The organism is Pseudoxanthomonas sp. SE1, assembly GCF_029542205.1.
Classification (GTDB): Bacteria; Pseudomonadota; Gammaproteobacteria; order Xanthomonadales; family Xanthomonadaceae; genus Pseudoxanthomonas_A.
Genome location: NZ_CP113783.1, coordinates 3,831,516 through 3,889,186, shown reverse-complemented (window position 1 = coordinate 3,889,186; position 57,671 = coordinate 3,831,516). Strand labels below are relative to the sequence as shown.

The following is a 57,671-nucleotide window of genomic DNA, read 5'->3' as shown; positions in this document are numbered from 1 at the left end:
GCCCGTCCCCCGTCCCTCCCTCGCTTCCGCCATCCTGCTGATGCTGGCGGCCGTGCTGATGTTCGCGTTGATGGATGCGGGGCTGAAGCTGCTCTCGGCCGAGTACCCGCCCTTGCAGGTCGCTGCGCTGCGCGGGCTCTCCTCGCTGCCGCTGGTGACGCTCTGGGTGCTGGCGACGGTACCTGCGCGGTCGCTGTTGCGCGTGTACTGGCCGCTGCACCTGCTGCGCGGCGTGCTGGGCATCGCGATGATGGCGGGGTTCGTCTATGGCCTGCGGACGATGCCGTTGTCCACGGCCTACGCGATCACCTTCGTCGCGCCGCTGCTGGTCACGGCGATGGCGGGTCCTTTGCTCAAGGAGCGCGTGGGACCTGCGCGCTGGGTGGCGATCTTCATCGGCCTGGTGGGCGTGCTGGTGATCCTGCGCCCCACTGGCGAGGGGATGCTGACCCGGGGTGGGCTGGCGATCCTGCTGGCCGCGATCTGCTACGCGCTGGGTGCGGTCACCGTGCGCATGCTGGCGCAGCGCGACAGCACGCAGGCGATGGTGTTCTGGTTCGTCGTGTTGCTGTCATTGGGCGCGTGGCTGCTTGCGCTTCCCGCTTGGGAGCCGTTGCAGCCCGCGCACGGCTGGATCATCGCCGGTGTCGGTGTCTCCGGTTCGCTGGCACAGGTAGCGTTGACCGAGGCCTTCCGCCGTGGCGAGGCCTCGCTGATTGCGCCGCTGGAATACACCGCGCTGGTGTGGGGCGTGATCCTTGACGTCGCCCTGTGGTCGGTGTTGCCGGACGGCGTCACCTGGATCGGTGCGGGCATCATCGTGGCGAGCGGGATGTACCTGCTGCGGCGGGAGAAGGTGCACGTGGAAGCCGAGCATCCGTGACCTTTGGCCCGTGGGATGCACGCGGGAAGTCACGACACTGGACGTGCTGTCCCGCCAGGAGGATCCGCGATGCGCTTGCGAGGGCGCTGTCTCGCCGCCGTGCTGTGCCTGCTCTGCGCGTGCGTGCCGCCGCCGCCGAAGGATGCGCCGGCGGCGACCGACAGGAGTGCCAGGCGCATCGCCAGGGACGTGTACCTCATTCCCGGACGCTTCGTCGCAGGGGAGCAGCCCGATGGCAACAGTGTGCTGCTGCGTGGCAGGACGGGCTGGATCGTCATCGACACCGGCAGGCATCCCGTCCATGCGGAGGCCATTGAAGCCTTCGTGGGAGGCAGGGGCGCGCCGCTTGTCGCACTGGTCAACACGCACTGGCACCTCGATCACGTGAGTGGCAACGTTCCGTTGCGGGCGGCGCATCCGCGGGCCGAGGTGCATGCGAGCACGCAGGTAATCACCGAGCGGAATGGATTCCTCGCGCGCTACCGGACCCAACTTGAGGCGCTGCTGCGCGAGCGCGTGGACGATCCGCAGGTGCCGGCATGGCGCGATGAAGTCGCGCGCATCGACGGTGCCCGTGCCTTCGAGCCGACCCATCCGGTGGACACGGATGGCATGCGGACCCTGGATGGACGGCCGCTACGTTTCGGACTTCAGCGCGAGGCGGTCAGCGGCGGTGATGTGTGGGTGTTCGATCCGGGTACGCGTGTGCTGGTCGCCGGCGACCTGGTGACGTTGCCCGTGCCGCTGCTGGACACTGCCTGTCCCGGGGCGTGGGCGGAAGGACTGGCGTCGCTCGAGGGTGTTCCGTTCGAGGTGCTGGTGCCTGGCCACGGCGAGCCGATGGGTCGGGCCGGTTTCGAGCGGTATCGCACCGCCTTCCGGGGCCTGCTGGCATGCGCAGCAGGCCCCGGCAGTGATGCCGCCTGCACCGATGCCTGGCTCGCCGATGTCGGCGATCTGGTACCCGCGGCCCAGCACGCCCATGCACGGCAGGTGTTGCAGGGCTACTACCTGCCGCAGCAGCTGCGTGGCCGACCCGTGCGTCCGGCGTACTGTCCGCCGTGAAGCCGTTCGTCCGCCTTCGGGCATGATGCACGCATGCCCATTGTCCTCGTCCTGCTTTTCGTCTTCCTGCTGCTGGCCTTGTGGGCGGTGCTGCTGCCTGTCTCCTTGTGGCAGCGTTACCGCTACGGCCGTGCGCGCCGCATGGCACGCAGCTGGCTGCTGACGCTCAACGCATGGGGCCTGTTGCTGTCGGTCGCGATCTTCGTCGCGGTCAGCGCGTTCGGCCTGTTCTGGTGGCCGGACAGCCTGGTCGGCGCCGGCATGGGACTGGCTGCCGGCAGCCTGCTCGGCCTGCTCGGCGTATGGCTCACGCGCTGGGACGTCGCGCCGCAGGGCGTGTTCTATCAGCCCAATGCCTGGCTGGCGTTGCTGCTGGTCGCCATCGTGGCCGGTCGCATCGTGCTGGGATTCGTGCAGATGGCGCAGTACTGGCAAAGCGGCGGTGTGCCGGCGACCCATGCGCTGCTGAGCGGGCACGGCAGCCTGCTGGCGGTAGCCGGCCTGCTGCTGGGTTATTACCTGGTCTATGCGTGGGGTGTGAAGTGGCGCGTCGCGCGTCTGCAACGCCTGCGCGGCCGCGTCCTGCGGTGATCTTCTCTGCGACATGAAAAGGCGGCGGACCCGAAGGCCCGCCGCCGTATCGACGCGTTGGAGCAATGGATCAGAAGCGCGCGCCGATACCCACGCCCACGACCCAGGGGTCGATCGTCAGTTCTTCACCGGTGCCCTGGCCAGCGACACGCACGCCGGCATCGCCCTTCATGTAGCGGGCATCCGCACGCGCGAACCAGTGCTCGTTGATGTTGAAGTCCATGCCGGCCGTGGCGATGGCGCCCTTGGCGGTCTCCAGGCCCACGTGCGCACCGTCGCCGCCAATGGTCTCGTCACTGAAGTTGGACTCGTAGTAGCCCAGTCCCACGAACGGACGCATCACCTTGTCGGGCGTACCGAAGTGGTACTGGCCGCTCAGCGCGATCGGCTGCTGGTCGACGGTGCCGATCTTGCCAGCGCCATCGGCCTTCACGCGATGGTTGAACTTGTCGGCCGCGCCCCACAGCTCCACCGCGATGTTGTCGGTGGCGTACCAACTGGCACTGATGACCGGCGCGACATCGCCATCGATCTCCAGACCGGGTGCCGGATCGCTGTCCGGCTTGAGGATGGCGGCACCGCCGACGACAGCGAAGCGCTTGCCGTAGGACGTGGACGCGGTATCGGTGGTGGCGTCCTGCGCGAACGCCGCAGGGGCGGCGACCAGGGCAGCAAGGGCAATCGTGAGGGTTCGAATGGACATCATGCAGGCATCTCCTGTTGGTGTTTTCTTATGTCCCTTCCGTGCGATGCGCATGTGCTGCGTCGTCGCCATCAGGGCGAGCGCACCGTAACCATTCGCGCATGAACGTCTCCCACGTCGCGACGTGAACGAATGGCGAATCCGTTCGAATATCGCGCTCGATTCATGTGCATTTCACCGCGCGTGCATGTCGCTGACCGGAAGAAGTACGTCATATCCCACCACGCCGTGCGGAGGTAGCGTTGTCCGGTCACGCGTCGCTCAAGGTGCGGCGGTCCACGACACCGGTCGCGTGGTTGCGTTAATCTCGGCGCGACGAGGAGCGATGCCCATGGCCAGCAGCAAGGCGAAGACGGTCGATGAATACCTGGCGGAACTGCCGGAGGAGCGGCGGGCCGTCATGTCGGCGGTACGCGACCTGGTCAACCGGCACCTGCCTGCCGGCTACGTCGAGGCGATGAACTGGGGCATGGTGAGCTGGGAGATCCCGCTGTCGCGCTATCCGACCACCTACAACAAGCAGCCGCTGTCGTATGTCGCACTGGCGGCGCAGAAGCAGTACTACGCGCTGTACCTGACGCTGTGCCACGAAAACTCCGCCCAGGACGTTGCGCTCCGCAACGCCTATGCGGATGCCGGCATGAAGCTGGACATGGGCAAGAGCTGCCTGCGCTTCAAGGTGTTGGACGACCTGTTGCCCCAGGTGATCGGCGCGGTGATCGCCTCGACGCCGGTGGAGGCGCGCATTGCACACCACGAAGCAGGTCGCGCACGGAAGTGACCCGTATGCCCCCTTCCAAGCGCAAGCCACGGTCCGGGACCGACCTGCCGACGCCGGGCGGCCACCTGACGATGGCGGATCTGGCGAAGGTGGCCGGCGTTTCGGCCATCACCGTCTCCCGCGCGTTGCGCGACAGCCCGCTGGTGAACACCGAAACGCGCGAACGCGTGCGCCAGATCGCGAAGCAGTACGGCTATGCGTTCAACGTGAGCGCACGCAACCTCAAGCTCCGCCGCAGCATGACCGTGGCCGTGGTGGTGGAGATGAAGCCCACCGTCGAGCGCCAGATGTCCGGTCCCTATCCGCTCGACCTGCTCGGCGGCATCACACAGGAACTCACAACGACCGGCTACAGCGTCCTGCTGACCTCGCTGCAGGGCGGCGCGTTGCCGAATGTGCAGGCGGCTGACGGTGTGATCCTGCTGGGGCAGGGCGCGCACGAGGATGCGATGCACACGGTGCAGCGCTGGGGCCGGCCCATGGTGGTCTGGGGTGCGGTCAGCCGGCACGAGTCGCAGGTCGTCGTCGGCAGTGACAACCGTCGCGGCGGCGCGCTGGCGGCGGAGCGCTTCATCGCACTCGGTCGCCGCCGGCCGGCGTTTCTCGGCGATCCCGCGCACGGCGAGTTCGCCGAGCGCCTCGAAGGCTTCATCGCCACATTGGCCGAACATGGCATCACGCCCCTGACCCCGACCGTTGCCAGTTTCACCGTCGGAGCAGGGGCGGAAGCCGTGCATGCGTTGCTGGACACGCATGCCCAGGTCGACGCGCTGTTCGCCGCCAGCGACCTGCTCGCCATTGGCGCGATCCGCGCGCTGATCGAGCGCGGCCGTCGCGTACCGGAGGACGTGTCGGTGATCGGGTACGACGACACGCCGCTGGGCGCCACCTACGTGCCGCCGCTGACGTCCGTGCACCAGAACTTCATCGACGCCGGCGTGCTGCTGGCGCGCAAGGTCCGTGCCCTGATCGAGGGCGAAGCGGCCGGATCCGAGACCCTGCCGACCCACCTGGTGGTCCGCACGACCTGAGCGCAGGGCGCTGTTGCATTGCAGCGGCTACCCGGTAGACATTCTGCGCGGTCGCAGCAGCGGAAGCTATATGCAACGCATTGAATCTGCTGGATTTAAGGGTGCCTGCGTGGCACGTCGTCGCGCGCCGGACCCTGCCGCTCATGTGAATTGACATCGATAACTTGACATCGATAACAACGACTCCTAGCGTGCCTCCGCCCGGGCTGCCAGCCCGGCAGGGACCAGAGGCCAGCGCGGGAATGTCGGTGGAACAGGGCAGGAAAGAAGCAGCGGTCACCGTCGGCGAAGCCGGCGATGTCGGCCTGGCGCGACAGGATCCTTGGCGGCTCACACACCGCGGGATCGACACCGCGCGTGCCGCGCGCGATGAAACGCTGTTCGCCCTGGCCAACGGCACGCTGGGCGTGCGTGGCGCGCTGGAGGAAGGCGACAGCGCCAGCGACGGCACGTTCCTGTCCAGCGTGTTCGAACAGAACCCGATCCACTACCACGAGCGCTTCCCCGGCTTCACCCGCAGCACCGATACGCGCGTGCCGGTGGCCGAGGGCAAGCACATCCGCCTGCAGCTCGGTGACGTGCCCCTGCGCCTGCTGGAGGCCGAATGGCTGGACTTCGAACGCACGCTCGATCTCGCTGCCGGCGCACTGGTCCGCCGCCTGCGCCTGAAGACCGCGCAGGGCCACACCCTGGAAATCCGCGCGCGTCGCGTAGTGCCGTTGGCCGAGCGGGCGCTGCTGGCAATCCGCTTCGAAGTCGCCTCCATCGACTACGCCGGTCCGCTGACGCTGCGCTCGTCGATCGAGACCGGGCGCCAGGCGGTGGAGCAGGGCGACGATCCCCGCATCGGCGTGCATGGCGGCAAGGATCTGCAGGTGTCGGACGAACACGCCGATGCCGATGGCGCGCGGCTGACCCAGCGCACCCATCACAGTGGCGTGGCGCTGGTGTGCGCGCAGCACCATCGCCTGTCGCCCGGCCTCGTCTTCGAGAGTGCCGCCGCCACTGCGGGTCGTGTCGAACAGCGCTACACGGCGACGCTGACGCCTGGCGCATCGGTGGTGGTCGAGAAATTCGTGGCCTACGACGACGGCAATGGCCATGCGCAGGACGGGGTGGACGCCGTGCTGGCGCGGGCGCTGCGCGAAGGGTTCGACGGCATCGCCGGCGCGCAGGCCGACGCGATGCAGGCCTTCTGGCAGCGCGCCGGCCTGTCGGTGGACGGCGATCCGGCCGCGGAGCTGGCGCTGCGCTTCAACCTGTTCCACCTGCTGCAGTCGGCCGGCCGCGATGGCATCACCGGGACGGCGGCCAAGGGCATCACCGGCGAAGGCTACGAAGGCCACTGCTTCTGGGATACCGAAGCCTTCGTGCTGCCCGTCATGGCATTCACCGCGCCGGACGTGGCGCGCGCGATGCTGATGTACCGCTTCCGCACGCTCGACGGCGCGCGCGACACCGCGCGCGCGATGAACCATCCCCGCGGCGCGCTGTACCCGTGGCGCACCATCGCCGGCCGCGAATGTTCCGCGCACTATCCCAGTGGCTCGGCGGCGTACCACATCAACGCCGCCATCGCCTACGGGATCGGGCTTTATCTCGACGCCAGCGATGATCTCGACTTCCTCAGCGAGGCTGGCGCCGAGATTCTTTTCGAGACCGCGCGCATCTGGCCGCAGGCCGGGCATTTCAATCCGCGCCTCGATGGCGCGTTCTGCATCCATGAAGTGACCGGGCCCGACGAGTACACCACGCTGGTCAACAACAACTGGTACACCAACCGCATGGCGCAGCGGCACCTGCAGCGCGCCGTCGAGGCATGGAACCGGTTGTCGGTCGACCGCCCGGAGGCGCTGCGCGTGCTGGCGGCCCGCATCGGACTGGACGCCGACGAAGTCGCGCTGTGGCAACGCGCCGCCGATGCGATGCATCTGCCGGTCGATGCCGCGCTCGGCATCCACCCGCAGGACGACGACTTCCTCGCCAAGCCGCGTTGGCCGTTCCCGAAGCGCGAAGGGCCGCATCGTCCGCTGCTGCTCGACTACCACCCGCTCACGCTGTACCGCCACCAGGTCTGCAAGCAGGCCGACGTGGCGATGGCGCTGGTGCTGGCAGGTGACGGCATCCCGCTGGGAACGAAGCGTCGCGACTTCGACTACTACGAGGCGGTCACCACCCACGATTCCACGCTGTCGGCGCCCGTGTACGGCATCCTCGCCAGCGAAGTCGGACACGATGAAAAGGCATGGCGCTACTTCGACGCCAGCCTGCGCGTGGACCTGGATGACCTGCATGGCAACACCGACCACGGCGTGCACATGGCGGCGATGGCGGGCAGCTGGCTGGGGCTGGTGCAGGGTTTCGGCGGACTGCGCATCGTGGGCGGTCGCCTGCAGTTCGCGCCGACGCTGCCGGCTGCCTGGAAGGGCTATGGCTTCAACCTGCGTTGGCGCGGTTGCGCACTGCGGGTGGACGTGGATGCGCGGGGCGTGCGCTATCGGCTGGACGAGGGCGACCTGCTCGCCTTCACGCATGTGGGGAGCGAGGTGGTGCTGAAGCCAGGGCGGGAAGCCACATTGCCGCTTGCCGTACCGTCGCCGCCGAAAGCCGCGTTCCCACGCGCCTGCCGTGCCCTGGTCTTCGACCTGGATGGCGTGCTGACCGACACCGCGCACACGCACTACCGGGCATGGAAGCGGCTGGCCGACGAGATCGGCGTGCCGTTCGACCTGCAGGTCAACGAGCGCCTGAAAGGCGTGGACCGGATGGCATCGCTGGAGATCATCCTGGAGCGCGCATCCCGTGCCTACAGCGCGGACGAGAAGCGCGCGCTGGCCGACACCAAGAACGGCTACTACGTGCAGGAGATCGCCAACGTCGGACCGCAGGACCTGTTCGACGGCGTGCGCGAGGTGCTGGATGCCGCGCGTGCCGCGGGTCTGAAGCTCGGGCTGGCGTCCGCCAGCCGCAACGCGCCGGCATTGCTGGAAAAGCTCGGCATCGCCGACTGCTTCGACTACATCGCCGACGCCGGCCGCATCGTCCGCGCCAAGCCCGACCCGGCCATTTTCCTGGATGTCGCGGCCGCGCTGGGCGTGCCCGCGCACCTGTGCATCGGGGTGGAGGACGCCGCCGCCGGCATCGAGGCCATCCACGCCGCCGGCATGGCCGCCGTGGGCATCGGCGATGCGCGCGCGCTGCGCCACGCCGACGCCGTGATTCCCCGCATCGCCGAGTTCGACCTGAGGACGTTCGTTTCGCCTTGACCGCACCTGGCCACAGAAGCCGCGGCGGCAGACCACCACCATCACAACATGCAGTACCCCGGAGGGAGAGACCATGCAGTACCGCAAGCCACACTTGATCCGTTATGCCCTGTCCGCCGCCATCGCCGCGGCGCTGGCGCCCGGCGCCGTCCTGGCGCAGGACGCCGCGCCCACCGAGAAGCAGGCGGATGCCACCACCCTGGACGCCGTGGTGGTGTCCGGTTCCGCCTCTGCCGGCGGCGTGCGCAAGCTGGAAGCCAGCTTCAACATCGTCACCGCCAATGCCGAACAGATCAAACAGGCCAATCCGAAGAGCACGGCCGACCTGTTGAAGATCTCACCCGGCATGTGGCCGGAATCCACCGGTGGCCAGACGGGCGCCAACATCGAGATCGCCGGCTTCCCCGGGGGGGGCGACGCGCCGTACTTCTCCACGTTGCTGATGGGCTCGCCGCTGTACGGCATGCCGACGCTGTCGTTCTTCGAAACCACCTCGATGTTCCGCCTGGACGATACGGTGGAAGCGGTGGAGATCCTGCAGGGCGGACCCTCGGTGGTGTTCGCTGACGGCCAGATGGGTGCCAGTGCCAACTTCTTCCTGAAGACCGGCACCGACGAACCCTCCGGCAGCGTGGGTCTGACATACGGCAATGAAGGACTGTGGCGGCTCGACGGCTTCGCTGGCTTCAAGGTCTCCGAGAACTGGTACGGCAGCGTCGGCGGTTTCTGGCGCGAGTCAGACGGCGTGCGCGATCCCGGCTTCAAGGCCGACAAGGGCGGACAGCTGACCGGTACCCTGTCGCGCGATTTCGACAGCGGTCGCCTCACGCTGTACGCGCGCTACCTCAACGACAAGAACCAGTTCATCACGCCCATCCCGCTGATCCAGCGGGGCGAGGACGACTTCAGCGCATATCCGGGCTTCGATCCGCTGAAGGATACGTACTACAGCCAGGCCATCCGTCATGTGCGCCTGCCGAACTATCCGGGCAGTCCGGTCGACGCGGACTTGGCCAACGGACGCGGTGCCGATGTGGTGTTCGCTGGCGGCAACTTCGACTATTCGTTCGGCAACGGGTGGTCGATCAGCGACAAGTTCCTGTTCACCCAGGGCGACATGGACACCAACGCACTGTTCTCCGGCAACAATCCGGCGACGCTGCAGGACATGCTGTACACGGCCGGTACGCCGGGTGGCTTCCAGCTGCCGGCGGGTTCGGCGACGGCGACCTATGTCGGCGGCGGTGCGGTGCCGCTGACGCAGAGCGTCATCCAGCAGGGCTGGTGGTACATCCACAAGGAACTGAAGGCGTTCAACAACGACTTCCGCCTGAGCAAGGATCTGTTCGAGGGCAATACGCTGACGGTCGGCGTATATGTCAACCACTATTCGATGAGCGACAAGTGGTCCCTCGGCAACCAGATGCTGATGACCAACGAGCCCAACGCCACGCCGATCACCGTCAGCTACGTCGACGGCGGCCAGACCTACCAGCGCACCGACAGCCAGGGCTTCGCGGACTTCGGTGGCTACCACATCGCCCAGAACGGCCGCGCCACCAACACCGCGCTGTACGTGTCCGACATGTGGCGCGTCGGCAAGTGGCTGCTGGACCTGTCCGGCCGCGTCGAGAACCAGGACGCCACCAGCAATGTCTGCAACCGCAGCTCGTCGGGCCCAGGCGGACTGGATGGCAATCCCAACACGCTGTACGACAACAATGTGGAAACCTGCAACGGCACGTTCGCGCGCAACACCTACGACAAGACCCATCCGGCCTTCACTGCCGGCGCGAACTATGCCTTCACCAACCACATGTCGGCCTACGGCCGCGTCAACACCGGCGGCCACTTCCTCGACTTCGACAACGGCATCCGCGGTACGACGAACGACAACTACCCGCCGATGCAGAAGATCCGCAACTACGAGGTTGGCTTCAAGTACCAATCTCCGCTGCTGTATGCGGACATCAGTGCGTATCGTCGGGTGTTCACGGGCCTGCAGTACCAGCCTACCAATGGCCTTGGTACCCCGGTGGGTTCGCCGGCGATCTACGGATCGGAATCGGTGGGCGTGAACTTCATCGGTGCACTGACCCCGGTCGACAACCTGCGCCTGCAGCTGGTGGCCAACTACCTGGACGGCGAATACACCGACTACGACGCCTGCGTGCCGTATACGGATATCAACGGTACCTCCCAATGCGCCACGATCGAGGGCCAGCAGCTGCAGCGCCAGCCGAAGTTCCGTGCCATGTTCACGCCGAGCTATCGCATCGAGGCTGGCTGGGGCGACGTGACGCCGTACATCACCTACACCTACGTGGGTGACCACACGCAGGACCAGTCGGGCCTGCAGCAGTTGGGCTCGTACCAGACGCTGGACTTCGGCGTGACCGCGAACGTGGGCGACAACTGGCAGTTCAACCTGCGCGGCACCAACATGACCAACGAGCTGGGACTGACCGAGAGCAACTCGCGCATCTTCGGGTCGGCGACCACCGCCGGTGGCGTACTGCTGGCGCGTCCGCTGGAAGGCCGTGAGATCAACGTACAGGCGAAATACAGCTGGTAAGTGCGGTCGGGGGCGCCTCCCTCCTCTCCCGGGAGGCGTCCCCTTGCGGCTGCGGCGCATGCGCGCGGCGATACATGGCATGCGGCCTCTTGCGTCGTCATGCTGGCGATCACACAGTGATGCGTGCCGAGCATGGCGCGCACGGAGTGGATGATGAAGCGAAGCCGCATGGTGCTGGCGTTGATCCTGACCTACATGATCTTCGCCATGCTGCTCAATTCCGTTGGCGCGGTGATCCTGCAGGTGATGCAGGGCTTCGGCGTCAGCAAGTCGGGCGCGGCGACGCTGGAGGCGTTCAAGGACCTGCCCATCGCCATCGCCTCGTTCCTGGTGGCGTCGACGCTGCCACGACTGGGCTACCGCCGCGCGATGATGCTGGGCCTGCTGCTGGTGGCGTTGGCATGCGCATCCATGCCGTTGCTGCAGACGTTCTGGGCGACCAAGCTGCTGTTCGCCACGGTAGGCGTCTGCTTCGCGCTGGTGAAGGTCTCGGTCTATTCGAGCATAGGTCTGCTGACCGATGACCCTAAAGCGCATGCAGGCCTGACCAGTACGGTCGAGGGCTGGTTCATGGTCGGCATCCTGGGCAGTGCCTGGCTGTTCGCGGCCTTCATCAATCCGGAAGCACCCGGCGACCCGGTCTGGCTGGATGTGTACTGGGTGATCGCCGGCCTCTGCGTGGCGGTGATTGCGCTGCTCGCCAGCGCGGAGATGGACGAGTCCGCAGCACATGACGGCCACGCCGTCGGCGAGTCCTTTGCCGACATGCTGCGCCTGCTGGGTCGGCCGCTGGTGGTGGTGTTCCTGGTGTCGGCCTTCCTGTACGTGCTGATGGAACAGGCCATCAACACCTGGTTGCCCACCTTCAATCGCGAGATCCTGCATCTGCCGACCACGTTGAGCGTGCAGGCGGCCAGCATCTTCGCCGGGTCGCTGGCGCTGGGGCGATTGGGCGGCGGTTTCGTGTTGCGCCGCGTGCGCTGGTTCTGGGTGCTGGGTGCCTGCGTGATGGCGATGGCGGCGCTGGTGCTGGTGGCGCTGCCGCTGGCGGCGGACGTACAGGCGCGGCCCGACCAGACCTGGTGGAATGCGCCCGCCGCAGCCTACGTTTTCCCGCTGATCGGACTACTCATGGCGCCGATCTATCCCACGATCAATTCGGTGGTTCTCAGCGCGCTGCCGAAAACGCGGCACGCCGCGATGACCGGGCTTATCGTGGTGTTCTCCGCATTGGGCGGCACCACCGGATCGCTCATCACCGGCCAGCTGTTCGCGCACTTCGATGGCTCCCGCGCCTTCTACCTGCTGCTGGTGCCGATGACGATGCTGCTGGTGTCGCTGACCCTGCTGAACCGCAGTGCCCATACACCCGATACCGCCGCGGCGGTGGGAGGACAAGAATGATCGATCGCATGCTCTCTGTTCCGCGCGTGCGCCGCGCCAGCGTCATCCTCCTGGCGGCCGTCGTCCTGTCATCCGCCGGCGCGCTGATGCCCGCGCTGGCGAAGGAGTCCGCGCCGGCGCCATTGCAGTTCCGCATCACCGAGGGGCGCATCGAGAACGCGTTCCATCAGGACGGACCGGTCGCCGCCCACCTGCTGCTCAGCTCGGGCACGCGGCCGCGCGTGCTGGTGGCATTCCCGGCCGGCAACAGCGGCGTCGGTGTCTGGTTCGAAAACACGGCCACACCTGTCCACTGGATGCTTGGAACGGTGACCGGCGAACGCCGCCTGCGCGAGGGGCACGCCTGGCATGGCATCACCGCCGAGGCGAGCGTCGATGCGCGCCGCCTGGTACTGAAGGATGCCGTGCTCGGCAGCGTGCGCGTGCTGCGCGACTACCAGCTTGGCCTGCCCTATCCCGAGGACACCCGCGCGACGGCGGCGGTGAGCGACCACAAGGTGACGTGGCAGCGCGATCGCCTGGACGGCGCGCCCGGCTACGCGATCACACTGGACGCGCAGAACGGACGCTTCACCCGCGACGATGGCAGGATCGTGCTGCAGGCGGACGGTGCGGATGGTCCGCTACGTCTGCGCATCACCGCGACGACGGGCGAGACCCCGCTGACGCCGTTCACCGCGGACGAGTTGTTGAACGCGCATGCCGCCACCGACCCGCGCAGCCGGCAGGCGCTGCAGTTCCTCAGCTACCGCGAGAAGTTCCTGGCCGGCTCATGGCGCTTCAACACCTACTTCGGCCGCGACACCCTGATGTCGGTGCGCCTGCTGATGCCGGCCCTGCAGCCGGCGGCGGTGGAGGCCGGGTTGGGTGCGGTGCTGTCGCGGCTTTCGCCGGGCGGCGAAGTGGCGCACGAAGAGGACATCGGCGAGTTCGCGGTGCTGCGCCACCGCAAGGAACACGGCACGTCGTCCGCCGCGCCGGTTTACGACTACGTGATGATCGACGACGACTATATGCTGCCGCCGGTCGCCGCGGCATGGCTGCTGGAGGACGCGCGCGGCCGTGCGCGCGCCGTCGATTTCCTGCGGTCCGGGGCGGGTGGACTGCGCAACGGCGATGCGATGGTGCGCAACCTGCTGTTCGTGGCGGGGCAGAGTGCCGCCTTCGCCGAGTCGCCGGTCCCAGCGAACCTTGTCGCGCTGAAGGAGGGCAAGCCGGTCGGCCAGTGGCGCGACAGCAACGAAGGCATCGGACGTGGCCGCTATCCCTACGACGTCAATGCCGTCTGGATGCCGGCGGCCCTGCGCGCGATCGGTGGATTCCTCGACAGCGGCCTGCTGGCGCCGTACATGAGCGATGTGCAGCAGCGCACGCTGAGGGCGGCGGCGGATCGCGCCGGCATCTGGGAGCGCGAGGCGGTCGGTCTGTTCGCGGTGAAGATCCCGCACGCGCAGGCGGCGGCCCAGGTGCGCGCTTATGCCGCGCAGGCCGGCGTGCCCGACACCGCGGCGCTGGCATCGCTGGATGCAGCGGGGGTGACGTTCCCGGCGATCGCGCTTGATGCGGAAGGTCGTCCGGTGGCGGTGTTGCATTCGGATGAGGGATTCCGCCTGCTGTTCGGGCATCCCGATGCGCGCGCGCTGGACACGGAGGTCGCTGCGATGATGCGGCCATTTCCCGCGGGCCTGATGACGGACGTGGGCCTGCTCGTCGCCAATCCCGCGTACGCCGATCGCGCGGTATGGCCGCGGCTTGGCAACGCCGCCTACCACGGCACGGTGGTATGGGCGTGGCAGCAGGCGGTGCTGGCCGCAGGCCTGCGGCGGCAACTGGCGCGCGACGACCTGCCTGCCTCCACGCGCGAGGCGCTGCAGGAGGCGCAGGCGCGACTCTGGCAGGCGATCCGCGCCACCGACGACGTCCGCACTTCAGAGTTGTGGTCGTGGTCATATGGCGATGGGCGCTACCGCCTGGAGCCATTCGGTGCGCAGGGCGCGCATGAGGATGAGTCCAACGCCGCGCAGTTGTGGAGCACGGTCTATCTGGCGGTGGACGAGCCATGAGGCGTTCCGCTTCCACCTTCGGTTGCCTGTTGCTGTCGCTGCTGTTCGCGCCGGTCGTGGCCCACGCCGCTGCTCCCGATCCGGCGCGCACGGAGGCGTACATCGACCGGGGGTGGGACACGCTCACGCGCCGCGTCGAGGACTGTTCGGCGCTCGCCGATCCCAAGGTCGGGACGCATCCGGTGGTCTACGTGCCGGCGGACGCACCGGCCGATGCCGCGCTTGTGGCCACCGCCCGCCGCTGCGGCGTGGAACTGCGAGCGCTGCCACGCACGATTTCGCGGATCGGCGACATCGACCCGCACACGCTCGCGCAGCAAGGCCTGTTGTACCTGCCCAAGCCCTATGTGGTGCCGGGCGGCTTCTTCAACGAAATGTACGGCTGGGACAGCTATTTCATCGTGCTGGGCCTGCTGGCCGACGGGCGTGCCGCGCTGGCGCGCGACATGGTCGACAATTTCCTGTACCAGGTCGAGCACTACGGCGGCGTGCTCAACGCCAACCGCAGCTATTACCTCACCCGCTCGCAGCCGCCGTTCCTGGGGGCGATGATCCGCGCGATGCTCGATGACGGTTCGGCCTTCGGCAGTACCGCCGAAGCGGATGCCTGGCTGGCGCATGCCTGGCCGCTGGCGGTGCGCGACCACGCCACCTGGACCCGTCCCGAGCACCTGGCGGGCGACACCGGACTCGCTCGCTATTTCGACTATGGCAGCGGACCGGTGCTGGAGATGCGCACGGCGGACTACCTGCGCAAGGTGATCGCCTGGCTGCGCGCGCATCCGGCACGCGATCCGGGTTGGCTGCTCGCGGCGTCCGAGCACCCTGATGCAGCGGAAGCCGCGCGCCTGAAGCGGGAAAGCTGCGATGTCGTCGCCTCGCAGGTATGCCGGGATGCCTGGGTCGATGGTTACCGGTTGCGCGCCGACTTCTACCTGGGCGACCGCGCGATGCGCGAATCGGGGTTCGACGTGAACTTCCACTTCGGCCCGTTCGCCGGCGCGACTCACCACTACGCGCCGGTCTGCCTCAACAGCCTGCTGTACGCCTACGAGCGCGATCTGGCCGCGTTCGCTCGACGGTTGGGAAAGCCCGGCGACGCGGTCGTCTACGAACAGGCGGCGACGACGCGGCGGGCGGCCATGGATCGCCATCTGTGGCGGCCCGCTGCAGGCATGTACGCCGACTATGATTTTGTCGCCGGCCGGCACGCAGACGAGCCCTACGTGACCACGTTCTACCCGCTGTGGGCGGGGGCGGCATCACCGGCGCAGGCCGATGCGTTGCGCGGCAAGCTCGCGCTGTTCGAGCACCCGGGCGGCCTGGCGATGAGCCGCGACCGCAGCGGTGCGCAGTGGGATGCGCCGTTCGGATGGGCGCCGGTCAACTGGCTGGTGGTGGCGGGGTTGGACCGTTATGGCAAGCGCGACGACGCCATCCGCATCGCGCGGGCCTTTACCGCCACCATCGACCGTGCCATCGCGCATGACGGCACCATCCGCGAGAAGTACAACATGGTGAGCGGCGATGCCGACGTGCAGGTGACCATGGGTTATGCCGACAACGTGGTCGGGTTCGGCTGGAGCAATGGCGTCTATCTGAAGATGCAGGAACTGCTGCGGGCGCCCGTCGATGCAGGCGGTTCCGCGGGTACGATGGAGCTGCCCGCGTTCGCGGTGCCGTTCTCCCGCTACGCCTCGCCGGAAGCGCAGGCACGGTTCAGTGGAGTGCTGGCCGAGGGGCGCGCCGCGCCCGGCCTCTCCAGCGGCATCGAGGCCCCGCGCGCGTTCTACGATCGCATCAACCGCGACCGGGTCGCGCGGATGCGTGCCCGCTATCCGGTCACGCTGTCCACCGATACCGTGGCGGGCGTGGACGTCGACATCGTCGAGCCTGCGGATGGCATCGCGCCGGCCAACCGCAACCGGGTACTGATCGCGCTGCACGGCGGCGCTTTCCTGTGGGGCGAACACAGCGGTGCGCTCGTTGAGGCGATCCCGGTTGCCGCGCTCGGCGGCGTGCGGGTGGTCGGTGTCGACTACCGGCAGGGGCCGGAGCATGTCTTCCCCGCCGCGACCGACGACGTGGTGGCCGTCTACAAGGCGCTCATGCAGCGCCATCCGGCGGCGAACATCGGTATCTACGGCTGTTCGGCAGGCGGCATGCTCACCGGCCAGGTCGTGGCGCGCCTGGTCCGTGATGCGATTCCGTTGCCGGGCGCGATCGGCACATTCTGCGGTTCGGTCGCGGCGCTGGGTGGCGATTCCGCCTATGTCGGCCCCCTGCTCAGTGGCGATCCGATCGGCAACGGCCCCGTGTCCATCGTCGAACGCCTGCCGTACTTCAAGGGTGCGCGCGCCGATGATCCGATGGTGGTGCCAGCGAATGATCCGGCGCTGCTCGCCCGTTTCCCGCCGACCCTGTTGCTCTCCGGCACGCGCGATTTCGCGATGAGCTCGGTGCTGCAGAGCCATCGGCTGCTGACCAGGGCCGGCGTGCAGGCGGACCTGCACGTCTGGGACGGCATGTGGCACGCGTTCTTTTCGGACCCGGAGCTGCCCGAATCGCAGGAAGCGTACGCGGTGACAGCGGCGTTCTTCGATCGTCACCTTGGACGCTGAGAAGCATCGCCACCGTTGCTTCGGTGCCGTCACGAAGCATGGGCGGGCACCTCGGGTATCGTGATGCCTTCGACATGACAGCGGAGGCGCGCATGAACGCGACCGGCGTGGCCCTGGCCCTCTTCATCGGCATGCTGCTGCCGCTGCAGGCGCTGATCAATGCATCGCTCGGCAAACAGACCTTCGGTCCCGTGTTCGCCTCGTTGGCGTCCTTCATGGTCGGAACCGGGGTGCTGTTGGCGTGGTGGTGGCTCAGCCGGCCGGTGTTCGTGCCCGCCGCGCTGGCCAAGGTGCCGTGGTGGGCATGGACCGGGGGCGTGATCGGGGCGCTGTTCGTCGCCTCGGCCACGTTGCTGGTGCCCCGCCTGGGAGCGGCCTCGCTGATCTGCCTGGTGGTGGCGGGACAACTGGCGGGCTCGGTCGTACTCGACCACTTCGGCGTGCTGCATGCACGGCAACCCGTGGATGCGCTGCGCGTCGTCGGCCTGCTGCTGGTGGTCGCCGGCGCGCTGCTGGTGGTGAAGCCCTGGCAGTCGGCGGGCGGCTGATCCGTGGCGGACGTGCTCACCGGTCTGCCGCCGAGCATCGGGGCAGACTGTCGCGTGCTTGTGCTGGGGTCGATGCCGGGCGACGCCTCGCTGCAGGCAGTGCGTTACTACGCCCATCCACGCAACCGGTTCTGGCCGGTGATGGCATCGATCTGCGGGTTCGATCCCGTCGCTTCGTACGAGCACCGCATCAGTTGCCTGCATCAGGCCGGCGTGGGGCTGTGGGATGTCATTGGCCAGTGCGAGCGGCGTGGCAGCCTGGATGCGGCCATCGTGCGCGGCAGCGAGATCGCCAATCCCCTGGATGAGGTGCTGATGGCGCACCGCAGTATCGTGGCGATCGCGCTCAACGGTGGGAAAGCGGCGGAGGCCTTCCGTCGCCATGTACAGCCGCGGCTGCAGGGAATCCGCATACCAGCCCTGTTCGCCTTGCCATCCACCAGCCCTGCCAACGCGGCGATCCGCCACGACGCCTTGCGGGACGCGTGGGCTGCGATCTCGCCGTTGCTGCGCGTACCCGCCTGACAATGCGGCGGCGTATCGTGTGAGCCGAGCGTCGAACCAAAGCGATACCACTGCGGCCGCAGGCTTGCGTGGTGTCGTCGTTTCCTCCACGACGACGCGCAATGTCCTGATGTGGACAGCAATTAGTCCGAAGGAATGGTTGGCGCATCGCGCCACTGCGGACACAATAGGGGTTCCCTTCTTCACGCCCATACCGGAGTAACGCCATGTCCGACATCAAGGAAGCCAAAGTCCCCGACATCGGTGACTACGACGGCGTACCGGTGATCGAGATCCTGGTGGCCGTGGGCGACACGGTGAAGAAGGACCAGGGCCTGGTCACGCTGGAATCGGACAAGGCCACGATGGAAGTACCGTCCGCCTTCTCCGGCGTGGTGAAGGAGATCAAGGTCAAGCTGGGCGACGAAATCGCGGAAGGCGCGGTGGTGGCGCTGATCGAAGTGAGCGAAGGCGCCGCCGAGGCGAAGCCCGCCGCCGCACCCGCGCAGACCGCCACCGCCGAGACCGGCGCGAAGGTCGAGCCGGTCGCGGTATCGCCGACCCCCGACAAGATCACCCAGCGCGAGATTGCGCAGGAACGCGCCGCGCCGGCTGTGGCGCCCGTGGCCTCGCGCGTGCTGGACGACAAGCCGGGCATCGACCCGGAGGCCTCCCCGCCGCGCTCGCCGCCGGTCGAGTTCAACGCCGACCGCGTGCTGCCGGAGAAGGTCGCCTACGCCAGTCCCGCCGTGCGCCTGTTCGCGCGTGAACTGGGCGTGGACCTCAACCAGGTGAAGGGCAGCGAGCGTGGTGGCCGGATCAGCAAGGAAGACGTGCAGAAGTACGTCAAGGGCGCGCTGGCCGGTGGCGTGGCCGCCCCGGCATCCGCCGGTGCGCCGGTGGCCGCGGGGGGCGGGCTCAACCTGCTGCCATGGCCGAAGGTGGACTTCAGCAAGTTCGGCGAGACCGAAACTGTCGCGCTGTCGCGCATCAAGAAGATTTCCGGCGCCAACCTGGCGCGCAACTGGGCGATGATCCCGCACGTCACCCAGCACGACCACGCCGACATCACCGACCTGGAAGCGCTGCGCGTGGCGCTGAACAAGGAAAACGAAAAGGCCGGCATCAAGCTGACCATGCTCGCCTTCCTGATGAAGGCCAGCGTGTCCGCGCTGAAGAAGTTCCCCGACTTCAATGCGTCGCTGGATGCCAGCGGCGAGAACCTCACGCTGAAGAAATACTTCCACGTCGGCTTCGCCGCCGACACGCCGAACGGCCTGGTCGTGCCGGTGATTCGCGACGTCGACAAGAAGGGCGTCAACGAGATCGCGCAGGAAACCGGTGAGCTGGCCAAGAAAGCGCGCGACGGCAAGCTGGGCCCGGCCGAAATGTCCGGCGGCTGCTTCTCGATCTCCTCGCTGGGCGGCATCGGCGGCGTGGCGTTCACGCCCATCGTCAACGCACCGGAAGTGGCCATCCTGGGCGTGTCCAAGTCCTCGATCCAGCCGGTGTGGGACGGCAAGCAGTTCCAGCCGCGCCTGATGCTGCCGCTGTCGCTGAGCTACGACCACCGCGTGATCGACGGCGCCTCCGCGGCGCGCTTCACGGCCTATCTCGCCCAGTTGCTCGGCGACATGCGTCGCGTGCTGCTGTAAGTCCGTAGGGTGGGCCCTGGCCCACCGACCCGAACACACCACGGTGGGCCAAGGCCCACCCTACGAAAGAGAGTGGTATGGCGAACACGATTGAAGTCAAAGTCCCCGACATCGGCGATTACAGCGATGTGCCGGTCATCGAGATCCTCGTCGCCGTCGGCGACACGGTGAAGAAGGACCAGGGCCTGGTCACGCTGGAATCGGACAAGGCCACGCTGGAAGTGCCGTCCTCGGCCGCCGGCGTGGTGAAGGAAATCAAGGTCAAGCTGGGCGATTCGCTGTCCGAAGGCAGCGTGGTGGCCGTACTGGAAGCTGAAGGCGCCGCGGCATCCGCGCCCGCGCCCGCAGCTCCCGCCAAGCCTGCGCCCGCACCGGCGGCGCCTGCCGCGTCGGCGCCCGCTCCTGCAGCACCGGCCGCGGCACCCGCGCCGTCCGGCGGTGGCGGATTGATCGAAGCCAAAGTGCCCGACATCGGCGACTACGACGGCGTTCCGGTCATCGAGATCCTGGTCGCCGTCGGCGACACGGTGAAGAAGGACCAGGGTCTGGTGACGCTGGAATCCGACAAGGCGACGATGGAAGTGCCGTCGCCTGCCGCGGGCGTGATCAAGGAAATCAAGGTCAAGCTGGGCGACGAACTCGCCGAAGGCAGCCTGGTCGCGATCCTGGAAGGTGAGGGCGCCGCGTCCGCGCCCGCCAAGGCCGCCCCGGTGACACCATCGCCCGCGGCTCCGGCGGTCCCCGCGACCTCGGCGCCGAAGCCTGCGCTTGGCACCGGCAAGCCCGCCGATATCGAATGCCGCATCGTCGTGATCGGCTCCGGTCCCGGCGGCTACACGGCCGCGTTCCGCGCCGCCGACCTCGGTCTGGACACCGTCCTCATCGAACGCTACGACACGCTCGGCGGCGTCTGCCTCAACGTGGGCTGCATCCCGTCAAAGGCGCTGCTGCACGCGGCGGCGCTGATCGATGAAGCCTCGCATTCCGACGACATCGGCATCAGTTTCGGCAAGCCGAAGATCGACCTCGACAAGCTGCGCGGCTTCAAGCAGGACAAGGTGGTCGGCCAGTTCACCAAGGGCCTGGCCGGCATGGCCAAGCAGCGCAAGGTGCGCACGGTGACCGGTGTGGCGAAGTTCGTCTCGCCGAACGAACTGGAGATCGCCGGCAGCGACGGCAAGACGCAGCTCCTGCGCTTCGAGCAGTGCATCATCGCCGCCGGTTCGCAGGCGGTGAAGCTGCCCAATTTCCCGTGGGACGATCCGCGCGTGATGGATTCCACCGATGCGCTGCAGCTGCAGGAAGTGCCGAAGAAGCTGCTCGTCGTCGGCGGCGGCATCATCGGCCTGGAAATGGCGACGGTGTACCGCGCGCTGGGCGCCGAAGTCACCGTGGTCGAGTTCATGGACCAGCTGATGCCGGGCGCCGACAAGGACCTGGTGAAGCCGCTCGCCGACCGCCTGAAGAAGCAGGGCGTGGCCGTGCACCTGAAGACCAAGGCCGCCAAGGTCGAAGCGTCGAAGAAGGGCATCACCGTCGGCTTCGAAAGCGCCACCGAAGGCCAGAAGCCGGAACTGGAGTCGGGGACGTTCGATCGCGTGCTGGTGGCCGTGGGCCGTTCGCCCAACGGTGGCAAGCTCGATGCCGACAAGGCCGGCGTCACCGTCACCGACCGCGGCTTCATCCCGGTCGATGCGCAGATGCGCACCAACGTGCCGCACATCTTCGCCATCGGCGACCTGGTGGGCCAGCCGATGCTGGCGCACAAGGCCACGCACGAAGGCAAGCTGGCCGCAGAAGTGGCGGCCGGCGAGAAGAAGGAGTGGGTGGCCCGCGTGATTCCGTCCGTGGCCTATACCGATCCGGAAATCGCGTGGGTCGGCGTGACCGAGACCGAAGCCAAGGCCAAGGGCCTGAAGATCGGCGTGGGCAAGTTCCCGTGGGTGGCGTCGGCGCGTGCGGTCGGCATCGGCCGCGGCGAAGGCTCGACCAAGCTGATCTTCGACGAACACACCCACCGCATCATCGGCGCCGGCATCGTCGGCGTGCACGCCGGGGACCTGATCAGCGAACTCGCGCTGGCGATCGAGATGGGCGCGGAAGCCGGCGACATCGGCGCGACCATCCATCCGCACCCGACGCTCAGCGAATCGGTGGCGATGGCGGCCGAGGTCTACGAAGGCACCATCACCGACCTGTACATCCCGAAGAAGAAATAAGCGACACCGGATGTCGCAGGAACGGAAGGGCCGCGCGGATGTGCGGCCTTTCCGTTTCCGGTGTCGGGCCTGTCAGGCGGGCAGTGGCATTGCCCTGGACGCCCGCCGGGCTTCGATCCGCTTCCAGACCTTTTCGTGGAAGTGGAACACCACCGTATTGGTCGCCGGTTCGATCAACGCCAACATGCCGCCCACCAGCAGGCTGCCGGTGAACAGGTAGCCCAGGGTGAAGGCCACCGAGAAGTGCAGGATCGCGAAGCTCAGGGTCTTGTTCACGACGGGCTCCAGATGAGAATTGATCTCATTATGGGGGCCGAGCTGACGCTGTCCAATGGAATGATCCGCTATCAGCGATAGGCTTTGACTATCAATTGAAGGGCGATGGGCTCCCGCCCGGCGGGTCGGCGCCTGCGGCCGTTCGCGCGCTGCCGCCGGGTCAGAACCGGACCGACACGCCCGCCATCGGGCCATGCACCTTGAACTCGCCCGTGGCCTTGCCCGCGACGTCCACCGTGCCGATCCCCGACTCCGCCGGCGCCTCGAACGAACCGCGATAGTCGTCGCTGAGCTTCAGGCGGAACCAGTCGTAGCCCACATGCACGCCGATCCGCTCGGTCACCCGGTACTCGACCAGCAAGCCGCCGCGCTCGAAATGCCCGCGTTCATCGATGAAGTCGCCCCAGCGCGTGTCCAGGTACTGTCCCTGCGCCTCGATGCGCAGGCGCGGCGTCGGCGACCACGCCACGCGGGTGTGCAGGTTCGGCGAGGTGCCATCGCGTTTCCAGTCCAGCTCCTCCCATTGCGGGTCGATGTCGCCGGTACCGGCACTGGTCGCGGTACCGCGCGCCGCCAGCGTCGCGTGGGTGATGCCTGCACCGAGACCCCACTGGAAACGTGGCGTATCGATCATCGCGAACTCGTAGTTGAGGTTGGCCAGTTCGAAGCTGATGCGGCCCGACACGTCGACGGCAGGCACTTCCACCGGCTCGCCCGGGATCTCGACCTCGTCGAAGATCGTGCCAGGATCGACCCAGTCGCCTTCGAAGCCCCACGATTGATCCCGTCGATAGTCGTAGTAGTTGAGGCGGAGCGACTGGCGAGGCGTCATGTTGAAGGCGAGCTCGCCGCGTGGGCGCCAGCGGCCGTCGGCATGGATCTCGCCTGCCGCGCTCAACGCCTCCGAGCGTTCGCCATTGGTGGCCACGGCATCACCGGTGAAGCGGATGTTCGCCTCGGGATTGAAGGCGGAGAGCCTCAGTTCGAAGCGGGCGTCGTCGGAAACCTCCTGTGCGGACGCGGTGGAGGCGGCGATGGCCAGGGACAGGCAGCAGAAGACCGATGCGGCGGTGCGGTGGGGGGCAAGGTGGCGGCTCATGGGGTCCATGCGGTGGGGTGTGGGGAGCCCAACGTTCGCCATCCCCGGGTCGACAGGGGGTGAATTGACTGAACGAGTGGCGGCTTCCGCCTCATTTCCCGCTGGAAAAAGGAAGCCCCGGGGGCAACCGGGGCTTCTGGAGGACCTGCGACGGAGCATCGGACGAGGAAGTTGAGCGGCAGGCCTCGGAGGGACTGACAGACGGTTTTCGTCAAAGTTCCGGGAAATCCTGCGGAAAATTCTGAACAGGGGAAACGGTTACAGCCTTGTCCCCGCTGGCTTTGGCGGAATCCGGCGCCGAACTCGCGATTTCGACCTTTGGCGGTTGTCCCGGAAATTGTCCCGCTGCTATACTTTTGCGGCTCGGCGAGGCGCTTTACCGCCTTGTACCCCGCCAATTCCGTAGGGCTTTCGTGTGCTGAATTCCGTCGCTGCGGGCCGGCGGCTGGTGTTGCGCGCCGCCGTCTGGCAGACGGCAGCGGTACTGCTGGTCGCGCTGCTGTTCCTGCTCGGGGGCGTGCCCCATGCGGTCGCGGCGGCCATCGGAGGGTTGGCGATCGTGGCCGGCGCGCTGCTGGCGGCCTGGATGGCCTTCGGTGGTGGCGTGCTCGGCGCCGTCTCGGCGGTGCTGAGGCTGGTCGCGGGGATGGTGGTGAAGTGGGTCGTGGTGATCGGCGTGCTGGTCGTTGGCGCGGGGCTGTACAAGCTGCCCCCGCTGCCTCTCCTGGCGGGCGTGATCACCGGACTGGTGGCACAGGTGCTGGTCGCGACCGGCAAGCAGCGATAACCCAATCTAGACGAAAGGTTTCCGACTCATGGCGGGCGAAGCTCTGACTCCCACCAGTTACATCCAGCACCACCTGAAGAACCTCACGGCCCAGGTGGGCGGTGAAGGTCCTTTCTGGACGATCAACGTCGACACTTTCGTGACCGCCGTGCTGATGGGCCTGGTCATCGTATTCGCCTTCTGGATGGCGACGCGCAAGGCCACGGCCGGCGTGCCGGGCAAGTGGCAGGCGTTCGTCGAGATCATGCTGGAGTTCGTCGACAAGCAGGCCCGCGACACCTACCACGGGACCAGCAAGCTGGTGACGCCCATCGCGATCACCATCTTCTTCTGGATCCTGATGATGAACCTGCTGAAGATGATTCCGGCGGACTTCATCGCCAAGCCGCTCGAGCTGATGGGCGTGCACTACTGGAAGCCGGTCCCCACCGCCGACGTCAACGCCACGCTGGGCATGTCGATTAGCGTGTTCTTCCTGATGCTGGTGTTCGCGTTCCGCTCCAAGGGCCTGGGCGGTTTCGCCAAGGAATTCCTGACGGCGCCGTTCGGCAAGTGGATGATGCCGTTCAACCTGATCCTCAACATCGTCGAATGGGTCAGCAAGCCCATTTCGCTGGCGATGCGACTGTTCGGCAACATGTTCGGCGGCGAGATCGTCTTCCTGCTGATCTGGGTGCTGGGCGGCGCGGGCATCCTCGGCATGCTCGGTGGCGCGACGTTCGGCCTGGGCTGGATGCTGTTCCACCTGCTGGTCATCCCGCTGCAGGCATTCATCTTCATGATGCTGTCGATCGTCTACCTGAGCCTGTCGGAAGACAGCCACTAACGTTTCCGCTTCACCGTTTCCTTCGTACCATCACCTTTCAAGCACTTAAGTTCCGGAGATCACCATGGAAAGCATCCTCACCAACCTCGCCCAGGTCCAGGCTTCGACCGCCCTCGCCATCGGCATCATGATCGGCCTGGCCGCGCTGGGCGCGGGTCTGGGTCTGGCCATCATGGCCGGCAAGTTCCTGGAATCGGCTGCCCGCCAGCCGGAGCTGATCCCGGTCCTGCAGGTGCGCATGTTCATCACCGCCGGCCTGATCGACGCCGCGTTCATCATCTCGGTCGCCGTCGGCCTGCTGTTCGCCTTCGCCAGCCCGTTCATCACGATCTTCACCGAACAGCTGGCCAAGCTGGCGGGCTGATCCGTCGCGTGCACGCCTGACCACGGGCTTTCGTCCGCGGTCAGTCACCAGGCGTAGCTGGGCCGGCGCGATGTGCGCAGGCCCTTCATCACCGGCAGGTTTACGATGAATATCAATCTCACTCTGTTTGCCCAGGCGCTGGCCTTCGCCGGCCTGATCTGGATCATTGCGACCAAAATCTGGCCGCCGCTGCTGGCTGCCATCGAAGAACGCCAGCAGAAGATCGCCGAAGGCCTGGCCGCGGCAGACCGCAGCCAGAAGGATCTGGCGCAGGCGCAGGAAAAGGTCAACGAAGCGCTGAAGGAAGCCCGCGTCAAGGCCAACGAGATCATCGACCAGGCCCACGCGCGCGCCAACCAGATCGTCGACGCGGCCAAGAACGAAGCGATCACCGAAGCCAACCGCCAGAAAGAACTGGCGCAGGCCGAGATCGATGCCGCCGCCACGCGTGCCCGCGAGGACCTGCGCAAGCAGGTGTCCGCGCTGGCCGTCAGCGGTGCCGAGAAGCTGTTGAAGCGCGAGATCGACGCCAACGCCCACAAGGCGTTGCTCGACGAACTCGCCGCCGAAATCTGATCCGGACGATCTGATCGATGAGCCAGGCCCTTACCGTCGCCCGTCCCTACGCCCGCGCCGCCTTTGCGACGGCGCGCGACGAAGGCAACTTCGCCGCCTGGTCGCAGGCGCTGGGTTTTGCCGCGCACGTCGCGGCGGATCCGCGCGTGGCCGCGCTGCTGCCCAATCCGCAGCTGCTGCACGCCGATGCGGTGACGCTGCTCGCGCCCGAGGGTGCGAGCGAGGCGTTCATCCGCTTCCTCGGCATCCTCGCCGACGCGCGCCGCCTGCAGCAGTTGCCGGAGATCGCCGGCCTGTTCGAGGAGCTGCGTGCCGAGGCCGAGCACATCGTCAAGGCGAAGGTGACGTCCGCCACGACGCTGCCGGCCGGCGAGCTGGACGTGATCAAGGCGGCATTGAAGAAGCGCTTCGGCCGCGAGGTCGAGGTCGAAACGGCCATCGACGCATCGCTGATCGGCGGCGCCGTGATCGATGCCGGCAGCGTGGTGATCGACGGCTCGCTGAAGGGCAAGCTGGCGCGCCTGCAGTCGGCCCTGACGCACTGAATTCCCATTGAACCGCCGCGCGCAAGCCGGCACACAGGACTTACCCATGGCTACCACGCTCAACCCCTCTGAAATCAGCGACCTGATCAAGACCCGTATCGAGAAGGTCAAGCTGGCCGCGGAGTCGCGCAACGAAGGCACGGTCACCTCCGTGTCCGACGGCATCGTGCGCATCTTCGGCCTGGCCGACGTCATGCAGGGCGAAATGATCGAGCTGCCCAACAGCACCTACGCACTGGCGCTGAACCTGGAGCGCGATTCGGTGGGCGCCGTGGTCCTGGGCGACTACGAGCACCTGCGCGAAGGCGACGTGGCCAAGACCACCGGCCGCATCCTGGAAGTGCCGGTCGGTCCGGAAATGCTCGGCCGCGTGGTGAACGCGCTGGGCGAGCCGATCGACGGCAAGGGTCCGCTGGGCACCTCGCTGACCGCGCCGGTGGAGCGCGTGGCCCCGGGCGTGATCTGGCGCAAGTCGGTCGACCAGCCGGTGCAGACCGGTTACAAGTCCGTCGACGCCATGATCCCGATCGGCCGCGGCCAGCGCGAGCTGATCATCGGCGACCGCCAGACCGGCAAGACCGCGATGGCCATCGACGCCGTGATCAACCAGAAGGGCACCGGCATCAAGTGCGTGTACGTCGCGATCGGCCAGAAGGCCTCGACCGTGGCCAACATCGTGCGCAAGCTGGAAGAGAACGGCGCGCTGGCCCACACCGTGGTCGTCGCCGCCACCGCCTCCGAGTCGGCCGCGATGCAGTACATCAGCGCCTACTCCGGCTGCACCATGGGCGAGTACTTCATGGACCGCGGCCAGGACGCCCTGATCGTGTACGACGACCTGTCCAAGCAGGCCGTGGCCTACCGCCAGATCTCGCTGCTGCTGAAGCGTCCGCCGGGCCGCGAAGCCTACCCGGGCGATGTGTTCTACCTGCACTCCCGCCTGCTCGAGCGCGCCGCGCGCGTGTCCGAGGAGTACGTCGAGAAGTTCACCGAAGGCAAGGTCACCGGCAAGACCGGTTCGCTGACCGCCCTGCCGATCATCGAAACGCAGGCCGGCGACGTGTCCGCGTTCGTGCCGACCAACGTGATCTCGATCACCGACGGCCAGATCTTCCTGGAAACCGACCTGTTCAACGCCGGCATCCGCCCGGCCGTGAACGCCGGTATCTCGGTGTCGCGCGTCGGTGGCGCCGCCCAGACCAAGATCATCAAGAAGCTGTCGGGCGGCATCCGCATCTCGCTCGCCCAGTACCGTGAGCTGGCGGCGTTCGCGCAGTTCGCCTCGGACCTGGACGAAGCCACCCGCAAGCAGCTGGAGCGCGGCCAGCGCGTCACCGAGCTGATGAAGCAGAAGCAGTACGCGCCGATGTCCATCGCCCTGCAGGCGCTGTCCATCTACGCCGTCAACGAGGGTTACCTGGACGACGTGCCGGTCGGCAAGATCCTGGCGTTCGAAGACGCGCTGCACGCGCACTTCACCAACACCCAGGGCGCACTGGTCGACACGATCAACAGCACCGGCAACTGGAACGACGAGATCGAAGGCGCCTTCAAGAAGGGCATCGCCGAGTTCAAGCAGACCGGTACCTGGTAAGCGTAGGGTGGGCCCCGGCCCACCATTTCGTGAAGGCGGCGGGTCAGGCCCGCCCTACGAAGACGAATCAAGCGAGCAGAGCATGGCAGGCGGACGCGAAATCAAAACCAAGATCAAGAGCGTGCAGAACACCCGCAAGGTGACGCGCGCGCTCGAGATGGTCTCGGCCTCCAAGATCCGCAAGGCGCAGGAGCGCATGAAGACCTCGCGCCCGTACGCACGCGCGATGAAGCAGGTGATCGGCCACCTGGCCCAGGCCAACACCGATTACCAGCATCCCTTCATGGTGGAGCGCAAGGACGTCAAGCGCGTCGGCTTCATCATCGTGTCGTCCGACCGCGGCCTGGCCGGCGGCCTGAACAACAACCTGTTCCGCAAGATGCTCGGCGAGATCCGCCAGTGGAACGAGAAGGGCGTCGAGGTCGATGTGGTCACCATCGGCCAGAAGGCTTCGGTGTACTTCCGCCGGGTCAAGGTCGACATGCTGGCCAGCGTGTCGCACCTGGGCGATTCGCCCAAGCTCGACCAGCTGATCGGCGTGATCAAGGTGATGCTGGACGCCTACACGGAAGGCAAGCTGGACCGCGTGTTCGTCGTCTACAACGACTTCGTCAACACGATGACCCAGCGTGCCGCATTCGACCAGCTGCTGCCGCTGCCGGCGGCGGAGACGCAGGTCGCGCACCACGACTGGGACTACATCTACGAACCCGATGCCGCGACCGTGCTCGACCACGTGATCACGCGCTACATCGAATCGCTGGTGTACCAGGCGGTGCTGGAGAACATCGCGTCGGAACACGCGGCGCGCATGGTGGCCATGAAGGCCGCCAGCGACAACGCCAACAAGCTCATCGGTACCCTGCAGCTGGTCTACAACAAGGCCCGCCAGGCGGCGATCACCCAGGAAATTTCCGAAATCGTCGGCGGCGCGGCGGCAGTCTGACGCGCTTCGTCACAAGAATTCATCTAGAGGAATGCAGCAATGAGTCAGGGCAAGATCGTTCAGATCATCGGCGCGGTGGTTGACGTCGAATTCGCGCGCCACGAAGTGCCGAAGGTGTACGACGCGCTGAAGGTGGAAAACACCGCCATCACGCTCGAAGTGCAGCAGCAGCTCGGCGACGGCGTCGTGCGCACCATCGCCCTCGGTTCCACCGACGGCCTGAAGCGCAACCTGATCGCCGTGAACACCGACAAGGCCATCTCGGTGCCGGTCGGCGCCGGCACGCTGGGCCGCATCATGGACGTGCTGGGCAACCCGATCGACGAAGCCGGTCCGGTGCAGGCGACCGACCATTGGGAAATCCACCGCTCGGCCCCGTCGTACGAGGACCAGTCCTCGGCCAACGACCTGCTGGAAACCGGCATCAAGGTGATCGACCTGATGTGCCCGTTCGCCAAGGGCGGCAAGGTCGGCCTGTTCGGCGGCGCCGGCGTCGGCAAGACCGTCAACATGATGGAACTGATCAACAACATCGCCAAGGCGCACTCGGGTCTGTCCGTGTTCGCCGGCGTGGGCGAGCGTACCCGCGAGGGCAACGACTTCTACCACGAGATGAAGGATTCCAACGTCCTCGACAAGGTGGCGATGGTGTACGGCCAGATGAACGAGCCGCCGGGCAACCGCCTGCGCGTCGCGCTGACCGGCCTGACCATGGCCGAGTACTTCCGCGACGAGAAGGACGCGTCCGGCAAGGGCAAGGACGTGCTGCTGTTCGTCGACAACATCTACCGCTACACGCTGGCCGGCACCGAAGTGTCGGCGCTGCTGGGTCGCATGCCGTCGGCCGTGGGTTACCAGCCGACGCTGGCCGAGGAAATGGGCGTGCTGCAGGAGCGCATCACCTCGACCAAGACCGGTTCGATCACCTCGATCCAGGCCGTGTACGTGCCCGCGGACGACCTGACCGACCCGTCGCCGGCCACCACGTTCGCCCACCTGGACGCGACCGTCGTGCTGAGCCGCAACATCGCCTCGCTGGGTATCTACCCGGCCGTGGATCCGCTCGACTCGACCAGCCGCCAGCTGGACCCGAACGTCATCGGCCACGAGCACTACGACACCGCGCGCCGCGTGCAGTCGACGCTGCAGAAGTACAAGGAACTGAAGGACATCATCGCGATCCTCGGCATGGATGAGCTGTCCGAAGAAGACAAGCAGGCCGTGTCGCGCGCGCGCAAGATCGAGCGCTTCTTCAGCCAGCCGTTCCACGTGGCCGAAGTGTTCACCGGCTCGCCGGGCAAGTACGTCTCGCTGAAGGACACGATCCGCGGCTTCAAGGCGATCGTCGACGGCGAGTACGACCACCTGCCGGAGCAGGCGTTCTACATGGTCGGCGGCATCGAAGAAGCGGTCGAGAAGGCCAAGAAGCTCGCCGAGAAGGCGTAAGCACGTAGGGTGGGCCCCGGCCCACCTTCGCGGCAACCGGCGGCGGGCCAAGGCCCGCCCTACACGGCAAAGAGAGTTCCATGAGCACCATCCGTTGCGACATCGTCAGCGCCGAGCAGGAAATCTTCCACGGTGAAGCCACCCTGGTCGTGGCCACCGGCGAACTGGGCGAGCTGGGCATCGCGCCGAAGCACGCGCCGCTGATCACCCGCCTGAAGCCGGGCAAGGTGGTGGTAACGCTGGCCAGCGGCGAGCAGCTGGACTTCGCCATCTCCGGCGGCATCCTGGAAGTGCAGCCGCAGGTCGTCACCGTACTGGCGGACACCGCCGTGCGCGCGACCGACATCGACGAAGCGCAGGTCCGCAAGGCCAAGGAAGAAGCCGAGCGCGTGCTGTCCCACAAGGACCCGAAGATGAGCGTGGAAGAAGCCCAGGCCCAGCTGGCCATGAGCATCGCCCAGCTCAGCGCGCTGGAGCGCCTGCGCAAGAACCTCAAGCACTGAGGTCCAAGCGCACACGCTTCATCGGAAACGCCGGCCTCGTGCCGGCGTTTTCGTTTCGTCGCGTGCGCCATGCGCCCGACGTTGTGTTACCGGCACTCCATCCTGCCTCCGTTGGCCGATCGGCCCCGCCGGCGTCAGCGATAGACGACGTGCCGCCACAGGAAGAACGCGACCACCGCGAGCACGCCTTCCACCAGTGGCTTGGCCAGCCAGGCATACGCTAGCCCCAGTGAGGTCGCGACCCAGGTCACCGCCAGCGTGCTCGCGATCGTCAGCGGTATCCACACCAACAGGAACTTGGCGAAGCGCCACCAGCCGAGTCGGGCGCTGCCGTCGTGCGCGAAGGTCACGCGCCCGTTCAACCAGAAGCCGAGCAGCGCGCCGCCCACGCGGCTGGCGAGATTGGCCGGCGCTGCTGGCACGCCCAGCGCAGTGAACGCCACGAACAGCGCCCAGTCCACCAGCAGCTGGAGCGCGCCGATGACGAGGAAACTGCCGCCCTGGCGCAGCAGGACGTACCTGGAAGAGGGAGGTGCCATGCCGCGATGGTAACCCCGGCCGTGCGCAGGTTGCCGTGTAAGATGCCGGCGCACGTCATCGACCCGGACCGTCGCCTTGCGTATCGCCATATTGATTCCCTGCCACAACGAAGCGCCCACCGTGCAGAAGGTCGTCGCCGATTTCCGCGAGGCGTTGCCGGAGGCCAGCGTGTGGGTCTTCGACAACGCCAGCGTCGATGCCACCGCCCTGCTCGCGACGCAGGCCGGCGCACATGTAAGGCATGTCCTGGCGAAAGGCAAAGGCAATGTGGTGCGCGCGATGTTCCGTGACGTCGATGCGGACATCTACGTCATGGTGGATGGCGACGACACGTATCCCGCATCCGCGGTGCGCATGCTTATCGAGGACATCGCGGCGGGGCGGGCCGACATGGTCGTGGGCACGCGGCTGGAGTCGCACGACCGTGCCTCATTCCGTCGCTTCCATGGATTCGGCAATCGCCTGGTGCGTGGTTGCATCAGTGCCCTGTTCGGCCACCCGGTCCGCGACGTGCTGTCCGGCTACCGCGTGTTCTCGCGTCGTTTCGTGAAATCCATGCCTGTTCTTTCCCGCGGCTTCGAGATCGAGACCGAGATGACCGTTTTCGCGCTGGCCAATGGCTTCGTGCTGTCCGAACGGGTCATCGAGTACGGCACGCGCCCCGATGGCAGTGAGTCCAAGCTCAACACCTACCGCGACGGCATGCGGGTCCTGAAGACGATCCTGTTCCTGTTCAAGGACATGCGGCCGCTGCTGTTCTTCGGTGTGCTGGCGACGGCGTGCATGGTGTCCAGCCTCGGATTCGGCGCCATCGTCATCCATGAGTTCGCGCGCACGGGCCTGGTCACCCATCCGTCCACCGCGGTGCTGGCGGTGGCGTTCGCCCTGGTCGGGGTGGTGTCGATGGCGACCGGACTGATCCTGGATACTGTCAACCGGCGCACCAACGAGATCCAGCGGCTGATCACCGATCAGGTGCTGTCGCAGCGCAGACCGTCGGTGTAGGCGCGCCGCGCACGAGCGGGCAGAGCGCCAGTTCGCCCAGGCTCGTCGGCACGGGAAGGCAAGCCCCCTGCGCGACCAGGCCGTAGGTGCTCACGGCCTCGTTCGCCACCGGGGCGGAGGCCAGGCGCAGCAGGTGGACCGGTCCCTCATGCGCCCGCACGCGCTGTTCTGCAGCGGCCTGCAACCCCGTGCAGCGCGTGGGCGCCATGAAATTGTTGTGGATCGATACCGCGGCGACATTCCGCGGCAGGTAGGCGACGGCGTATGCCATCGGATCATCGTCCGCCAGCACCACGAGGCTGGCAGCCGGCAGCGCCGGCATCTGCACCGACATCATGGGCGTGGCGAAGGGCGTGCGACCCCAGCTCGGTCGATTGGTGGCGACGACCAGCAGGACGGCGAGCGCCACCATGGCGGGTCGCACGTAGCGCGCCGGCAGCCACGTCGACGCGATGCCGAAGATGGCGATGGAGCAGATCAGCTCCAGCGCGAACAGGTAGCGGTAGATGCCATAGAGCATTACCCACACGGCAAAGCTGACCAGCGCGAACGCGAGCAGGGCATGGGTGAGGGGCATCGCGGCGCCCTCCCGCCGCCGTCGCCGCCACACCGACACCCACCACGCGCCGAGCGAAGCGAAGCCGAGCAGTACGCGGGGGTCGGAAAGCTTCCCTTCCGAGAAGCGGCTGCTGTCGGTCAGCAGATGGAAGGGGACCAGCAGGGCATCGATCCCGTGCGGAATGAAGCGACCGTCCTTGTGTGCATGCGGCAGGGCATCGGGCGATCCGAACCAGTCGTTGAAGTAGGGAAACAGCGGGTTGCCATGCTCCTGCCAGAGATGGAGTGCCCAGGGCCCGGCCGTCAGCGTAGCGCCGGCGAGGCCGCCCACCGCGAGTGCCAGGATCCGGGATGGGATGCCACGCATCGGTCCGCAGACCAGTGCGGCGGCGATGAAGCCGATGCAGTACAGCGCACCGGTGAGCTTCAGGCCCGCGCACGCGCCTGCCATCAGGCCCGCCGGCAGCCAGGTCGCCCAGGCGTGACGGCGACCCTGCGAGTCCGCTATCCACCAAAGCGTCGCCATCACCCCGGCCGCCACGAATGCATCGTTGAACGTGGTCCCGATGCTGGGCATCACCGCCGCACCCGTGACGGCCGCCAGGCCGGCCATCACGGTCCGGGTGGCGCTGCGTCCTGCAGGCCACAGCAGGTCGAGCAGGCGCAGTGCGAACAGGATCGCGACGATTGCAGGCAGTGCCAGCCACAGCGACACGAGCCATCCGGGCAAGCCCGCTTTCACCATCCAGGCGAAGGGGATATCGAGCGCAGGGTTGTGCCATGTCTGGAGCTGCGCCGCCGCGATGTCATCGCCGAAGCGGCCGTCCAGCAGTGCAGATGGCGTATAGAAGTGATAGTTGCGCAGGTCCCAGTTCGCATCCTGTCCCTGCCTGAGCAACGCGAGCAGCACCAGCAGCAACGACACGGCCAGGACAAGCCTTCTGTCGCGGGCGGTGGTGGAGGGGGAGTGCAGGGTCATGGGCAGGGTCTTGTGACGGACTGAATTGATACCATCGCACCAGGTCGAAGGCCGCCGTCATCGTAATGGGAAACCACATGAAGCCACTACACGTCGTCATCCTCGCCGCCGGTGAAGGCAAGCGCATGAAGTCCGCGCTGCCCAAGGTGCTGCAGCCGATCGCGGGACAGCCGATGCTCGCGCATGTGATCGACGCGGCACGCGCGCTGTCTCCGGCCGGGGTGCACGTGGTCCATGGCCACGGCGGCGACCAGGTGCAGGCCGCCTTCGCCGATCAGTCCGATCTGCACTGGGCGCACCAGGCGCAGCAGCTCGGTACGGGCCATGCGGTGGCGCAGGCCATGCCGGACGTGCCGGACGGCGCGCGTGTGCTGGTGTTGTACGGTGACGTGCCGCTGACACGCAGCGAGACGCTGCAACGCCTGCTGGACGCGCCAGGCCGCCTTGCCGTGCTGGTCGCCGAGCCGGTCGATCCCACCGGCTACGGCCGCATCGTGCGCGACCAGGAAGGGCGCGTGGCCGCGATCGTCGAGCACAAGGATGCCGACGACGAACAGCGCCGCATCCGCACCATCAATACCGGCATCATCGCCGCCGACGGCAGCGCGCTGAAGGGCTGGCTGGCACGACTGTCGAACGAGAACGCCCAGGGCGAGTACTACCTGACCGATGTCTTCGCGATGGCGGCCGAGGAATTCACCCCGGCGGAAATGGTCCTCGTCGGCGAGCCCATCGAGGCCGAGGGCGCCAACGATCCCTGGCAGCTGTCGCAGCTCGAGCGTGCCTACCAGCTGCGCGCCGCGCGTGCGCTGTGCGTGCAGGGCGCGCGTCTGGTCGATCCGGCGCGCTTCGACCAGCGCGGCACGGTGACGGTCGGGCGCGACGTGCATGTCGACGTGGACGTGATCCTGGAGGGCACGGTGGAACTGGGCGACGGCGTCGTCATCGGCCCGTTCACGCGCCTGAAGGACGTGAAACTCGGCGCTGGCACGCAGGTGCGCGCGCATTGCGACCTGGAAGGCGTGGCCAGCGAAGGCGCCGCGCTGATCGGTCCCTACGCGCGCCTGCGTCCGGGCACGGTGCTCGCCGACGGCGTGCATGTCGGCAACTTCGTCGAGACGAAGAACGCGCGCATCGGCGTGGGCAGCAAGGCCAACCACCTGACCTATCTCGGCGACACGGTCATCGGCACCGGCACGAACATCGGCGCCGGCACCATCACCTGCAACTACGACGGCGTGAACAAGTCGACGACGACCATCGGCGACCGCGTGTTCGTGGGCTCCAACGCGTCGCTGGTCGCGCCGGTGACGCTGGCCGATGGTGCGACCATCGGTGCGGGCTCGGTGATCTCGAAGAACGCGCCCGCCGATCAGTTGACGGTCGCACGCGCACGGCAGGTGACGATCGAAGGCTGGCACCGACCGGTGAAGAAACCGAAGTAGCGTAGGGCGGGCTCAAGCCCGCCATTTGCGGAAGTACATTGAGCGGGATCGCGGTGGCCCGCCCTCACCCATTACCCTCTCCCGGAGGGAGAGAGGGAGTCGGTGCCATACGGTTTCGGCTTCGGTTGCAGGCGGATGTCATCGATATCCTGTTCCCGAAGAGATCAATTTTCGGGCAGCTGTATGGACACGCACAGGCCGCCGCCATCGCGGTTGTGCAGCGAAAGCCGGCCCCCGTGCGCTTCGATGATCTCGCGCGTCAGCGCGAGTCCCAGCCCGGTGCCGTTGCGCTTGGTCGAATAGAACGGCACCAGCGCGTTCTGCAGCACGGCGTCGTTCATGCCGGTGCCGCGATCCATCACCTCGATGCGCAGCCAGTCGGGAAGGCGCGTAACACGGACCGATACGCCATCCGGAGTGGTGCCCGATTCGTGCGCGTTCTTCAGCAGGTTGAGCAGCGCCTGTTCGAGCTGCGCCACATCGATGCGGCCATCGATCTCGGCCTCCGGCATCGTGAGATCGAAAGCGATCTGCCGTTGCAGCCCTTCGAAGAAGGCGCGCCAATGCACCGTCTGAAGTTGCGGCTGAGGCAACTTGGCGAAGCGTGCATAGCCGCGGATGAAGCCTTCCAGGTGGCGCGCACGCTCCTCGATGGTGCCGAAGACTTCTTCGAGGCGGTCGTGACGACCGCGACGCACGAGCTCCGCACCCGAGTGTGCGAGCGAAGCCACGGGCGCCAGCGAGTTGTTGAGTTCATGGCTGATCACGCGGATGACCTTCTTCCATGTCATCACCTCCTGTCGCCGCAGTTCGCTGGTCAACAGACGCAACAGCAGCAACTCGTGTGCCCGGCCATTCAGGCGGAAGTTCCGGCGCGCCAGGTGATAGACCTGCTCCTCGCCGTCCTCTTCCTCACTGCCGATGGCGAACAGACTGTCGCCACCGCGTGCGAGGGCTTCGCGCATCTCGACCGGTGCGGATCCGATCAGTGCGTCGTAGTCCTGGCCTTCGAGTTTCCAGCCGCTGTGCAGCAGTTTGCGCGCGGCCACGTTGGCGAAGATCACCCGCCGGATGCCGTCGCCGCCGGGCGCGATCAACAGCATGGCCACGGGCGTGTTCTGCACCATGGTGTCCAGCAGCAGTTCGCGCTGGACCAGGCTCAGGCGCTGTTCGCGCAACACCTCGCCCAGCGCGGCATGCGACTGCACCAGCTCGGCGAGCTCGTCGTTCCCGCGCCAATGGATGCCGAAGTTGTATTCGCCATCGCGATAGCTGTTGACGCTGCCGGCCAGCGCGCGGAACAGCGAGTAGGTGCTGCGCAGTCCGCGATGGATCGCCCACATCGCCAGCGGCAGCACCACGATGGCCGAGACCAGCACCGCGATGATGTCGTCGCCGAACCAGTGCGACAGTGCGACCGGCAGCACCAGCGCCAGCGCCAGCAAGGGCAGCAGCCAGGACAGCACGCGGCCGGCGAGGGAGCGACGGATCATGGCGTCTTGATGCCGAAGCGTTCCATGCGCCGGTACAGCGCCTGCCGGCTCATGCCGAGATCGGCGGCGGCCTGGGCGATGATGCCTCCCGCACGCGCGAGCGCGGCTTCGATGTCGGCGCGCTCCGGTTCCGCCACGACCGTGCTGCGTGCCGGTGCAGGCCGGGGCAGGTTGAGGTCGGCCGCTTCGATGCGGTCACCCATTGCCAACAGTCCGGCGCGCTGGATGACGTTGCGTAGTTCGCGCACGTTGCCCGGCCAAGCATGCCGGAGCAGTGCGGCGCGGGCGCTTTCGCCCAGCGGCTTGTCCGCGGGACGGAAGCGCTCGGCCAGCGGCAGGATGTCGCCGGGACGTTCGGCCAGGGGGGGCAGCGCGAGTTCGATCGCGTTGAGGCGGTAATACAGATCCTCGCGAAAGGAGCCCTCGCGGATCATCGTCGGCAGGTCGGCGTTGGTAGCGCTGATCACGCGCACCGTGACCTGGCGTTCGCGATTGGAGCCGAGGCGCTCGAAGCGCCCGGTCTCCAGCACGCGCAGCAGTTTCATCTGGCCCGTCAACGGTAGGTTCCCGATCTCATCGAGGAAGAGCGTGCCGCCATCGGCCGCCTCGAACTTGCCCTCGCGCGCCTTGTTGGCACCGGTGTAGGCGCCGGCATCGGCACCGAACAATTCGGCTTCGATCAGTTCGGAGGGCAGGGCGCCGCAGTTGAGCGTCACGAAGGCGCCCGACTTCACGCTGGAGTTGGCCTGGATGATCTCGGCGATCTTCTCCTTGCCCGCGCCATTCGGGCCGGTGATCAGCACCGGCAAGTCCGAACGCGCCACCTGGCAGGCGAGTGCGACGACGCGTTCGCTCGCAGGATCTTCGAACACGAGGTTGCGCAGATCGTACTTGCTGGACAGCTGGTCGCGGCTGCGGCGTTCGCGGCTGCGGCGGCGATCGAGCTCATTGCGCGTTTCAGCGAGTTCCAGCAGCGTGTTGACGGTCGCCAGCAGCTTGCGGTCGTCCCAGGGTTTGGCCAGATAGTCCGTTGCGCCGGCCTTGACCAGGTTCACCGCCGCTTCCAGATGCGTCCACGCCGTGAGCAGGATCACGGGAAGGTCGGGCCACTGCGCTCGGATTGCGGTGAACAGCTGCTCGCCTTCCACGCCGGACGTGGTGTCCTCGGTGAAGTTCATGTCCTGGATGACCAGGTCGACCGCTTGCTCGCGCAGCAGGGCCAGGCCTGCTTCCGGCGATTCGGCATGCAGCGTGTCGATGTCGTGCAGCGAGAAGAGGACTTCCAGTGCCGTGCTGACGGCCAGGTTGTCGTCGATGACGAGGATGGTGGGCATGCGCTATAGCCTAACCGAAGGACTGCGGCTGACGAGGTGCGGCGGGATGCTGAACGCGTGCGACGCCGCCCAAGTCGCGATGACCGGAAGCACGATCGCGCAAGCGAGCGCCAGCGATGCGGTTTCGACTGGGTGGACGGCGAGCGCGCCGCTGGCAAGTCGCGCGGCCACGGGTGAGTGCAGCAGGAGCCAGCCGAGGGTCGCGCCCAGACCGGTCACCGCCGCGAGTTCCAGGCTCCACTCCCGTACCAGCTGGTTGCGGCGTGCGCCGAACGCCATGCGCAAGCTGAGTTCCAGCCGGTGGTGTCGCGCCATCCAGTCGGTCGCGAGCAGCAGGGTCGCGAGCAGGCACAGCGCGCAGAGGCCGGCCGCTGTCCACAGTGCTCGCTGCCGCTCGGGATACAGGGAGTCCAGCGATGCGGTGCGGTCTGCGGCGAGGGATCGCGACGTGCCCAGGATCCCGCGCGGAAAGGAGGTCCTCAATGCCTGCTCCACGCCACTGGCAACGCGGACACGGTTCCCGATCCCGCTGCGGACCAGCAGAGGCCCAAGCCGTGCGTCCGCCGGCACCGTTGGCAGCAGGATGGAGAAGCCTTCTGGATTCTGTGCGAATCCGTTTGTTGCCGCAGGCAGTGCGGAGACGACGCCTACGACGGTCAGCGGCGCGTCGCCATGGATGTAGAGACGTCGACCGATGACAGGTGCGGTGGGGGACAGGTGCTTGGCCAGGCTCGCGCTGATGATGGCCGGGGCGCCGGTCGCGTGCATGCGGGTCTGGTCGCCGGTGTAGGACGTGAAATCGACGGGCATGAAGTCCCGGCCTTCGACAACGCGAAGTCCCAATGTCTGCAGCATCGCCTCCGATCCAAAGTACGTCGCAACCACCACGTCGCCGCCGTGTGCGTCGTCCGTCCATACGCGGGCCGTCCACGATACGTCGGGCGAGTAGGGCGACTGGTTTCCGATCGCCGCATGACGTACACCCGGGACGGCCTTGACCCGTCGCAGCAACTCGGCCGATGGGAGCGGCGTGTTGTCGGCGGTGTCCAGGCGGGGGAAGACCGTGATCTCGTCCTCCGGCAGCAGCGAGGGCAGCGAAGGCATGGTCCGCCATGCGGACCATGCCAGGGTTGCCAGCACGACCAAGGCCACGACCTCCGACACCAGCAGGACGCTCAGCCATGGATGTCGACCGAGCATCAGCAGACGGGAGCGGACCATGGCGGGTCTGCGGGCCCGCGCAGCCTCAGGCGGTACGCGTCGCCACCGCTGGCGGCACCGACGCGGCCTTGCGCGCCGGCCCGTACACGGCGATCTGGCCCAGCAGCCACAGCAGCACCGCACCGACCGGCAGGTACAGCAGCGGCAGGCGGGGCAGTTCGTACTTGCCCATCAGCAACTGGTTGATGCCGTAGGCGAGCATCATGCCGATCACGATGCCGATGGTCGCCAGCAGGAAGTTCTCGGTCTGGAAGTAGCGCAGGATCTGCCCCTTGGTCGCGCCCAGCGCGCGGCGGATGCCGATCTGCTTGGTACGCTGCTGCACCCAGAAGCTGGCCAGGCCGACGATGCCCAACGCGGTCACCACCAGCAGCGAGATGATCACGGTGATCAGCAGCCAGGCCATCGCGCGGTCGCCGCGGTAGTAGTCGCTCATGATGTCGGTGAACGTGCCCTCGCGCAGGATCAGCCGGCGCGAACTGTTCTTCTCCAGCGCGGCGATCGCCGCCTTCTGCACTTCCGTTCGGCGCTCGGGCGTGGTGCGCAGCACGAAGGTGCCCATGGTCAGGTCCTTCGCAGGCAGGATCATGCTGAAGCCGCCTTCGGCCGGACCGCCGTTGTCGTTGGTGCGGATCAGCCGATCGACCACGCCGACCACCCTGTGCGGCGCATTGTCGGTGTTCCAGGCATAGATGTTCTTGCCGACCGCACTCTCGCCGGGGAACAGCTTGTTGGCCAGTTCGCGGCTCAGGATCACCGCCGGCATCACGTACTTCGCGTTCTGCTTGTTGATCTCGGTCCAGTTGACGTACTCGTCGGGCGTGAAATCGCGGCCTTCGGCCAGCTTCAGTCCCAGCGTGTCGATGACGGCATCGCCAAGATAGACGTTCGCCTGCGCGCTCGGGCGCTCCTGCTCGGGGGCTAGCTGGATGGAGCTGTTCCACGATGAGTTGTCGAACGGCACATGGTTGATGCTGCCGGCGGCCTGCACGCCCGGCAGCGCGCGCAGGCTGGCGACGTCCTGTTTCACCAGCGCATCGGCTTCGGGGTTATCGCCGATGTTGCCCATGCTGATGCGCACGATCTCCTCGTTGGCCAGGCCGGTGGGGCGGTCGATGCGCTCCAGTCGCTGGGTGATGAGGAAGACGGCGTTGCAGATGATGGCGCACGACAGCGCGACTTCCAGCACGATCAGCGCGGCGGCCGTCTTGTGGCGGGACAGAGTGGAAAGAATGGGGCGGATGTCCATGGCGTGCCTCTTGGATGGATGGGTCACTGGCTCTTGAGCTGGATGGCGGGCGTCACCTGCATGGCGCGCCAGGCAGGCAGCATCCCGGCGAGCAGGCTGGCGACGATGGCCAGCGCAAAGGTGGCCAGCAGCATCTTCACGTCCATGTGCGCCAGGTCGGCGTAGCCGGCCGGCTGGTGACGGACGGCCCACAGCCCCAGCCACGCCAGGATGAGGCCGAGCACACCGCCGACCAGTCCGACGGTGCCGGCTTCGACCAGGCATTGCGCGAAGATGGCCTTGCGCGTAGCGCCCAATGCGCGTCGTACGCCGATCTGCGATGCGCGGCCCAGGAATTTCGCCAGCAACAGGCCGACCGTGTTGAGCAGGCAGACGGCGAGGAAGCCGAACGCCAGCCACACCTGCAGGCGCACATCGCCGGGCACCGCACCCTGCTTGTCCAGCCACTGCATCACGTTGTGCAGGTCTACGTTGTTCGGGCGCTCGAAACGGCCCGCCGCACGCTGCTGATCGGAATAGTTGGCCAGGTACTGCTTGTACGCGCTCACCTTCTCCGCTGATCCCAGCTCCACCCAGTACTGCAGCCACGAACACGGGGCATTGGGTCCGCGCGAGCCTTCTTCATCGCCGCTGGAGTCGCCCCAGCAGTTCATGTTGCCCTGGGTGCCCATCTTCAGGCTGAGCGCCGTCCAGAACGGCACGAACAACTGCTCCACTTCGGTGAAGCGATCCTGCGTCATGTCGTAGAACTTCGGCGCGGGACGCCACTCGTCGAGCACGCCGATCACGCGGAACGTCGCACCGGAGGCCTTGATGTCGCGCCCCACGCTGTTGGCGCCGCCGAACAGCTTCTCGTTGAGCGCCTTGGAGATCACGGCAACGCGCGCGCGCGATTCATCGTCGGCCGCCGACCACCCGTTGCCGTAGCGGAACGGCACGTCGAACATCGGGAAGAAATCGGCGGTGGTGTACCGCGATTCGATGCGGAACGGTTCGATCTTGCCATCTTCCGATTCGATCGACGACGCGCCGCCTGTCATGAAGGCCTGGCGATCGCCCTTCTTGTCGCGCAGCAGGCGTTCGGCGTCGTAACGGGTGAACTGGTCTTCCGGCTCGTCGCCGGGGGTGAAGCCGTTCATCGAGCGCGGATCGAGACGCGGGTAGAAGAGCTTGTCGCTCTTCTGTGGGATCGGATCGCCCGAGAGCACGTAGAACACGGTCAGCGTGGTCATGCTGGCGCCGATGCCCAGCGCGATGGCGAGCACCATCAGGAACGTCAGCGCCTTGTTGCGTTTGAAGCTGCGCAGCGCGAGGGTGAAGTAGTAACCGAACATGGCGGTCTCCTCAGGCCGAGGCGTTGGCTTCGGCGGCGTGCGCCGCGCGGATCAGGGCGGGCTCCACCGACAGGTCCGTGGCCATGCCGTCCACGATGTGCACGTTGCGCTGCGCGCGCGCGGCGAGTTCAGGGTCGTGGGTAACCATGATGATGGTCGTACCCTGCCGGTTGATCTCCTCCAGCAGTTCCATCACGCCGCGGGCCATCTGAGAGTCCAGGTTGCCGGTGGGTTCGTCCGCCAGCAGCAGGCGCGGGCTGCCGGCCAGAGCGCGCGCGATCGCGGTGCGCTGTTGCTGGCCGCCGGAAAGTTCGGCGGGATAGTGCTTCATGCGCGAACCCAGGCCGACCCGGCCCAGGGCGTCCTCGATGCGCTGCTTGCGCTCGGCCGCGGGCATGCCGCGGTAGCGCAGCGGGACATCGACGTTGTCGAACAGGTTGAGATCGGGAATCAGGTTGAAGCCCTGGAAGATGAAGCCGATCTTGTGGTTGCGCAGGCGCGAGCGTGCGTCATCGCCCAGGCCGCTGACGTCCTGGCCGTCGAGCAGGAATTGCCCGCCGGTGAAGGTTTCCAGCAGGCCCGCGATGTTGAGGAAGGTGGTCTTGCCCGAGCCCGACGGGCCGGTGACCGCGACGAACTCGCCCTCGCGGACATGCAGGTCGAGCGAACGCAGCGCGTGCGTTTCCACCTGTTCGGTGCGGTAGACCTTGGCGACTTGGCGCATCTCAAGCATGGCGGGTTCCTTCTTCGGGTTCGGAGTGGATGACGTGGGGGAGGACGCGTGGGGAAGGCGGGTGATGCGGATCAGTTGACCGAGACACGCTCGGCATCGCCGAACAGGTCGCTGCCGGAGACGACGACCTTGTCGCCGGGCTGCAGGCCGCTGAGCACTTCAACATTGCTCAGGCTGCTGACGCCCAGCTGCACCGGGCGGCGCACGGCGGAGTTGCCGTCCATGACATAGGCCTGGCGGCCGCCGTCCTGTTCGAGGAACGGCCCGCGTTCGACCATCAGCACGTTGCGGCGCGTCTCCATCAGGATGCGTGCGGACAGGCGCTGGTTCTGGCGCAGGCCGGGCGGCTGCTTGTCGGAAAAGCGCAGGCGGGTGACGACTTCGCCGTTCACCACTTCCGGCGACACCGCGGAGATCTCGCCGGGATACGGCTGGCCAGCGCTGGTCAGCGTGGCCGGCATGCCGATGGCGAGGTCGCGGGCGAAGCTTTCCGGCACCTTGATCTCGACTTCGAACACCGACAGGTCCACCACGCTCAGCACCGGGGCATTGATCGCCACGTTGGAGCGTTGCACCGCCTGGATCTGGCCGACCTGGCCATCGAACGGCGCGCGCAGGGTCAGTGCATCGACCTGGCGCTGCACTTCGGTCACCACCGCCCGCTGGCGTTGGGCCAGCAACTGCTTGTTGCGCGCATCCAGGCCGGCGCCCTGGCCCTGCAGGCCGGCGTCCTTGCGCGCGTGGGACAGTGCGATCTCGGCCTTGCGCAGGTTGTCCTGCGCCTCCAGCACGTCGACCTGCGGCACCGCGCCGCCTTCGAAGCCGCGCTCGTAGCGCTGCAGGGTCCGCTCGGCCGCCTGGCGCTCGATCTCGGCCTGGTCCAGCGCCTTCTGCGCATTGGCGCGGGTGACGCTGGCATCCAGCGTGGCGCGGCTGGCTTCGGCTTCCAGGCCGGCCAGCGTGGTCTGTTCCTGCGCCAGCTTGCTGCGCAGCTCGGGGCTGTCGATCTCGGCCAGCGGCTGGCCCTGCTTCACCTGGTCGCCCGCGACCACCTTCAGCGTCACGACGCCCCCGGCCACGGCGTACAGCGTGGGGCTGTTGGCGGCGATCACGCGGCCATCGGCGGCGATGTCGCGCACCAGGTCGCCGCGGGTGACTTCGGCGATGCGCAGGCGCGCACCGTCGATGGAGGTGGTGCCCGCCAGCCAGCCGCGGGCGGCGAACACGATGCCCGTCAGCAGCAGCGCGCCGCCAACGGCAGGCCACACCCAACGGCGCCATGCCGGTCGGGCCTGGGTGGAACTGAGCACTCGGTCTTGGGCGGAGGTGTCCCGAATCATCGGCGGCATGCGTTCTGTGGAATGACCTGCATGTCTCAGCAGGATGCGTGCCAAACACAAGCGATTGATTTTAAAGGGGGTTGTCCGGTGCGGGTGACTGTCCGGGTGTCCGCGGACACCGTGCGGACAGGGCCTGTCCAGTGCCGGACACGTAGAATGTCCGCTCGTTTCACTCAGATGGAAGACACACGCTTATGTGCGGAATTGTGGGCGCGATCGCCGGTCGCGACGTGGTGCCGGTACTGATCGAAGGACTGAAGCGGCTGGAATACCGGGGCTACGATTCCGCGGGCATCGCGGTGGTCGACCAGCAGGACGTGCGTCGCGTGCGCCGCACCGGCCGCGTGGCCGAGATGGAGGGCGCCGCCGCCGCCGAGGGGTTCAACGCCAGCCTCGGCATCGGGCACACCCGCTGGGCCACCCATGGTGGCGTCACCGAAGCCAACGCACATCCGCACATCAGCCACGGCGTGGCGCTGGTGCACAACGGCATCATCGAGAACCACGAGGAGCAGCGCGAGAAACTGCGCGCGCTGGGCTATGTGTTCGAGTCGCAGACCGACACCGAGGTCATCGCGCACCTGATGCACCACCACCTGAAGGGCGGCGACGACCTGCTGGCCGCGCTGCAGCGTACCGTGAAGGAACTCACCGGCGCCTACGCACTGGCCGTGGTCAGCCGCCAGGAGCCGGACCGCATGGTCTGCGCGCGCATGGGGTGTCCGCTGCTGATCGGTCTGGGCGAAGGCGAGAACTTCATCGCCTCCGACGTCTCGGCGATCATCCAGGCGACGCGCCGCGTGATCTTCCTGGAAGAGGGCGACACCGCCGAAGTGACGCGCGAAGGCGTCAAGGTGTTCGACGGCCAGAACGCACCCGTGCAGCGCGACGTGCATGTGTCCGACGTGTCGCTCGCGTCGCTGGAGCTGGGCCCGTACCGCCACTTCATGCAGAAGGAAATCCACGAGCAGCCGCGCGCGATCGCCGACACCATCGAGGCGGTGGTCGACGGCGGTTTCTCGCCGGCGCTGTTCGGCGTCAATGCCGAAGCCGCGTTGCGCGACATCGAAGGCGTGCAGATCCTCGCGTGCGGCACCAGCTATTACGCCGGCATGACCGCGCGCTACTGGATGGAAGCCATCGCCGGTGTGCCGTGCAATGTCGAGATCGCCAGCGAGTACCGCTACCGCGCCGCGTACGCGAACCCGAAGCACCTGATCGTCACCATCTCGCAATCCGGCGAAACGCTGGACACGATGGAAGCGCTGAAATACGCCAAGTCGCTGGGCCATGAGCACACGCTGTCGATCTGCAACGTGCCCGAAAGCGCCATCCCGCGCGCCAGCGAGCTGGTCTGCTACACACGCGCCGGCGCCGAGATCGGCGTGGCCTCCACCAAGGCCTTCACCACCCAGCTGGCGGCGCTGTTCCAGTTGACCGTCGTGCTGGGCAAGCTGCGCGGCAAGGTCACGCCCGAGCACGAAGCCGATTACCTGGAGCAGCTGCGCCACCTGCCGGGCAGCGTGCAGCATGCGTTGAACCTGGAGCCTCAGATCGCCGCATGGGCCGAGCGCTTCGCGCCGAAGTCCGACGCCCTGTTCCTCGGCCGCGGCCTGCACTACCCGATCGCGCTGGAAGGCGCGCTCAAGCTGAAGGAAATCTCCTACATCCATGCCGAGGCCTACCCGGCCGGCGAGCTGAAGCACGGCCCGCTCGCGTTGGTGGATGCGGACATGCCGGTGGTGGTGATCGCACCCAACGACGTGCTGCTGGAGAAGGTGAAGTCCAACATGCAGGAAGTGCGCGCGCGCGGCGGCGAGCTGTTCGTGTTCACCGACCAGGACAGCCACTTCAGCGAATCCGAAGGCGTGCACGTCATCCGCACCCCGCGCCATGTCGGCGTGCTCAGCCCCATCGTGCACACGATTCCCGTGCAGTTGCTGGCGTACCACACCGCGCTCGCGCGCGGCACCGACGTGGACAAGCCGCGCAATCTGGCGAAGTCGGTGACGGTGGAGTAAGCTGCTCCGGACGCCGGAAACGAATCGGGCCGCCCCAAGGCGGCCCGTTGCTTTCGAGGCGTTGTGAAAGCGATATCGGAGGTCAGGAGCTCGCGCCGCCCCCGGTCGGCAGCGCCAGCCGCTTCTCTAGGTCTTCGCGCATGTCGACCAGTTCGGTGGACAGCTGCTTGCGCTTAGCCATGCCCTCGCGGTGGATCTCGCGGACTTCCTCCACCGTGCGGATCAGGGTCTCGTTGACGGTGCGCAGGGTCTCGATGTCGATCACCGAGCGCTGGTTGGCGCGCGCGGTGCCGACCGCGGTGGAATGCACAAGTTCGGCATTCTTGCGCATCAGTTCGTTGCTGGCGTCGTCGATGGCGTTGGCCAGCTCGACCGCATTGCGCTGGTCTGCCAGCGACAACTGGATGGCGAACTGGTTGCGCCACATCGGGATGGTGATGTCGCGTACCGCGCTGAACTTCTCGATCAGCTGGATGGCATTGGCCTGGATCAGGCGGATCATCGGCAGCGTCTGGTCGGCGGCGTGCTGCAGCACCTGCAGGTCGGACACGCGCTTGTCGATCAGGCGAAGCGCCGTGTCGAGGGCGGCGCGACGGGTGCGCGACTCGGGATCTTCCTGGCCCGACAGCGAGGCCAGTTCCGCTTCCAGCTCGGCAATGCGGACGCGGCCGGCCGCCACGTGCACGCCCAGCTCGCGGCGCTCGTCCAGCACGATGTCGTGCATCTGGTCGTACTCGCGCACGCGCTGCTGCTGGATCTGCTGCGTCTTGCCCACGTCGCTCATCAGCTGGTCGATCTGGCGGTTGGTCGAGCTGTAGCGCTGGACCAGGTCGTCCTTGGTCGCGCGCATCTTGTCGATCAGCGGGCCGAGAATCGGCAACTTGGAGCGGCCATGGAAAGACTCAAGGTTCAGCGAGCGCGCAATGCGCACGACTTCACCCAGCTTGTCGCCGCTGCTGTCCAGATCGGCGTTGCGGACCTTGTCCAGCAGCTGCGTGCTGAAGGCACTGGTCTTGGTGGTCGCCTCCCGGCCGTAGGTGTGCAGATTGCCGGGCGCGATGTCCTGCAGCGCTTTCGTCGCCTCCTGGATGCGCGGGATATCAGCGTTTTCCAGGCCCAGGTCGGTCAGTAGCTGCGGCGACAGCGCCGCGGGCACCAGCGTCTGTTCGGGGTTCGTCGTCGTCATGGGGCCTCCTGGGCTGGGGTGGCACGCGCTGGTGTCGCGGGTACGACGGACGGCGCGGGCAGGTGTTCGATATGGGCTTCCAGTGCGTCTATCGTCCGCATGGCGGAGGATAGCTGCATTCCGTGATCGGCACCGGCGGCGACGCCCAGCTGCTGGTCCAGCAGCACGGTGAGCCGGGGCAGTTGCTGCGCGTGGCGCTCGGCGATGGCGAGCGCGTTTGCGGCGACGAGGTCCAGCTGGCTGGCCGTGATCTCGTACGCGCTGCGCAGCGTGATGAGGTGCGCGAGACGCGACGACCCGGCAGGCGTGTCGCCTTCCTCCATCGCCTGCTGGCGCGCGAGTCCGTCGATCTCTTGTTGCAGCTGCGCACAGGCTTCGCGCAATTGCCGCGCGTGCGTGGCGAGCGTCGCGTGCTGGTTGCGCAGCCTAGATGCTTCGAAACCAGCCTGCCGCAGCAGGATGCCGCTGCGTTCCCGCAACGAGCGCGCCTCGGCGGCAAGACGGATGTCACGGCCGATCAGCCGTCCCCAGAAACCCACGCTGCGCCGCAGCGCACGCGGATCAGCCGACAGCAATACGGTGCGCAGATCGCGCAGTGTCGCCTGCAGGTCATCGGCGCTGGATTGTGCCAGCGCCTGGATGGCGGCGGCATGCGTGGCCAGGCCCGGGGCCTTGGTCCCGCCGATGGCGTCCTGGCTCATTGTGGATCATCCCCTTCGTCGCGCACGCGCGCCGGTGATACGTCGAGGGTGGGCGTCGGCCGTTCCTCCCTGAATTCCAGGCTGGCGATGACCTGGTCGAACTCCGCTTCACGCGGGGAGCGTGGCTTGGGCTTGCGCGTGCCGGCGGCTGCGGCGGGGGATGCACCGTTTCGAAGCGCCTGGGCCAGCGCCACCAGCGCTCCATTGAGCTGGTCCTGGCGCGCCATCGTATGCTGCAGGGCCTGCAACACCGGGGCGGTGTCGACGGCGGGCGTGGGCGTGGCAGCTGCGACCCGTTCTGGCGCCCGCAATGAGTGCAGCGCCGACAACAGCGCTTCCCAGGGCGCCGGCTGAGGGGCCGGAACCGGGGCCGGCTCGCCCAGTCGCTGCAGGCCGACCGCGATGTCGGCCAACTGCGCGACCACGCGGCCGCCGACATCGGCATCGTCCGCCCCCATCGCCTTGTTGCGCAGGAAGTCCGCCTTGATCTGCTGCCAGCGTGCCTGTTCGTCGTCGGTCAGCGTGCCGCGCAACTCGCCCAGCTTCAGCAGGTTCTCCTCGGCACCGGTGGTCAGCAGTTGCGCTTCGCCCAGGTAGTGGTCGGCGATCAGCTGCTGGAGCTCGGCGGCGTTCATCACCGGCGAGATCTTCTCCGCCAGCTTGTTCATGTTGCGGTAGCTGCCCTGCAGACGGAACGGCGGCTCCACCCGGTACTTGTCCGCTTGCGCGGCGCTGGCGATGTACTGCTGGTTGACGCGGTAGACCACGTCGCGCACGGTCAGCAACCGCTGCAGCACGGCGACGATCTCGCCGATCTCCGCACCGCTGTACGCGTGCGACAGCTGGTTGGTGCTGACCTCCTTGCCGCGCGCCTTGTCGACCAGCAGGTAGAGGTCCGCCATGTCGCGGGTGGCGAGCGGTGCCAGCACGGGATTGGAGGTCAGGCAGTTCTCCACGTAGCTCAGCAGGAAGGCATCTTCCATGCCGCCGAGCACATCGCCCAGGTTGTAGATGTCGGCGCGGTTGGCCAGCATGTCCGGGATCTTGAAGACCTCGCCGGACTCGGTATACGGATTGCCCGCCATCACCACTGCGAACTTGCGCCCGCGCATGTCGTAGGTCTTGGTCTTGCCGCGCCAGACGCCTTCGATGCGGCGCGTGCCATCGCACAGCGAGATGAACTTCTGCAGGAACTCCGGATGCGTGTGCTGGATGTCGTCCAGGTACAGCATCACGTTGTTGCCCATCTCCAGCGCGAGGTTGAGTTTTTCCAGTTCCTGCCGCGACGTGGCATCCGGTGCCTGGGCGGGGTCCAGCGAACGCACCTCGTGGCCCAGCGCCGGCCCATTGATCTTCATGAAGACCAGGCCCAGTCGGTGCCCCACGTACTCCATCAGCGTGGTCTTGCCGTAGCCGGGGGGCGAAATCATCATCAGCAGGCCCATCAGGTCGCTGCGCTTGTTCTCGCCCACGGTGCCCATCTGCTTGGCGAGGTTGTCGCCGATCACCGGCAGGTAGACGTCGTTGATCAGCTTGTTGCGCACGAACGAGGTCAGCGGGCGCGCCTTGAACTCCGACAGCCGCATCGCGGCGCGTTCGCGCTGCGCCACTTCGCTGCGCAGCGCCTGGTAGCGTTGCCAGGCGGGCACGAACTGATCGCGATGGGTCCCATAGCGCGCCGGCAGGTCGTCCACCGCCAGGGCCAGACGTCCGTCGCGGATGCGCGGGTGCTCGCCGAGCAGTCCCTCGACATGGCCGATCAGTGTCACGTGCTCGACGACATGCGTCAGCTGCGCGCCATGCCGGAACAGGGCGATCGCCTCGGACACGTACGGCGCCAGGTGCGCCTGCTCCGGCAATGTGGCCAGTGCGTCCAGCGCCTGCCGCAGCAAGGCCCAGGCCGCGGCGGACCGGCCTTCCAGCCGCTGCAGGGCGCTGGCCAGCACACTGCCTGCCGCGTCGTCAGCCAGGCGCGCGCGGAGGGTCGTCACCAATGTGTCCGCGTAGTGGGTGAAGCGGAACGTCGGCACCGCACCTGTGACGGTGTCGATCAGGAAGGCGGCGGATGCCGGGGTGTCGGTCGCAGGGAAGGACAGGGCGTCGTGCTCCACCCAGGCCGCAATCGTGGATGCCAGCTCGTCGCGCAGCGTCTGCACGGCGCGGCCGGCCGGCGACATCGCGTCGATCGCGCGTGCAGCGCGTATACGGTCGATCGTCTCCTGCGGCGCGGCGCCGTCGCGGCACCACCACGCCACCGCCAGCGCGCGCGCGCTGGGCGCATGTCGCAGTGAACCGGCGGCGTTCCGCAGAGGCAGGAAGGCATGCAGGATCGCCGCGGCATCGTGGTCGTGGATGCCCTTCTCGTAGCCTTCGCGGTAACGCGGCGCGGCGTACTCGCGCACGATCCGGTCCAGCGCCTCCGGATCGGCCAGGGCGTGGTCGAGCCGCGCGAGGTCGAGCCCACCTTCGCCGGCTTGCGCGTCGTCCAGCAGGCGACAAGCGAGGTACTCGCCGCGGTACAGCGAAGGCGACTCCGACGCGAGCGCGACATCCCAGTAGGGGCGCAGCGCGTCCAGCGCCGGCTCCTGCAGCGGCTCCAGGTAGTCCGTGCCGGTCAGGTGTACGGCCAGCGTGTCGCCGCGCGGAATCAGGGTCAGGTCCAGCGGCTGGGTGTTGACGCTGAAGCGGTGGCGCGGCCCCAGGCGGATGACGTTGCCGGCGTCTTCGAACAGGTCGCTGCGATCGCGCAGTCCGCGCACGGCCTGGTCGCGCGCGCCCTTGATGCGCGCCTCGATGTCGTCGGCCTTCACCGAGTCCTTCAGCTTGCGCAGGCGGCCGGCCAGTTCGCGCAGCTTGAGGATCAGCGCATCGCCGGCGAAGAAGGCATTGAGTTCGTCCGGCGTGGTGAAGCGTTCGGTGCGTCGCCCCAAGCCTTCCAGGATGCGGGTGGCGGCTTCCTGCACCGATTGTGCCTTGCGCTGGCGCTCGTCCAGAAGGGCCTGCTTGTGGGCCTCGAAGGCCTCCAGCATCTCCTCGCGCTTGGACAGGATGTCGCCGAGGAACTGTTCGTGTTCGCCGAACTGGCTCTCCAGTTCTTCCAGTTGCACCATCAGGCGCGACAGTTGCTCGTCGGCGCGCTCCGGCGTGGTGGCCATCGCCAGCGCGTTGCTGACGGCCTGGCCGAACAGGGTGAACTGCGCACCGAACTGCGCCACCGCCTCGGCGGAGCCCAGTTCGCGGCGGCGCTGGGTGGCGCGTGCGCGGGTCTGGTTGAGTTTCGCGTAGATGCTCGATAGCGCATCGACCACCCGGGTGCGCTGGGTGGCGTCGTCGATCCGCAGCGTTGCCATCAGCTCGGACAGCATGTCCAGCTCGCCGGCCATGCCCTGCATGGTCTCGATCGCCTCGGCCAGCTCGCGCGCACTCGCGGCTTTCTGGGCCTGCGCATCCAGCACGACCAGGCGCTGCTGGAACGGGGCCAACGCTTTTTCGTCGGCGAGAAACTGGCCGGTCGCCGCGCCGACGCGTTCGTGCGCCTCCTGCAATGCGGCAACCATCGCGTCGATGGCCGGGACATCGATGTAGCGATAGTCTCGCAACGTCAGCAGATGGCCGCGCAGGCGCGAGACCGCGCCGAGCGCGTCGACGAATTCGCCGATGCCGTTCCATCCCTCCGGCTGCAGCCGGCCGAGCAGGGCGCGGTGGTCGCGTTGTGCCTGCGCCATCGAGGTCTCGGACTGGCGCCGGATCTCCAGCACCTTCTCGTATTCGTCCAGCACCGACTCGCCGGTGCCGGCGATCTCGTGCAGCAGCGTCGCCAGACCGTCGCACTGCGTGTCGTCGATCCAGTGGTGCAGGTCGAACAGGCGGCGGGTTCCATGCGTCAGCAACTGGTAGCGCTGTGCGGAGACATCCGGGCGCTCGATCTCGCGGGCGAGGTCGAACAGGTTGGACACCGCGCGCACCAGTTCGGCATTGCCCAGCTTCGCCATGAACGAGGTGCCGGCCGGTCGCGTCGCGGCGAACTCGTCCGAACTGAACGGCGTCTGCCAGAGCTGCATCTGGTGGACGCGGGTGGGGTCGTCGTTTTCGGCGCGGAACAGCACCATGCGTCCGTCGTGCAGTCGCGCGTAGCCATGCGCGAGCACGGGCGGCTGCAGGCGCCGCTGCACCAGGTTGTAGACCAGCAGCGCGGCCTGGCCGGTTTCGCGCTCATAGAACACGTACATCACGTCTTCGCCGTTCGGCGATCGGATCGTGCGCTTGTACTGCATGTCCTGCACGGCGGCATCGAAGGCCTTGTGCTCGCCGTTCTGCAGGTAGTAGCCGCCCGGGAAAATGATGCCGTGGTCTTCGGGTAACTGGATGCAGGCCTGTACGATGGCATCCAGCCGCGTCACCTTGCCGGTCTGGGTGTTGTACACAAGGCCGCGCCACGCGCTCTCGCGGTACGGCAGCACCTTGAGCAGGATCAGCGAACCGACGCGCGCGAACTCGATCTGCGCGTCGTCCAGCGATTGCGTCCGGTCCTCGACCGGCTCGCTGTAGACGCCCGCGCCGCTCTCGGTGTTGTTCTCCACCTTCAATGTCAGGTCGCCGCCGATGGTCTCCACGAACAGCGTGTCGAGGATATTCAGGTGCGGATGGCGGCCGCTGACCTCCATGTCCTTGGTCGCCCGCGTCCACTCGAAGTCGAACGGCGGCGGCAGCACGATGTCGCGCTCGCCGCGCGCGTCCAGGTAGTTCACCTCGCCATCGGCGGTGAGCGTCCAGCGGAACACGCGCACGTCGGTGTTCTTCAGGCCGATCTGGAACGCCATCAGCAGCCGGCTGTCGCGGACGATCAGCTGCAACAGCCGTGCGTCCTTGTAGTAGCTGTACAACTCGCGGAAGTCGCGTTGGAAGGCATCCTCGCCCAGGAAGCTCGCGGCGATGTCGACCGGCGCCACGTCGTAGCCTTCGCCGGTCTCCACCAGACGATAGAGGCCGAACACGTCGGCCACCGACGTGGTCGCCTTCAATCCCATGTAGACGTTGAAACCGAACAACAGCAGGTCTCCGACCTGCACGATGTCGCGGCCGACCGAATTGTGGTCGGTGCGGATGCGCAGGCGGCCGATGGCCTCCATCCGGCTGTCGCCGAATTCCTGCAGGCGGCGTGTGTTGATCCCTTCCGTCACGGCGCGCAGCCGCGCGCCCTGCTCGTCAAGGCGACGGCGCAGCACGTCGTAGGCGCCGCCCTGGGCGACCGCCTGATCGACCTGCGTGTCGGTGGAAGGAACTTCGGCGTTCGGCGTATCGGACATCGGACCTCATCCTCGCCCGTCCTGGGCGGTCGATGCGGAAATCGGGGCCGGCGGACGGTGCCGCCGGCCGGCTCAGGCAGGATGCGTCAGGCGTCGCTCGCTTCGGCCGCGCGGCCGGACACTGGCAGGCCGGCGCCCGCCAGGCGACCCAGTAGCTGCGAGGCGATCGGGCTTTCGCCCACGATGCCTTCCAGCGCCTTGCCCAGCGAAATGCCCCTGGTCAACGCGTTGAACACGCCGCCGTCGCCACCGATCAACTCGATGTTGGCGCTCTTCAGCGCGCTGGCGAGGACTTCGGCGTTCTCGCGGGAGATGGCCTTGCCCGCGTCGATCGATGCCAGCAGCTGGCGCAGCTGCGTTTCCAGCAGCATGCGGAACTCCTCGTGGCTGCGCGCATCCGGGCTCATCTTGCCCATCGCGTCGAACTTGGAGGTCAGGCCTTCGGCTTCCGCGGACATCTTCTTGGCGATGTTGCTGGCCTCGGCATCGCCCATGGCCTGGCTGGCACTGGCGTTGGCCAGCCCCAGTTTCTGCGCACCTTCGGCTTCGGCGGTCAGGCGTTCGTTCAGCACGCGCGCATCCGCGTTGCCCTGCTTGTAGGTGGCATCGGCCTTGGCTTCGAGCACGCGTGCTTCGGCCAGGCCGGTCTTCTCCATCGCCACGGCATTCGCTTCCTGCACCTGGGCCTGCGCCAGGCCGGGCGCAGCGCTCTCCGCACGTACACCGTCCGCCATCACGCGCTTGGCTTCGGCCTGCTTGCCGGCGGCCTGCAGTTCGGCCTCGGCCAGCACCGTCAGTTCGACTGCGCGGTGGCGCGCGGCCTGCTCGGCGGCTTCGGCGGCCTTGACGTCCTTGACCAGGGTTTCCTGCGCGGCAGCTTCTGCGGCGAGGATGGTCACCTGCCTGGCGCGGTCGGCTTCGGCGACTTCACGCGTCTCCTTGATCTTCTCTTCGGCGACCGCGACCGTCTGCTCGATCTGGGTCCGCTCGCGCACGACGTTGGCCACTTCCATGCGGCCCTGCTCGACCACCTTGTCGCGGTCGACTTCCTGCATCTGGACTTCCTTGTCGGTGTTGACGCGCTCCAGCTGCTCGGCGCGCGCCACGCGCTCGAGTTCGATGGCGACGGCGCGACGGCGGTTCTGCTCGGCCACTTCGACCTGGCGCAGCTGCTCCTGCTCGCGGATCTTGATCTGCTCCTCGGTTTCCAGGCGCGCACGCTCGGACACCTGTCGCTGCTCCTCGATCACCTTGGCGGTTTCGGCGGCTTCGCGGGCGCGCACCGTTTCAACTTCGCGGTGCTGGCGTGCCTCGGCCTCGGCCTGCTGGCGTTCCAGCGCGAGCAGCGCCTCGCGGGCTTCGGTGTTCTTCTTGGTGATCGCCAGCTTCTCGTTCTGCTCCAGTTCGTTGGTCTGCACGTTCTGACGCGCGGTCAGTTCGGTGATCTTGCGGATGCCTTCGGCGTCCAGGATGTTGCTGGGGTCGAGCAGGTGCTTCGGCGTCTGTTCCAGATAATCGATGGCGACATCTTCCAGCACGTAACCGTTGAGATCCTGGCCGATGACGGCGACGATCTCGTCACGGAATTCCTGGCGCTTGTCGAACAACTCGGTGAAGTCGAACTTCTTGCCGACGGTCTTCAGTGCCTCGGAGAACTTGGCGTTGAACAACTCGTCCACCGCGTGCCTGTCGGACGCACGGTCGGCACCGATCGCCTTGGCCACGCGCAACACGTCGGCGGGCGTTTCATTGACCCGCAGATAGAACGCCACCGCGATGTCGGCGCGCATGTTGTCCTTGCAGACCAGGCCTTCCTTGCCGCGCCGGTCCACCTGCAGGGTGATCAGGCTGATCTTCATCAGCTCGGCCTTGTACAGCACCGGGATGATCAGCGCACCGGTGAAGTGCACCTTCGGCTGCGCGCTCATGTCGTTGACGATCAGGGCCGTGCCCTGTTCGACCTTCTTGTAGAAGGCCTTGAAGATGCCGATGAAGCCGAATCCCAGCACCATCAGCACGACGAGGCCGATGGCGAAGGGGAGGATGGTGGCAGTGGTCATTGCAGAACTCCTTGTAGACGGCGCGGGTGCTTACTGCTGGAGGAAGGTGGTTTCGGACATGACGCGGTAGGTGTTGTCGGTTTCGAGATGCTCGATCAGGACGACGCGGTCGCCGCGCGAGAAGCGCTCGCCCGGCAGCGCGCGGACCTGCAGGATCAGGCCTGCGCCGCCGTCGTCGAAGTGGGCGCGTCCGCTGCCTGCATCCGCATGCGGCGAGATGACCGAGCCGGCGCGACCCAGCACGGACGGCGGTACAGGCGGACGCAAGCGTGCGATCACCGACGCCAGCGGGCGCAGCAGCAGCGAGGTCACCAGTGCGCCGGTTAGCAGAGCGACGACCAGCGTGCCGGCGCCAGCGATCCAGCGCAGGCTGCCCGGCAGGTGCTGGAGCAGGAACAACTGCACGAAATAGGTGATCAGCCAGCCGAAGAAAGACAGCACGGTAAGCACCAGCATCATGGGCACGCCGGACAGGCCGAGCTTGGCCAGCATGCCGGCGACCACGCTGGGCTCCGCCGTATCGCCATCGGTTGTCAGCCAGCCGTCGACGGCATCGATGTCCACGATGCCAGTGGCCGCCAGCAACCAGTACACCGTGCAGAACGCGAGCAACACGCTGTAGATGAGCGTCGGGAATGTCAGCGCGGTGTTCAGGAACTCGGTCATCGTGGCTCCCCTGGTTCAGCGCTTGCGCGCGGACGATGTGATGCGCTTGCGGGCGCGATCGAGGACGGCCTGTGCAGGATCGGCCTCGGTCTTCTTGTTCTTGCTCTTGCGCTGGCTCGCGGCGCCGGTTCCCTGCGTGGGCGAGCGGCGCTGCTTCATGCGCGCGGCAGACGCGAACGCGGGTTCCGGATACGGCGCTTCGCCGGGCTGGCGGCGGGCCACGGTGGCCTGCGCGCGCTGCAGGCTGTTGGAGGCGCGCAGGATGTCCAACTGGTGCTTGAGCCGCCGCAAGCGCCCTTCGAGCTGTTCGACCACGTGCGCGAACTGGCGCTCATGGGCGGCGAGATCCTGCCCTTCCTCCATCCGCTGGCTGCGCTCGGCCTGCAGGCGGACCGCGTCGTCTGCCGCGGTGCGTGCCTGCGTGGTACGGCCTTGCCGCAACGCGGCCTCCACCTTGGCTTCGGCTTCGCCGATGCGCGTGGCCAGAGCGGCCTGATGCTGCTCGTTGGCGACACGCCGCGCCTTCGCCGCCGCGTGTTCACCGCGCGCGCCATGCAGGGCGTCATCGACGGCGCGGATCTCGTCGTCGAGCAGGCGTTCGGCGCGGTCGCCCATCACGGCGCCGGCCAGGCCTTCCATGCCCTCCTGTATCCGCTTGAACAGGGTCTTCAGGGTGTCGGGCATCAGGCCTTCCTCCGCGTCGCCGTGCGCAGGAAGGGTCGGTAGGCTTCGGTGGCGCTGATGACGTTCTCGGCCAGCGTCTCGATTTCGAACATCACGTTGGCCAGGCTGGAATGCGTGTCCAGCGCGCCGAACATGGTGTAGCCGGCGACGCCGCCGATGCGCTGCATCCCGATCGTCGAGAGCGGCAGCAGCACGTGCGTGCTGAGCACATGCGCGTTGAAGGCGGCCGGGTCGGCCACGTCCTCCACCGGCCACAGGTAGGCCTCCACGAGGATCTGCTCGCCACCCACGGCCAGGAACACCGACAGGTCGCCGTATTCGTGCATCACCAGGTGCAGGCTGGGCTCCGCGCCCTCGATGGTCTCCAGGCTGATCAGGCCGTCGCGCACCGTGCTGGCCTGCTGCAGGGCGTGCCTGATAGCGGCGAGCGTCCAGCCCGCCTCCGTAGGTTGCGTGGGCAGATAAGGGATGCCGGCATCGCGCGCGGATTCCCGCATCGCCTTCTCGATGGCGGCCAGCTCCTCGGCGTACTCCGGCCTGATCCACACGTCCTTCTTGACCAGTCCCTGCTCGCGCATGCGCTCGCGGTAGTTGCGAACGTGCAGCGTGGATGCCTTGATCGCAGGGCGGGAAACTGTCATGTAAGCGAATCTATTTATTACATGTAATGTTGTCAAGCGGCGGTGCGGAAGCGCGGCGTACGGCGCTGGCCGCTGTCGCCTGCCTGTCACAGGCCGGATGCAGAATGCAGCCTGCAACGAGGTACCTCTCTCCTCCCGCGTTGCACCGGAGCCTGGCGGAAGCCGGGCTTCGTGCTTTCCGGACCCTGCGCCGCCCGTGGCATGCTGGCGGACATGAGGAAATCTCCATGCACTTCAGCCGCCTGTTCCCCCTCCTGATGGCCGTGATGCCCCTGCTGCCCGCCATGGCTGGCGGACCGGCGGA

General features: G+C 67.1%; 46 protein-coding genes (2 of these 46 cut by a window edge). 27 read left to right on the top strand and 19 right to left on the bottom strand.

What is annotated here, in order from left to right; translation table 11 throughout:
- From OY559_RS18265 to OY559_RS18255, 3 genes are all read left to right on the top strand, one after another.
- Positions 1-883 carry the 3' portion of a DMT family transporter gene (locus OY559_RS18265; RefSeq protein WP_277727699.1) on the top strand. 2 nt of this gene lie to the left of the window's left edge, so only the last 883 of its 885 coding nucleotides appear in the window; only part of the start codon is in view: it crosses the left edge, with 1 base visible at position 1; the stop codon is at positions 881-883.
- A gap of 69 nt (positions 884-952) precedes the next feature.
- On the top strand, positions 953-1,948 hold the full coding sequence (locus tag OY559_RS18260; protein ID WP_277727698.1) for an MBL fold metallo-hydrolase: 996 nt from the start codon (positions 953-955) through the stop codon (positions 1,946-1,948).
- A gap of 33 nt (positions 1,949-1,981) precedes the next feature.
- Positions 1,982-2,539 (top strand): DUF1453 domain-containing protein, encoded by a 558-nt coding sequence (locus OY559_RS18255; protein WP_277727697.1) that lies wholly within the window; start codon positions 1,982-1,984, stop codon positions 2,537-2,539.
- Positions 2,540-2,609: 70 nt separating this feature from the next.
- Here OY559_RS18255 and OY559_RS18250 read toward each other — a convergent pair whose 3' ends face one another.
- Complete coding sequence (locus OY559_RS18250; protein WP_277727696.1) at positions 2,610-3,245, bottom strand: OmpW/AlkL family protein; 636 nt, start codon at positions 3,243-3,245, stop codon at positions 2,610-2,612.
- A 328-nt stretch (positions 3,246-3,573) separates the two neighbouring features.
- Between OY559_RS18250 and OY559_RS18245 the strand changes: the two genes are divergently transcribed.
- From OY559_RS18245 to lpdA, 11 genes are all read left to right on the top strand, one after another.
- Positions 3,574-4,023: a DUF1801 domain-containing protein gene (locus OY559_RS18245; RefSeq protein WP_277727695.1), complete on the top strand. Its 450-nt coding sequence runs from the start codon at positions 3,574-3,576 to the stop codon at positions 4,021-4,023.
- Between the two features lie 5 nt (positions 4,024-4,028).
- Positions 4,029-5,054 carry a LacI family DNA-binding transcriptional regulator gene (locus tag OY559_RS18240; protein ID WP_277727694.1) on the top strand — a complete coding sequence of 342 codons (1,026 nt, stop codon included), beginning with the start codon at positions 4,029-4,031 and terminating at the stop codon, positions 5,052-5,054.
- A 242-nt stretch (positions 5,055-5,296) separates the two neighbouring features.
- Entirely contained in the window at positions 5,297-8,320 is a 3,024-nt protein-coding gene (gene pgmB, locus OY559_RS18235) for a beta-phosphoglucomutase (RefSeq protein ID WP_277727693.1), read from the top strand.
- Between the two features lie 73 nt (positions 8,321-8,393).
- A complete protein-coding gene (locus tag OY559_RS18230; protein ID WP_277727692.1) occupies positions 8,394-10,895 on the top strand; it encodes a TonB-dependent receptor in 2,502 nt (833 codons plus the stop codon).
- Between the two features lie 153 nt (positions 10,896-11,048).
- Complete coding sequence (locus OY559_RS18225) at positions 11,049-12,299, top strand: MFS transporter (RefSeq protein WP_277727691.1); 1,251 nt, start codon at positions 11,049-11,051, stop codon at positions 12,297-12,299.
- A complete protein-coding gene (locus tag OY559_RS18220; protein ID WP_277727690.1) occupies positions 12,296-14,362 on the top strand; it encodes a hypothetical protein in 2,067 nt (688 codons plus the stop codon). Before OY559_RS18225 ends, OY559_RS18220 begins: the two co-directional genes overlap by 4 nt.
- Positions 14,359-16,983, top strand: a complete 2,625-nt coding sequence (locus OY559_RS19755; protein WP_343228737.1) for a GCSAG motif subfamily hormone-sensitive lipase — start codon at positions 14,359-14,361, stop codon at positions 16,981-16,983. Before OY559_RS18220 ends, OY559_RS19755 begins: the two co-directional genes overlap by 4 nt.
- A gap of 92 nt (positions 16,984-17,075) precedes the next feature.
- The gene (locus tag OY559_RS18205; protein WP_277727689.1) at positions 17,076-17,531 is read left to right on the top strand and encodes a DMT family transporter; all 456 of its coding nucleotides are present in this window, start codon (positions 17,076-17,078) and stop codon (positions 17,529-17,531) included.
- A gap of 72 nt (positions 17,532-17,603) precedes the next feature.
- The gene (locus tag OY559_RS18200) at positions 17,604-18,056 is read left to right on the top strand and encodes a DNA-deoxyinosine glycosylase (RefSeq protein ID WP_277730056.1); all 453 of its coding nucleotides are present in this window, start codon (positions 17,604-17,606) and stop codon (positions 18,054-18,056) included.
- Between the two features lie 206 nt (positions 18,057-18,262).
- Positions 18,263-19,690 carry a dihydrolipoyllysine-residue acetyltransferase gene (locus OY559_RS18195; RefSeq protein ID WP_277727688.1) on the top strand — a complete coding sequence of 476 codons (1,428 nt, stop codon included), beginning with the start codon at positions 18,263-18,265 and terminating at the stop codon, positions 19,688-19,690.
- A gap of 77 nt (positions 19,691-19,767) precedes the next feature.
- On the top strand, positions 19,768-21,909 hold the full coding sequence (lpdA, locus tag OY559_RS18190; RefSeq protein WP_277727687.1) for a dihydrolipoyl dehydrogenase: 2,142 nt from the start codon (positions 19,768-19,770) through the stop codon (positions 21,907-21,909).
- A gap of 72 nt (positions 21,910-21,981) precedes the next feature.
- Here lpdA and OY559_RS18185 read toward each other — a convergent pair whose 3' ends face one another.
- Positions 21,982-22,185, bottom strand: a complete 204-nt coding sequence (locus OY559_RS18185; protein ID WP_277727686.1) for a DUF2061 domain-containing protein — start codon at positions 22,183-22,185, stop codon at positions 21,982-21,984.
- A 160-nt stretch (positions 22,186-22,345) separates the two neighbouring features.
- Positions 22,346-23,284, bottom strand: coding sequence for a hypothetical protein (locus tag OY559_RS18180; protein WP_277727684.1), 939 nt, complete (start codon positions 23,282-23,284; stop codon positions 22,346-22,348).
- Positions 23,285-23,699: 415 nt separating this feature from the next.
- Here OY559_RS18180 and OY559_RS18175 point away from each other — a divergent pair, with 415 nt between their 5' ends.
- The 9 genes from OY559_RS18175 (at position 23,700) to OY559_RS18135 (ending at position 30,871) form a co-directional block, all read left to right on the top strand.
- Positions 23,700-24,071: a hypothetical protein gene (locus tag OY559_RS18175; RefSeq protein ID WP_277727683.1), complete on the top strand. Its 372-nt coding sequence runs from the start codon at positions 23,700-23,702 to the stop codon at positions 24,069-24,071.
- Between the two features lie 28 nt (positions 24,072-24,099).
- Entirely contained in the window at positions 24,100-24,897 is a 798-nt protein-coding gene (atpB, locus tag OY559_RS18170) for a F0F1 ATP synthase subunit A (RefSeq protein WP_277727682.1), read from the top strand.
- Positions 24,898-24,961: 64 nt separating this feature from the next.
- Positions 24,962-25,261 (top strand): F0F1 ATP synthase subunit C, encoded by a 300-nt coding sequence (gene atpE / locus OY559_RS18165; protein WP_055939490.1) that lies wholly within the window; start codon positions 24,962-24,964, stop codon positions 25,259-25,261.
- 105 nt (positions 25,262-25,366) lie between these two features.
- On the top strand, positions 25,367-25,837 hold the full coding sequence (locus OY559_RS18160) for a F0F1 ATP synthase subunit B (RefSeq protein WP_162338069.1): 471 nt from the start codon (positions 25,367-25,369) through the stop codon (positions 25,835-25,837).
- Between the two features lie 17 nt (positions 25,838-25,854).
- Positions 25,855-26,382, top strand: coding sequence for a F0F1 ATP synthase subunit delta (locus tag OY559_RS18155; RefSeq protein ID WP_277727681.1), 528 nt, complete (start codon positions 25,855-25,857; stop codon positions 26,380-26,382).
- A gap of 46 nt (positions 26,383-26,428) precedes the next feature.
- Positions 26,429-27,976 carry a F0F1 ATP synthase subunit alpha gene (gene atpA, locus OY559_RS18150; RefSeq protein ID WP_162338071.1) on the top strand — a complete coding sequence of 516 codons (1,548 nt, stop codon included), beginning with the start codon at positions 26,429-26,431 and terminating at the stop codon, positions 27,974-27,976.
- Positions 27,977-28,058: 82 nt separating this feature from the next.
- A complete protein-coding gene (gene atpG, locus OY559_RS18145; protein ID WP_192202931.1) occupies positions 28,059-28,922 on the top strand; it encodes a F0F1 ATP synthase subunit gamma in 864 nt (287 codons plus the stop codon).
- Between the two features lie 39 nt (positions 28,923-28,961).
- Positions 28,962-30,368, top strand: a complete 1,407-nt coding sequence (gene atpD, locus OY559_RS18140) for a F0F1 ATP synthase subunit beta (protein WP_142126048.1) — start codon at positions 28,962-28,964, stop codon at positions 30,366-30,368.
- Positions 30,369-30,448: 80 nt separating this feature from the next.
- Positions 30,449-30,871, top strand: a complete 423-nt coding sequence (locus tag OY559_RS18135) for a F0F1 ATP synthase subunit epsilon (protein ID WP_093489858.1) — start codon at positions 30,449-30,451, stop codon at positions 30,869-30,871.
- A 134-nt stretch (positions 30,872-31,005) separates the two neighbouring features.
- Here the strand turns inward: OY559_RS18135 and OY559_RS18130 are convergent, their stop codons facing one another.
- Positions 31,006-31,410 (bottom strand): GtrA family protein, encoded by a 405-nt coding sequence (locus OY559_RS18130; protein ID WP_277727679.1) that lies wholly within the window; start codon positions 31,408-31,410, stop codon positions 31,006-31,008.
- Positions 31,411-31,486: 76 nt separating this feature from the next.
- On the opposite strand from OY559_RS18130, the gene OY559_RS18125 reads away from it, so the two are divergent.
- On the top strand, positions 31,487-32,416 hold the full coding sequence (locus tag OY559_RS18125; protein ID WP_277727678.1) for a glycosyltransferase family 2 protein: 930 nt from the start codon (positions 31,487-31,489) through the stop codon (positions 32,414-32,416).
- Here OY559_RS18125 and OY559_RS18120 read toward each other — a convergent pair.
- Positions 32,376-33,953 carry a glycosyltransferase 87 family protein gene (locus OY559_RS18120; protein ID WP_277727677.1) on the bottom strand — a complete coding sequence of 526 codons (1,578 nt, stop codon included), beginning with the start codon at positions 33,951-33,953 and terminating at the stop codon, positions 32,376-32,378. The two genes, OY559_RS18125 and OY559_RS18120, sit on opposite strands and share 41 nt — an antisense overlap.
- 77 nt (positions 33,954-34,030) lie before the next feature.
- On the opposite strand from OY559_RS18120, the gene glmU reads away from it, so the two are divergent.
- Positions 34,031-35,398: a bifunctional UDP-N-acetylglucosamine diphosphorylase/glucosamine-1-phosphate N-acetyltransferase GlmU gene (gene glmU, locus OY559_RS18115; protein ID WP_277727676.1), complete on the top strand. Its 1,368-nt coding sequence runs from the start codon at positions 34,031-34,033 to the stop codon at positions 35,396-35,398.
- Positions 35,399-35,562: 164 nt separating this feature from the next.
- Here glmU and OY559_RS18110 read toward each other — a convergent pair whose 3' ends face one another.
- The 7 genes from OY559_RS18110 to OY559_RS18080 all read right to left on the bottom strand — a co-directional run bounded on the left by OY559_RS18110 (position 35,563) and on the right by OY559_RS18080 (position 44,102).
- Positions 35,563-36,891: a sensor histidine kinase gene (locus tag OY559_RS18110; RefSeq protein WP_277727675.1), complete on the bottom strand. Its 1,329-nt coding sequence runs from the start codon at positions 36,889-36,891 to the stop codon at positions 35,563-35,565.
- Complete coding sequence (locus OY559_RS18105; RefSeq protein ID WP_277727674.1) at positions 36,888-38,225, bottom strand: sigma-54-dependent transcriptional regulator; 1,338 nt, start codon at positions 38,223-38,225, stop codon at positions 36,888-36,890. The genes OY559_RS18110 and OY559_RS18105 overlap by 4 nt, the downstream gene beginning before the upstream one ends.
- Positions 38,226-38,228: 3 nt before the next feature.
- On the bottom strand, positions 38,229-39,329 hold the full coding sequence (locus OY559_RS18100; protein WP_277727673.1) for an ABC transporter permease: 1,101 nt from the start codon (positions 39,327-39,329) through the stop codon (positions 38,229-38,231).
- Between the two features lie 142 nt (positions 39,330-39,471).
- On the bottom strand, positions 39,472-40,695 hold the full coding sequence (locus OY559_RS18095) for an ABC transporter permease (protein ID WP_277727672.1): 1,224 nt from the start codon (positions 40,693-40,695) through the stop codon (positions 39,472-39,474).
- 23 nt (positions 40,696-40,718) lie between these two features.
- Positions 40,719-42,029 (bottom strand): ABC transporter permease, encoded by a 1,311-nt coding sequence (locus OY559_RS18090; protein ID WP_277727671.1) that lies wholly within the window; start codon positions 42,027-42,029, stop codon positions 40,719-40,721.
- 10 nt (positions 42,030-42,039) lie between these two features.
- A complete protein-coding gene (locus OY559_RS18085) occupies positions 42,040-42,762 on the bottom strand; it encodes an ABC transporter ATP-binding protein (RefSeq protein ID WP_277727670.1) in 723 nt (240 codons plus the stop codon).
- A 71-nt stretch (positions 42,763-42,833) separates the two neighbouring features.
- The gene (locus OY559_RS18080; RefSeq protein WP_277730055.1) at positions 42,834-44,102 is read right to left on the bottom strand and encodes an efflux RND transporter periplasmic adaptor subunit; all 1,269 of its coding nucleotides are present in this window, start codon (positions 44,100-44,102) and stop codon (positions 42,834-42,836) included.
- 194 nt (positions 44,103-44,296) lie between these two features.
- On the opposite strand from OY559_RS18080, the gene glmS reads away from it, so the two are divergent.
- Positions 44,297-46,123: a glutamine--fructose-6-phosphate transaminase (isomerizing) gene (gene glmS / locus OY559_RS18075; protein ID WP_277727669.1), complete on the top strand. Its 1,827-nt coding sequence runs from the start codon at positions 44,297-44,299 to the stop codon at positions 46,121-46,123.
- A gap of 82 nt (positions 46,124-46,205) precedes the next feature.
- Here the strand turns inward: glmS and OY559_RS18070 are convergent, their stop codons facing one another.
- From OY559_RS18070 to OY559_RS18040, 7 genes are all read right to left on the bottom strand, one after another.
- Positions 46,206-47,309 carry a toxic anion resistance protein gene (locus OY559_RS18070; RefSeq protein ID WP_277727667.1) on the bottom strand — a complete coding sequence of 368 codons (1,104 nt, stop codon included), beginning with the start codon at positions 47,307-47,309 and terminating at the stop codon, positions 46,206-46,208.
- Complete coding sequence (locus OY559_RS18065; RefSeq protein ID WP_277727666.1) at positions 47,306-48,010, bottom strand: hypothetical protein; 705 nt, start codon at positions 48,008-48,010, stop codon at positions 47,306-47,308. The genes OY559_RS18070 and OY559_RS18065 overlap by 4 nt, the downstream gene beginning before the upstream one ends.
- Positions 48,007-53,316 carry a DNA repair ATPase gene (locus tag OY559_RS18060; RefSeq protein WP_277727665.1) on the bottom strand — a complete coding sequence of 1,770 codons (5,310 nt, stop codon included), beginning with the start codon at positions 53,314-53,316 and terminating at the stop codon, positions 48,007-48,009. The genes OY559_RS18065 and OY559_RS18060 overlap by 4 nt, the downstream gene beginning before the upstream one ends.
- Before the next feature lie 86 nt (positions 53,317-53,402).
- Positions 53,403-55,376 carry a flotillin family protein gene (locus tag OY559_RS18055; protein ID WP_277727664.1) on the bottom strand — a complete coding sequence of 658 codons (1,974 nt, stop codon included), beginning with the start codon at positions 55,374-55,376 and terminating at the stop codon, positions 53,403-53,405.
- 30 nt (positions 55,377-55,406) lie between these two features.
- Positions 55,407-56,042, bottom strand: coding sequence for an OB-fold-containig protein (locus OY559_RS18050; RefSeq protein ID WP_277727663.1), 636 nt, complete (start codon positions 56,040-56,042; stop codon positions 55,407-55,409).
- Positions 56,043-56,057: 15 nt separating this feature from the next.
- A complete protein-coding gene (locus OY559_RS18045; protein ID WP_277727662.1) occupies positions 56,058-56,726 on the bottom strand; it encodes a PspA/IM30 family protein in 669 nt (222 codons plus the stop codon).
- The gene (locus tag OY559_RS18040; protein WP_277727661.1) at positions 56,726-57,367 is read right to left on the bottom strand and encodes a YjfI family protein; all 642 of its coding nucleotides are present in this window, start codon (positions 57,365-57,367) and stop codon (positions 56,726-56,728) included. Before OY559_RS18040 ends, OY559_RS18045 begins: the two co-directional genes overlap by 1 nt.
- Positions 57,368-57,633: 266 nt before the next feature.
- On the opposite strand from OY559_RS18040, the gene OY559_RS18035 reads away from it, so the two are divergent.
- On the top strand, positions 57,634-57,671 hold the 5' portion of the coding sequence (locus tag OY559_RS18035) for a glycerophosphodiester phosphodiesterase (RefSeq protein WP_277730054.1). It continues 1,009 nt past the right edge of the window; 38 of the gene's 1,047 nt are visible here — the first part of the coding sequence; it begins with the start codon at positions 57,634-57,636; its stop codon lies beyond the right edge, outside the window.

Excerpts from the sequence above, each read along its gene's own strand:
- OY559_RS18260 (WP_277727698.1), top strand. The coding sequence starts at position 953 with ATGCGCTTGCGAGGGCGCTGTCTCGCCGCCGTGCTGTGCCTGCTCTGC.
- OY559_RS18255 (WP_277727697.1), top strand. The coding sequence starts at position 1,982 with ATGCCCATTGTCCTCGTCCTGCTTTTCGTCTTCCTGCTGCTGGCCTTG.
- OY559_RS18250 (WP_277727696.1), bottom strand. The coding sequence starts at position 3,245 with ATGATGTCCATTCGAACCCTCACGATTGCCCTTGCTGCCCTGGTCGCC.
- OY559_RS18245 (WP_277727695.1), top strand. The coding sequence starts at position 3,574 with ATGGCCAGCAGCAAGGCGAAGACGGTCGATGAATACCTGGCGGAACTG.
- OY559_RS18240 (WP_277727694.1), top strand. The coding sequence starts at position 4,029 with ATGCCCCCTTCCAAGCGCAAGCCACGGTCCGGGACCGACCTGCCGACG.
- pgmB (WP_277727693.1), top strand. The coding sequence starts at position 5,297 with ATGTCGGTGGAACAGGGCAGGAAAGAAGCAGCGGTCACCGTCGGCGAA.
- OY559_RS18230 (WP_277727692.1), top strand. The coding sequence starts at position 8,394 with ATGCAGTACCGCAAGCCACACTTGATCCGTTATGCCCTGTCCGCCGCC.
- OY559_RS18225 (WP_277727691.1), top strand. The coding sequence starts at position 11,049 with ATGAAGCGAAGCCGCATGGTGCTGGCGTTGATCCTGACCTACATGATC.
- OY559_RS18220 (WP_277727690.1), top strand. The coding sequence starts at position 12,296 with ATGATCGATCGCATGCTCTCTGTTCCGCGCGTGCGCCGCGCCAGCGTC.
- OY559_RS19755 (WP_343228737.1), top strand. The coding sequence starts at position 14,359 with ATGAGGCGTTCCGCTTCCACCTTCGGTTGCCTGTTGCTGTCGCTGCTG.
- OY559_RS18205 (WP_277727689.1), top strand. The coding sequence starts at position 17,076 with ATGAACGCGACCGGCGTGGCCCTGGCCCTCTTCATCGGCATGCTGCTG.
- OY559_RS18200 (WP_277730056.1), top strand. The coding sequence starts at position 17,604 with ATGCCGGGCGACGCCTCGCTGCAGGCAGTGCGTTACTACGCCCATCCA.
- OY559_RS18195 (WP_277727688.1), top strand. The coding sequence starts at position 18,263 with ATGTCCGACATCAAGGAAGCCAAAGTCCCCGACATCGGTGACTACGAC.
- lpdA (WP_277727687.1), top strand. The coding sequence starts at position 19,768 with ATGGCGAACACGATTGAAGTCAAAGTCCCCGACATCGGCGATTACAGC.
- OY559_RS18180 (WP_277727684.1), bottom strand. The coding sequence starts at position 23,284 with ATGAGCCGCCACCTTGCCCCCCACCGCACCGCCGCATCGGTCTTCTGC.
- atpB (WP_277727682.1), top strand. The coding sequence starts at position 24,100 with ATGGCGGGCGAAGCTCTGACTCCCACCAGTTACATCCAGCACCACCTG.
- atpE (WP_055939490.1), top strand. The coding sequence starts at position 24,962 with ATGGAAAGCATCCTCACCAACCTCGCCCAGGTCCAGGCTTCGACCGCC.
- OY559_RS18160 (WP_162338069.1), top strand. The coding sequence starts at position 25,367 with ATGAATATCAATCTCACTCTGTTTGCCCAGGCGCTGGCCTTCGCCGGC.
- OY559_RS18155 (WP_277727681.1), top strand. The coding sequence starts at position 25,855 with ATGAGCCAGGCCCTTACCGTCGCCCGTCCCTACGCCCGCGCCGCCTTT.
- atpA (WP_162338071.1), top strand. The coding sequence starts at position 26,429 with ATGGCTACCACGCTCAACCCCTCTGAAATCAGCGACCTGATCAAGACC.
- atpG (WP_192202931.1), top strand. The coding sequence starts at position 28,059 with ATGGCAGGCGGACGCGAAATCAAAACCAAGATCAAGAGCGTGCAGAAC.
- atpD (WP_142126048.1), top strand. The coding sequence starts at position 28,962 with ATGAGTCAGGGCAAGATCGTTCAGATCATCGGCGCGGTGGTTGACGTC.
- OY559_RS18135 (WP_093489858.1), top strand. The coding sequence starts at position 30,449 with ATGAGCACCATCCGTTGCGACATCGTCAGCGCCGAGCAGGAAATCTTC.
- OY559_RS18130 (WP_277727679.1), bottom strand. The coding sequence starts at position 31,410 with ATGGCACCTCCCTCTTCCAGGTACGTCCTGCTGCGCCAGGGCGGCAGT.
- OY559_RS18120 (WP_277727677.1), bottom strand. The coding sequence starts at position 33,953 with ATGACCCTGCACTCCCCCTCCACCACCGCCCGCGACAGAAGGCTTGTC.
- glmU (WP_277727676.1), top strand. The coding sequence starts at position 34,031 with ATGAAGCCACTACACGTCGTCATCCTCGCCGCCGGTGAAGGCAAGCGC.
- OY559_RS18110 (WP_277727675.1), bottom strand. The coding sequence starts at position 36,891 with ATGATCCGTCGCTCCCTCGCCGGCCGCGTGCTGTCCTGGCTGCTGCCC.
- OY559_RS18105 (WP_277727674.1), bottom strand. The coding sequence starts at position 38,225 with ATGCCCACCATCCTCGTCATCGACGACAACCTGGCCGTCAGCACGGCA.
- OY559_RS18100 (WP_277727673.1), bottom strand. The coding sequence starts at position 39,329 with ATGCCTTCGCTGCCCTCGCTGCTGCCGGAGGACGAGATCACGGTCTTC.
- OY559_RS18095 (WP_277727672.1), bottom strand. The coding sequence starts at position 40,695 with ATGGACATCCGCCCCATTCTTTCCACTCTGTCCCGCCACAAGACGGCC.
- OY559_RS18090 (WP_277727671.1), bottom strand. The coding sequence starts at position 42,029 with ATGTTCGGTTACTACTTCACCCTCGCGCTGCGCAGCTTCAAACGCAAC.
- OY559_RS18085 (WP_277727670.1), bottom strand. The coding sequence starts at position 42,762 with ATGCTTGAGATGCGCCAAGTCGCCAAGGTCTACCGCACCGAACAGGTG.
- OY559_RS18080 (WP_277730055.1), bottom strand. The coding sequence starts at position 44,102 with ATGATTCGGGACACCTCCGCCCAAGACCGAGTGCTCAGTTCCACCCAG.
- glmS (WP_277727669.1), top strand. The coding sequence starts at position 44,297 with ATGTGCGGAATTGTGGGCGCGATCGCCGGTCGCGACGTGGTGCCGGTA.
- OY559_RS18070 (WP_277727667.1), bottom strand. The coding sequence starts at position 47,309 with ATGACGACGACGAACCCCGAACAGACGCTGGTGCCCGCGGCGCTGTCG.
- OY559_RS18065 (WP_277727666.1), bottom strand. The coding sequence starts at position 48,010 with ATGAGCCAGGACGCCATCGGCGGGACCAAGGCCCCGGGCCTGGCCACG.
- OY559_RS18060 (WP_277727665.1), bottom strand. The coding sequence starts at position 53,316 with ATGTCCGATACGCCGAACGCCGAAGTTCCTTCCACCGACACGCAGGTC.
- OY559_RS18055 (WP_277727664.1), bottom strand. The coding sequence starts at position 55,376 with ATGACCACTGCCACCATCCTCCCCTTCGCCATCGGCCTCGTCGTGCTG.
- OY559_RS18050 (WP_277727663.1), bottom strand. The coding sequence starts at position 56,042 with ATGACCGAGTTCCTGAACACCGCGCTGACATTCCCGACGCTCATCTAC.
- OY559_RS18045 (WP_277727662.1), bottom strand. The coding sequence starts at position 56,726 with ATGCCCGACACCCTGAAGACCCTGTTCAAGCGGATACAGGAGGGCATG.
- OY559_RS18040 (WP_277727661.1), bottom strand. The coding sequence starts at position 57,367 with ATGACAGTTTCCCGCCCTGCGATCAAGGCATCCACGCTGCACGTTCGC.